At 71.6% G+C, this 57,671-nt stretch carries 43 protein-coding genes and 1 tRNA gene (2 of these 44 running past the window's edge); 21 read left to right on the top strand and 23 right to left on the bottom strand.

All coding sequences use genetic code 11. The features are described from left to right. From AQJ54_RS32390 to AQJ54_RS32375, 4 genes are all read right to left on the bottom strand, one after another. Positions 1–444: the 5' portion of a copper chaperone PCu(A)C gene (locus tag AQJ54_RS32390; protein ID WP_079070107.1), read on the bottom strand. The gene continues 15 nt to the left of window position 1, outside the view; the window shows 444 of its 459 coding nt (coding positions 1–444); it begins with the start codon at positions 442–444; its stop codon lies off the left edge, out of view. Positions 445–455: 11 nt separating this feature from the next. Beyond that, a complete protein-coding gene (locus AQJ54_RS32385) occupies positions 456–1,112 on the bottom strand; it encodes an SCO family protein (protein WP_062243311.1) in 657 nt (218 codons plus the stop codon). 78 nt (positions 1,113–1,190) lie between these two features. Continuing rightward, complete coding sequence (locus AQJ54_RS32380; protein WP_062243745.1) at positions 1,191–1,928, bottom strand: YcnI family copper-binding membrane protein; 738 nt, start codon at positions 1,926–1,928, stop codon at positions 1,191–1,193. Positions 1,929–2,184: 256 nt separating this feature from the next. Beyond that, the gene (locus tag AQJ54_RS32375) at positions 2,185–3,033 is read right to left on the bottom strand and encodes a hypothetical protein (RefSeq protein ID WP_062243308.1); all 849 of its coding nucleotides are present in this window, start codon (positions 3,031–3,033) and stop codon (positions 2,185–2,187) included. A 230-nt stretch (positions 3,034–3,263) separates the two neighbouring features. On the opposite strand from AQJ54_RS32375, the gene AQJ54_RS32370 reads away from it, so the two are divergent. Together AQJ54_RS32370 and AQJ54_RS32365 are read left to right on the top strand one after the other, a co-directional pair. After that, positions 3,264–3,710 carry an ATP-binding protein gene (locus AQJ54_RS32370; RefSeq protein WP_062025557.1) on the top strand — a complete coding sequence of 149 codons (447 nt, stop codon included), beginning with the start codon at positions 3,264–3,266 and terminating at the stop codon, positions 3,708–3,710. Between the two features lie 119 nt (positions 3,711–3,829). Then, complete coding sequence (locus tag AQJ54_RS32365; RefSeq protein ID WP_062243305.1) at positions 3,830–4,702, top strand: alpha/beta fold hydrolase; 873 nt, start codon at positions 3,830–3,832, stop codon at positions 4,700–4,702. A 35-nt stretch (positions 4,703–4,737) separates the two neighbouring features. On the opposite strand, the gene fxsT (AQJ54_RS32360) is transcribed toward AQJ54_RS32365, so the two are convergent. The 3 genes from fxsT (AQJ54_RS32360) to AQJ54_RS32350 form a co-directional block, all read right to left on the bottom strand. After that, the gene (fxsT, locus tag AQJ54_RS32360; RefSeq protein ID WP_062243302.1) at positions 4,738–8,703 is read right to left on the bottom strand and encodes an FxSxx-COOH system tetratricopeptide repeat protein; all 3,966 of its coding nucleotides are present in this window, start codon (positions 8,701–8,703) and stop codon (positions 4,738–4,740) included. A 66-nt stretch (positions 8,704–8,769) separates the two neighbouring features. After that, entirely contained in the window at positions 8,770–10,023 is a 1,254-nt protein-coding gene (locus tag AQJ54_RS32355) for a TIR-like protein FxsC (protein WP_062243287.1), read from the bottom strand. Positions 10,024–10,129: 106 nt separating this feature from the next. Then, on the bottom strand, positions 10,130–12,535 hold the full coding sequence (locus AQJ54_RS32350) for an FxsB family cyclophane-forming radical SAM/SPASM peptide maturase (RefSeq protein ID WP_062243284.1): 2,406 nt from the start codon (positions 12,533–12,535) through the stop codon (positions 10,130–10,132). A gap of 664 nt (positions 12,536–13,199) precedes the next feature. On the opposite strand from AQJ54_RS32350, the gene AQJ54_RS32340 reads away from it, so the two are divergent. Beyond that, on the top strand, positions 13,200–14,054 hold the full coding sequence (locus AQJ54_RS32340; RefSeq protein ID WP_062243278.1) for a triphosphoribosyl-dephospho-CoA synthase: 855 nt from the start codon (positions 13,200–13,202) through the stop codon (positions 14,052–14,054). 19 nt (positions 14,055–14,073) lie between these two features. On the opposite strand, the gene AQJ54_RS32335 is transcribed toward AQJ54_RS32340, so the two are convergent. From AQJ54_RS32335 to AQJ54_RS32320, 4 genes are all read right to left on the bottom strand, one after another. After that, positions 14,074–15,303: an MFS transporter gene (locus tag AQJ54_RS32335; protein ID WP_062243275.1), complete on the bottom strand. Its 1,230-nt coding sequence runs from the start codon at positions 15,301–15,303 to the stop codon at positions 14,074–14,076. A gap of 52 nt (positions 15,304–15,355) precedes the next feature. Further along, complete coding sequence (gene pdxR, locus AQJ54_RS32330; protein ID WP_062243271.1) at positions 15,356–16,720, bottom strand: MocR-like pyridoxine biosynthesis transcription factor PdxR; 1,365 nt, start codon at positions 16,718–16,720, stop codon at positions 15,356–15,358. A gap of 86 nt (positions 16,721–16,806) precedes the next feature. After that, positions 16,807–18,273 (bottom strand): aminopeptidase P family protein, encoded by a 1,467-nt coding sequence (locus tag AQJ54_RS32325; protein ID WP_062243268.1) that lies wholly within the window; start codon positions 18,271–18,273, stop codon positions 16,807–16,809. A gap of 83 nt (positions 18,274–18,356) precedes the next feature. Continuing rightward, positions 18,357–19,868 (bottom strand): PP2C family protein-serine/threonine phosphatase, encoded by a 1,512-nt coding sequence (locus AQJ54_RS32320; RefSeq protein WP_174856931.1) that lies wholly within the window; start codon positions 19,866–19,868, stop codon positions 18,357–18,359. A gap of 455 nt (positions 19,869–20,323) precedes the next feature. Between AQJ54_RS32320 and AQJ54_RS32315 the strand changes: the two genes are divergently transcribed. Beyond that, the gene (locus tag AQJ54_RS32315) at positions 20,324–20,989 is read left to right on the top strand and encodes a bifunctional DNA primase/polymerase (RefSeq protein WP_062243263.1); all 666 of its coding nucleotides are present in this window, start codon (positions 20,324–20,326) and stop codon (positions 20,987–20,989) included. Positions 20,990–21,044: 55 nt separating this feature from the next. Next, complete coding sequence (locus AQJ54_RS32310; protein WP_062025532.1) at positions 21,045–21,737, top strand: hypothetical protein; 693 nt, start codon at positions 21,045–21,047, stop codon at positions 21,735–21,737. Between the two features lie 243 nt (positions 21,738–21,980). Here AQJ54_RS32310 and AQJ54_RS32305 read toward each other — a convergent pair whose 3' ends face one another. The 3 genes from AQJ54_RS32305 to AQJ54_RS32295 all read right to left on the bottom strand — a co-directional run bounded on the left by AQJ54_RS32305 (position 21,981) and on the right by AQJ54_RS32295 (position 24,618). After that, a complete protein-coding gene (locus AQJ54_RS32305; protein ID WP_062243260.1) occupies positions 21,981–22,970 on the bottom strand; it encodes a DUF5926 family protein in 990 nt (329 codons plus the stop codon). A 123-nt stretch (positions 22,971–23,093) separates the two neighbouring features. Beyond that, complete coding sequence (locus AQJ54_RS32300; protein WP_062025535.1) at positions 23,094–23,732, bottom strand: ATP-binding protein; 639 nt, start codon at positions 23,730–23,732, stop codon at positions 23,094–23,096. A gap of 58 nt (positions 23,733–23,790) precedes the next feature. Beyond that, positions 23,791–24,618 (bottom strand): glycerophosphodiester phosphodiesterase, encoded by an 828-nt coding sequence (locus AQJ54_RS32295; protein WP_062243256.1) that lies wholly within the window; start codon positions 24,616–24,618, stop codon positions 23,791–23,793. A 258-nt stretch (positions 24,619–24,876) separates the two neighbouring features. Here AQJ54_RS32295 and AQJ54_RS32290 point away from each other — a divergent pair, with 258 nt between their 5' ends. The 3 genes from AQJ54_RS32290 (at position 24,877) to AQJ54_RS32280 (ending at position 27,523) form a co-directional block, all read left to right on the top strand. Further along, on the top strand, positions 24,877–26,454 hold the full coding sequence (locus AQJ54_RS32290; protein ID WP_062243253.1) for a S1C family serine protease: 1,578 nt from the start codon (positions 24,877–24,879) through the stop codon (positions 26,452–26,454). 58 nt (positions 26,455–26,512) lie between these two features. Continuing rightward, a tRNA-Ser gene (locus AQJ54_RS32285) sits at positions 26,513–26,597 on the top strand. Between the two features lie 425 nt (positions 26,598–27,022). Next, positions 27,023–27,523: a hypothetical protein gene (locus tag AQJ54_RS32280; RefSeq protein ID WP_062243742.1), complete on the top strand. Its 501-nt coding sequence runs from the start codon at positions 27,023–27,025 to the stop codon at positions 27,521–27,523. Between the two features lie 62 nt (positions 27,524–27,585). Here the strand turns inward: AQJ54_RS32280 and AQJ54_RS32275 are convergent, their stop codons facing one another. Further along, entirely contained in the window at positions 27,586–28,521 is a 936-nt protein-coding gene (locus tag AQJ54_RS32275; protein ID WP_062243249.1) for a DUF4231 domain-containing protein, read from the bottom strand. Between the two features lie 598 nt (positions 28,522–29,119). Here AQJ54_RS32275 and AQJ54_RS32265 point away from each other — a divergent pair. From AQJ54_RS32265 to fxsT (AQJ54_RS32250), 4 genes are all read left to right on the top strand, one after another. After that, positions 29,120–30,274: an FxsB family cyclophane-forming radical SAM/SPASM peptide maturase gene (locus tag AQJ54_RS32265; RefSeq protein ID WP_062243246.1), complete on the top strand. Its 1,155-nt coding sequence runs from the start codon at positions 29,120–29,122 to the stop codon at positions 30,272–30,274. Between the two features lie 98 nt (positions 30,275–30,372). Continuing rightward, positions 30,373–31,704 carry an aKG-HExxH-type peptide beta-hydroxylase gene (locus AQJ54_RS32260; protein WP_248845478.1) on the top strand — a complete coding sequence of 444 codons (1,332 nt, stop codon included), beginning with the start codon at positions 30,373–30,375 and terminating at the stop codon, positions 31,702–31,704. Between the two features lie 239 nt (positions 31,705–31,943). After that, positions 31,944–33,119 carry an FxsC protein gene (gene fsxC / locus AQJ54_RS32255; protein ID WP_062243240.1) on the top strand — a complete coding sequence of 392 codons (1,176 nt, stop codon included), beginning with the start codon at positions 31,944–31,946 and terminating at the stop codon, positions 33,117–33,119. Beyond that, a complete protein-coding gene (gene fxsT, locus AQJ54_RS32250) occupies positions 33,116–37,114 on the top strand; it encodes an FxSxx-COOH system tetratricopeptide repeat protein (protein ID WP_062243237.1) in 3,999 nt (1,332 codons plus the stop codon). The genes fsxC and fxsT (AQJ54_RS32250) overlap by 4 nt, the downstream gene beginning before the upstream one ends. Before the next feature lie 49 nt (positions 37,115–37,163). Here fxsT (AQJ54_RS32250) and AQJ54_RS32245 read toward each other — a convergent pair whose 3' ends face one another. From AQJ54_RS32245 to AQJ54_RS32225, 5 genes are all read right to left on the bottom strand, one after another. Next, positions 37,164–38,381 (bottom strand): toll/interleukin-1 receptor domain-containing protein, encoded by a 1,218-nt coding sequence (locus tag AQJ54_RS32245; RefSeq protein WP_062243234.1) that lies wholly within the window; start codon positions 38,379–38,381, stop codon positions 37,164–37,166. 27 nt (positions 38,382–38,408) lie between these two features. Then, on the bottom strand, positions 38,409–41,168 hold the full coding sequence (locus tag AQJ54_RS32240) for a hypothetical protein (protein WP_062243231.1): 2,760 nt from the start codon (positions 41,166–41,168) through the stop codon (positions 38,409–38,411). Further along, positions 41,165–42,373, bottom strand: a complete 1,209-nt coding sequence (locus tag AQJ54_RS45225; RefSeq protein WP_062243228.1) for a hypothetical protein — start codon at positions 42,371–42,373, stop codon at positions 41,165–41,167. The genes AQJ54_RS32240 and AQJ54_RS45225 overlap by 4 nt, the downstream gene beginning before the upstream one ends. Then, positions 42,370–43,272 carry an AAA family ATPase gene (locus tag AQJ54_RS32230; protein ID WP_062243225.1) on the bottom strand — a complete coding sequence of 301 codons (903 nt, stop codon included), beginning with the start codon at positions 43,270–43,272 and terminating at the stop codon, positions 42,370–42,372. The genes AQJ54_RS45225 and AQJ54_RS32230 overlap by 4 nt, the downstream gene beginning before the upstream one ends. Before the next feature lie 170 nt (positions 43,273–43,442). Then, a complete protein-coding gene (locus AQJ54_RS32225; protein WP_062243221.1) occupies positions 43,443–45,872 on the bottom strand; it encodes a hypothetical protein in 2,430 nt (809 codons plus the stop codon). Between the two features lie 127 nt (positions 45,873–45,999). Here AQJ54_RS32225 and AQJ54_RS32220 point away from each other — a divergent pair, with 127 nt between their 5' ends. Next, positions 46,000–47,115 carry a hypothetical protein gene (locus AQJ54_RS32220; protein WP_062243218.1) on the top strand — a complete coding sequence of 372 codons (1,116 nt, stop codon included), beginning with the start codon at positions 46,000–46,002 and terminating at the stop codon, positions 47,113–47,115. After that, entirely contained in the window at positions 47,112–47,930 is an 819-nt protein-coding gene (locus AQJ54_RS32215) for an AAC(3) family N-acetyltransferase (RefSeq protein ID WP_062243215.1), read from the top strand. Before AQJ54_RS32220 ends, AQJ54_RS32215 begins: the two co-directional genes overlap by 4 nt. 79 nt (positions 47,931–48,009) lie before the next feature. On the opposite strand, the gene AQJ54_RS32210 is transcribed toward AQJ54_RS32215, so the two are convergent. Further along, positions 48,010–48,879, bottom strand: a complete 870-nt coding sequence (locus AQJ54_RS32210; RefSeq protein WP_062243212.1) for a bifunctional DNA primase/polymerase — start codon at positions 48,877–48,879, stop codon at positions 48,010–48,012. Between the two features lie 348 nt (positions 48,880–49,227). Here AQJ54_RS32210 and AQJ54_RS32205 point away from each other — a divergent pair, with 348 nt between their 5' ends. The 6 genes from AQJ54_RS32205 (at position 49,228) to AQJ54_RS32180 (ending at position 54,977) form a co-directional block, all read left to right on the top strand. Next, positions 49,228–49,542 carry a hypothetical protein gene (locus AQJ54_RS32205; protein WP_062243209.1) on the top strand — a complete coding sequence of 105 codons (315 nt, stop codon included), beginning with the start codon at positions 49,228–49,230 and terminating at the stop codon, positions 49,540–49,542. A 303-nt stretch (positions 49,543–49,845) separates the two neighbouring features. Beyond that, entirely contained in the window at positions 49,846–50,925 is a 1,080-nt protein-coding gene (locus tag AQJ54_RS32200) for a bifunctional MaoC family dehydratase N-terminal/OB-fold nucleic acid binding domain-containing protein (RefSeq protein ID WP_062243206.1), read from the top strand. Then, on the top strand, positions 50,922–51,311 hold the full coding sequence (locus AQJ54_RS32195) for a MaoC family dehydratase (RefSeq protein ID WP_062243203.1): 390 nt from the start codon (positions 50,922–50,924) through the stop codon (positions 51,309–51,311). The genes AQJ54_RS32200 and AQJ54_RS32195 overlap by 4 nt, the downstream gene beginning before the upstream one ends. Further along, entirely contained in the window at positions 51,308–52,474 is a 1,167-nt protein-coding gene (locus tag AQJ54_RS32190) for a lipid-transfer protein (protein ID WP_062243200.1), read from the top strand. The genes AQJ54_RS32195 and AQJ54_RS32190 overlap by 4 nt, the downstream gene beginning before the upstream one ends. A 146-nt stretch (positions 52,475–52,620) precedes the next feature. Beyond that, positions 52,621–53,178 (top strand): SigE family RNA polymerase sigma factor, encoded by a 558-nt coding sequence (locus AQJ54_RS32185; protein WP_020134048.1) that lies wholly within the window; start codon positions 52,621–52,623, stop codon positions 53,176–53,178. Positions 53,179–53,300: 122 nt separating this feature from the next. Next, positions 53,301–54,977, top strand: coding sequence for a long-chain fatty acid--CoA ligase (locus AQJ54_RS32180; RefSeq protein WP_062243197.1), 1,677 nt, complete (start codon positions 53,301–53,303; stop codon positions 54,975–54,977). A gap of 81 nt (positions 54,978–55,058) precedes the next feature. Here AQJ54_RS32180 and AQJ54_RS32175 read toward each other — a convergent pair whose 3' ends face one another. Then, positions 55,059–56,252, bottom strand: coding sequence for an MFS transporter (locus AQJ54_RS32175; protein ID WP_062243194.1), 1,194 nt, complete (start codon positions 56,250–56,252; stop codon positions 55,059–55,061). 135 nt (positions 56,253–56,387) lie between these two features. Between AQJ54_RS32175 and AQJ54_RS32170 the strand changes: the two genes are divergently transcribed. After that, positions 56,388–56,972, top strand: a complete 585-nt coding sequence (locus AQJ54_RS32170) for a TetR/AcrR family transcriptional regulator (protein ID WP_062243191.1) — start codon at positions 56,388–56,390, stop codon at positions 56,970–56,972. Between the two features lie 130 nt (positions 56,973–57,102). Here AQJ54_RS32170 and AQJ54_RS32165 read toward each other — a convergent pair whose 3' ends face one another. Further along, positions 57,103–57,671, bottom strand: the end of a protein-coding gene (locus tag AQJ54_RS32165) for a PAS domain-containing protein (protein WP_169808259.1). The gene runs 4,195 nt beyond the window's last position; 569 of the gene's 4,764 nt are visible here — the last part of the coding sequence; the start codon falls outside the window, past its right edge — the gene reads right to left on this strand; its stop codon occupies positions 57,103–57,105.

The following is a 57,671-nucleotide window of genomic DNA, read 5'->3' as shown; positions in this document are numbered from 1 at the left end:
GGGGACGTAGGTCGCCGACTTCACCGGCATCTTCACGACGACGGGGTCGGACTGGGCGAAGTGGAGTTCGACAGTGATCGTCTGGCCCTGTTCGGGCTTGCGCTTCAGCTTGTCGAACATCAGATGGTTGGCGCCGCTTTTGAACACGAGTTGACCGTGGGCCGGGACGGGGAGGCGGGAGACCTCCTCCATCGTGCCGCCGTTGGTCTCGTGCATGGTGATGTCGCCGTCGTCACTGGTGACCGAGGTCAGCTCGTCCTGGGACGAGCCGGGGTTGGAGATGGTCAGGAACCCGGCGGCCATGTCCGCGGAGACGGGCTGCGGGATGTAGGCGCCGGAGACGGTGAGGTTCTTCGCCGAGGCGTCGGAGCCCGAGCAGCCGACGAGGACGACCGCTCCGACCAGGGCGAGGGCCCCGGCGCCGGCGAGGGCGGTGGCCGACATCGCCGTACGCCTCACGGGTTCTGCCCCTTGATGATCTTGGGCAGGTCCTTGGTGTAGTCGTCGACGGTGGCGTCCTCGCCGTAGAGGACGTATCCCGCGTTCGTCTTCGGGGAGAAGGCGACGACCTGGGTGCCGTGCACCGAGACGGTCTTGCCGGTCTTCTTGTCCTTGTGGGTCGGCTCGATGGAGATGCCGAGGGTGCGGGCGCCCGCCTGGATGGTGGCGAAGTCGCCGGTGAGGCCGACGAACTGGGGGTCGATGCCCTTGAGCCACTTGCCGAGCTCGGAGGGGGTGTCGCGGGCCGGGTCCGTGGTGACGAAGACGACGGACAGCTTGTCCTGCTCGGACTTGGGCAGCTGCTTCTTCGCCACGGCGATGTTGTTCATCGTCAGCGGGCAGATGTCGGGGCAGTGGGTGTAGCCGAAGTAGATCAGGGTGGGCCGGCCCTTGGTCGCGGCCCGCAGGTCGTACTTCTGGCCCTTGGTGTCGGTGAGGACCAGGTCCGGCTTCTCGAACGGCTGGTCGAGGACGGTGGCGGCCTTGTTCGCGCCGGATTCCTCGGAGACCACGGAGACCGGGGAGGAGCTGTCGTCGCCGCTGCCGCAGGCGGAGAGGGTCAGGGTGGCGGCGGCGATCAGCCCGGCCGCGGCGAACATCTTCTTGCGCATGTCGAAAGGTCCCAGATTCAAGGTTTCGGGTCCGTGCCGGGGGCCGCTACGACCCCCGGCACGTGTTCGCGGAAAAGGTCAGGCGTCGCTGCGCCGACGGCCGGCGAGCACGCCGTAGGCCACGCCCAGGGCGCCGACGACGATGCCGACCACGCCGAGCACCCGGGCGGTGGTGTCGCTGCTGTCGGCGGAGGCGACCTCGCTGCTCGCGGCGGCGTTCTCGGTCTTGGCGTCCGTCTCCTCGGCGGCCGCCGCGCCGTGGTGTCCGTCCTCGGAGGCCGCGGACAGGGCGAGCACGGGGGCCGGCGTCTCGGGCTCCTCCGCGCCCTCCTCCTGGACCTCGATCCAGCGCACGACCTCCTTGTTGGAGTACGTCTGGATCGCCTTGAAGACCAGTTCGTCGGCGTCCTCGGGCAGGGCACCGACGGACACGGGGAACTTCTCGAAGTAGCCGGGCTGGATGCCGCCGTCCTTGCCGGTGGCGGTCCAGGTGACCTTGGAGACGGCCTCGGTGATCTGCTTGCCGTGCATCTCGAGGGGCTTGGCGAGCTTGGACTTGGTGACGACGATCTTCCAGCCCGGCATCGGCTCCGGCATGACCGAGGCCAGCGGGTGGTCGGCCGGGAAGTTCACCTCGAGCTTGGTGGTGGAGGCGTTGTCCCGCTCGTTGGGGACCTTGAAGTCCACGACCGCGTAGCCGCCCTTGGCGGCGGTTCCCTCCGCCTGCACGCTGACGTGCGCGAAGGCGGGTGAGGAGAGGACGACGACGGCGGTGGCGGCGACGGCGCCGGTGACGGCGAGGCGAGAAGCCTTCATGAAGAGCACTCCGGTTCGAAAAGGGGTTCCGGTGAAGTCCGCTGGGACTCCGGTGAGGTCCGCTGGGACTCCGGTGATGAGGGATACGCGTGCGCGCACGCGCCTGCCGCACGACGGCGGCCCCTTTTTCCCGTCCTCCGGGAGCCAGTCCCCAGGGAACCCGTCCCCAGGGAACCCGTCCCCAGGGAACCCGTCCCCAGGGAACCCGTCCCCGGGGAACCCGTCCCCAGGAAAGTGGAGTGGTGGTCGCGTCGCGTCAGGCGGCGAGAACGAGCCCGGCGGCGGGCGGACCCCGGCGGATGACCGTGTGCTGGAGTGCCCTGGTACGCGGCCGGGGCGGCGTGAACGAGGCCGTCAGCGGTGCACGCGGTCCCGCCTCGGGCGCCCCCGGCAGCCCGGCACGCAGGGCGCGCACCAGGGCGAGCGCCGCGCGCAGGGACCGTACGAGCGCCCCTTCCGCCATCGAGTGCGCCGAGTAGGCGGACAGCTCGGCGAGCCGGAGCAGCGCCAGGTCCCCGCGCCGCAGCAGCCAGCCGGCGGTGACGGCCGCGAGGACGTGGCCGAGGAGCATCGGCAGGGACGGCAGCAGGGACAGCGCGGAGGAGCCCGCGGAGCCGGAGGTCTCGGTCATGGCGTGCGCCCCGCCGGTCCCCACTCCGGTTCCCCCACCCGATCCGGTCCCGGTCGCCGGGTACAGCCGGGCCTCGACGAGGAGCCGGTGCGCCTGCGCCGGGCTGATCGCCGCCGCGGTGGTCCCGCACAGCAGCCGCGCGGCCTGCTGGACCAGAGCGGCGTCGGAGGTCCGCGGCATCGACGACATCGCCATCGAGGTCGTCCCGTGCTGCCCCAGCCCGAACAGCACGTGCAGCACGGTCTGTCCGAGCGCGAGCAGGGTCGCGATGCCCGGCAGCGACCGCTCCCGCCCGGCGAGCGGGGCCACGACCACGAGCGCCCCGGCGAACCCGGCGCCGAGCGTCCACCACGGGACGGTGGCGCAGGAGGCGAGGGAGTGACCGGCCGCGGCCAGCACGACGCAGACCGCGGCGAACACCGCGGCCCGCAGAACCCGGAGACCGTCTCCGGAACGTGCGTGGGGGGCAGTCATGGCGGGCTCATCATCGCACTGGCCTTACCGGCGCCATACGGCAGGTCCACAAGATGACGTACGGGGCGTACGACCGGAAGGTCACTTCTGGCACGCGCTGCCCCACATACACCGTGTATCGCCCCCCGCGCATCGCCCATATGGGCGGCATCACGTCCACGATGCGCTTACACCCGCGCACGCGCGGCAATACGTAACGGTATGTCGAGCCGCGGCCAGGAGGCAGCAGCATGAGCATCTGGTGGTCACTCCATCTGCGGCGCGAGGCTGCGAGCGTGCCGCTCGCCCGGCGCCTGCTGCTCGGCACCATGGAGACCGCGGGTGTCGACCCGGACGTCTCCTACGACCTCTCCCTCGCCCTCAGCGAGGCCTGCGCCAACGCGGTGGAGCACGGCGGACAGCAGGACTCCTCGACCGCCTACCGGGTCACCGCGTACCTCGACGGCGAGAAGTGCCGTATCGAAGTCACCGACTCCGGACCCGGGTTCGCCCGCCCCCAGCCGGTCCAGCCGCTGCGCCCCGTCTCCGGCGAGGCCGAGAACGGCCGGGGCCTGTGTCTCATCCAGGAACTCGCCGACCATGTCCACATCGGCAACAAGCCCGGTCGCCGCGGGGCCGTGGTGAGCTTCGACAAGATCCTGAAGTGGAAGAAGGACGCCCCGCTGATGGCGGTGTGATCCGATGTCATGACTCCTGGGGTTCCGGTCTGCATACTGACCGGTGCCGGTCGCACCGACCGGGGCCGGCCGACAGGTCGCCGGAGCCAGGGGAACGCCGGGCCGTGGGGGGACTGCCGATGGCGTGGACGGTTTGCGCGAGGGACGGCCGGCGGCTGTCGGTCGAGGAGCGGGGGGACCCCAAGGGGCGTCCGGTGTTCCTGCTGCACGGCACCCCCGGGAGCCGTCTCGGCCCCGCCCCGCGGCCGTCGGTCCTCTACCGCATGGGGGTCCGGCTGATCACGTTCGACCGTCCCGGATACGGCGGTTCGGACCGCAGCGTGGGCCGTACGGTCAGCGCTGCCGCCGAGGACGTCCGTCTGATCGCCGACGCGCTCGGGATCGGGCGGTTCGGTGTGGTGGGCCGGTCCGGGGGCGCCCCGCACGCGCTGGCCTGCGCGGCACTGATCCCGGACCGCACCGCGCGCACCGGAGCGCTGGTCGGGCTCGCCCCTCGGGACGCCGCCGATCTCGACTGGTTCGACGGCATGACCGAGGCCAACGTCCACGCCTACGTCAACGCGGCAGCGGGCCGGCACCGGCTCACCGCGGCGCTCGGCCTGCGCTCGCTGACGATCCGCGCCGATCCCGCGGCCATGGTCGCCGAGATGCGCAGCGGGCTGCCGGAGTCCGACCGCCGGATCGTCGCGGACGCCGGTATCCAGGCCATGCTGGAGCGCAACTTCGCGGAGGGACTGCGCAGTTCCGCCGACGGGTGGGTGGACGACGTCATGGCGTTCAGCACGGGCTGGGGCTTCGACCTCGCGGACATCACCGCGCCCGTCGTGCTGTGGCACGGTGCGGAGGACATCTTCGCCCCGGTCGAACACACCCGCTGGCTCGGCCGCAACATCCCCGGCGCCCTGGTCGAGGTCGAACCCGGAGCGGCCCACTTCGGAGCCCTCCGCGTCATGACCCGCATCATCGGCTGGGCCTCCCGCGACGACGACTGACGCCCGTTGCCGACGCAGACCCCCTCACCCGCCCCTCACACCTGCTGCGGCTCCAGATCCCGGTCGATGCGGCGCCACTCCGCCGTCGCCGTGCTCAGCGGATGCGTCTCGCCCAGGCGTTGGACGAGTTCGGTCTCCGCCTCCTGGTGGAGCTTGGTGGCCTCCTTGTCGTGGCCCAGGGCGCGCAGGGTGATCGCCAGGTTGGCCATGGCGGCGAGGGTGTCGGGGTGGGTGGGCCCGAGCCGCTTGCGCAGCCCGGTCACGGCGAGCCGCTCGAAGTGCTCGGCCTCCTCCAGCCGGCCGAGGTCGGCGAGGGCGTTGGCCAGGCTGGCCCCCGCGCTGAGGGTGGCCGGGTGCTCGTTGCCGAGGGCCCGCGCGAGCGCGGTGTGGGCCTGTTCCGCCAGTTCCGCGGCCCTCCCGCTCTCGCCCAGGGCCCGGTGATAGGTCGCCAGGTTGTTGATGCAGAACATCGTGAACGGATGCCCCGGCCCGAAGGAGTTCCGGTACCCCTCGAGCACCTCGGTGACCTGCCGTACCGCCCGCTGGGCCCCCTGCTCGGGATCGGTCGCGTGATAGTCGGCGGCGAGATTGAGCCCGCAGGCCAGTTCCTCGGGAATGGAGCGGCCGTACCGGTCCCGGTAGCGCGTGTGGGTCTCCCACGTCTGCTCGCTCAGCTCCAGCGCCTCCGCGTGCCGCCCCGCCTTGCGCAGCGACACCGCGAGGCTCTTGTCGACCCGCAGCACCTCCGGCACATACGGGTTCAGCACCTGCCCGAACAGCTCCCGCACCTGCCGCAGGATCTCCACCGACTCGTCGTACTCACCGAGTTCCCGCAGGTCGCGGGCGTAGTGGCTGCGGGTGGTGAGGGTGTACGGGTGCAGCGGCCCGTCCATCGCGGTACGCCGGCGCACGGTGTCCTCGTCGAGTCGCCGGGCGGCCTCGCTGTCCCCGGTGAGCCGGTGGTCGATGGCGAGGTTGTTGGCGGAGCGCAGGGTCCGCGAGTGGTCCTCGCCGAAGATCTCGCGGAACCCGTTGTAGTTGCGCTGGTCCAGCTCCAGCGCCTCCTTGAAACGGCCGAGCGCCCGCAGGTCGGCGGCCACGTTGCCGGAGGTGATGAGCAGGGACGGGTGGCCGTCGTCGAGGAGCTGGCGCTGCCGGGCCAGGGTGTCCTCGTCCATCTCCCGGGCGGCCTGGTACTCGCCCTGCGAGCGCAGGATGTTGGCCAGCTCGAACCGCAGGTTGAGGATCTGCTCGTCGTTGGAGTCCGCGAACTCGGTGCTCCAGAACTCGTTGAGCTGGGTGCCCAGGGTGCGGGCGAGATGGAGTTCGCCGCGCTTCCACAGGTAGCGCATGCGGTCCACCATCAGCTGCCGGGGCTCCTCCTCGGCGCACTCACGGATGTTGGAGGGGACCAGGTGCGGCCAGATCACCTCGAACTCGGGCCACTTGGCGGGGTCGTCCACCGCGTCCTCGGAGGGCCTTATGGCGGCGAGGATGCGGTGCACCTCGTGCACGGTGTCCTCGGCCGTCCGCGGGTCCATGCTGTCGCGCACCGCGGCCTGCACCAGCCGGTGCACCTGGATGGAGTTGTCGGTGGCGTCGACCTTGGCCAGCGCGAACCGGTTCAGCGCCTGGGTGACCTTGCCGAGCATGTAGCGGGCGCGCAGGTCCTTGTCGTACGGCAGCAGGGCCTTGATCATCGCGTCGCTGCCGACCAGGGCCATCGAGATCGGCTCCGCGGACAGGAAGCTGCACAGTTCGAGGAGCCGGGCCGCCGCCGGGGACTCGTGGCGCAGCCGGGCCACGGAGATGTTCCAGGTGGCGCCCACCGACGACGGGTACTCCACGGCGTTGACGGCGGCCTGGACCGACAGGACCTGGGTGCTCTGGTCGCGCAGCTGCTCGATGTACTCGCCGACGGGGGTGGCCGTGGTGGCCAGCCAGGCCGCCGCGACCTCGATCGCCAGGGGCAGGTCGCCGACCGCCTCGGCCACCAGGGCCGCGTCCTCCTCGCGCAGTCCCGGTACCCGCGCGGTCAGGTGCTCGACGCTCTCCTCCCGGGTGAAGACCTCGACCTCCACGGTCCGCACCCGGGTCGAGGTCGGCTTGGTGCGGGTGGTGACCAGGAGATGCCCGTAGACGTCGTCGGGGATCGGTCCGGTCTGGTCGCTGAAGCGGTTCAGCACCTCGTCCAGGTCCTCGACGTTGTCGAAGACCAGCAGCCAGCGCTTGTACGGGTGGCCGGCCCGCAGCGCCTGGAGCGCGGCCACGGCGGCCTCGGACACGTCGTCGCCGATGCCCGGGGCGAGCCGCCGTCCGAGGTCGGCGAGCTTGGGCGCGACCAGGTCGGCCTGTTCGGCGTCGACCCACCAGACGAGGTCGTAGTCGGGCTTGAAGCGGTTGGCGTACTCGCGGGCGAGCTGGGTCTTGCCCACGCCGCCGAGGCCGTGCAGCACCTGGGGCAGCCCGCCGCCGGGAGCGCTGGTGACGAACTGCCTGCGCACCTGTTCGAGGATCGAGGAGCGGCCGGTGAAGAACGGGTAGCGGGGCTGGACGTTGGACACGCTGGTGCTGCTGTTGGGGAAGCGGGCCCCGTGCGGCCGGGCGGAGGGCTGCGGCGAGCTGGGCCGGCCCAGACCGGTCAGCAGCGCGGCCGTCGCCGTCTCCTCGTCCAGCCGGGCCAGGTCGATGGTGCCGCCCCGGCCGGCGTACGGGATCTGCTGGACGTCCCCGACGCGCAGCGCGATCGGCTGGTGCTTCTGCGGGCCGCCGGAGTGCACGGTGGCCTCCCAGGCGGCCCGGGCGGTGCGGGAGCCGAGGAAGGCGGGGGAGACCACGGCGAGCGCCCGCTGCGAGCCGCCGGACACCGCCTCCGAGCCGAGCTCCAGGGTCGTCATCGACCGCAGGTCCTGGGAGGTCACCTCGAAGCGTGCCTCGCGCAGCACCGCCTCCAGCCAGTCCGCCCACATGCGGTCCTCGGAGACGTACTGGAGCAGCAGCTTCGACGGCGGCAGGGGGCGGCGGCGGGTGTAGGCCGCGACGTACTGGTTGCGCTTGATCTCGTTCAGGGGAGGCAGGGAGGTGACCCGGCCGCCGGTGACGACGGAGGTCAGCCGCTCGCAGGCGGTCAGCATGGAGCTGGCGACCTTGGGCGGGTCTCCGAACGGGGCGAGGATCTCCTCGTAGGCGTAGTAGGGCCGGTAGGGGATCTCCACCGAGCCCCAGTAGGCGGTGAGTTCGTCGGCGTCCATGCCGCTGGGCAGGCCGTCGAAGCGCTCGCGGGCGAGGGCCCGGCCCGCGTCGACCTTGTCCTTCTCGCCGTCGTCGATGCGCATGGCGACCGGCAGGATGCGGATGCCCTTGTCGCCGTACCGCTCCTCGATGTGCTGGGCGACGGCCGCGGCGCCCTCGATGCTCTGGTCGCTGAGGGTGTAGCAGACCACCAGGGTGCTGGGCATCTGCACGGTGCAGATGTCGGCGAGGTCGCTGTGTCCGGTGCGGCTGTCGATCAGGGTGAAGTCGTAGTAGCGCTCCATGTCCGCGCGCATCGCGTCGAAGAACTGCCCGCCGCCGTAGCTGTTGTAGAAGCTGTCCCAGTCCATGTTGCCGACGATCGGGTAGTCCCGGTGCCGCATGCCCGCGGACAGGAAGTCCAGGCTGCCGGGCTCGGGGAAGGCCCAGTCCAGGGAGAGGGCGTGCGGGCGGACGCGGGCGTAGTGGCGGTGCCAGTCCGGCTCGCGGTCGGGCAGGTCGCGCAGCGCCTCCCGCCGGTAGTCGTCGATCAGGTTGATCAGGCCAGGGGTGGCCTGCATTAACGAGGGCTTCAGGAACGGGTGGAAGAACCTGTGCAGCCCCGGCGCCTCGAGGTCCCAGTCGACGGCGAGCACGCGATACCCGTTGGCGGCCAGGATCCAGGCCACGTTGGCGAGTGCCATGGTCCGGCCGGTGCCGCCCTTGTACGAGTAGAAGGTGATCACTGAACCCTTGCGGTTCTCGGTCATGCGGCCCTCCGCCGTATCGGACCTGCTCATGCCTCGTGCCGCACGCCAGGCGTGCCGATGTCGCGCTCAGGTCTTGGACCCCGGCCTGGGCAGCCGTGGGGGGTCGACGGACGGCCCCTTGGGCGGATAGGTCCTCGCATGGGCCTCGTAGTAGTTGACCGCCTGGCGTACGGCCTTCTGGAGTTCGAGCTGGAAGGCATCCAGGGTGGGTACGGCGTCGTCGGGCGACCGGTGGCCCGAGCCGACCATCTGTCGTGCGGCCAGCGCTTGGTCGGTGAGATCCCGCAACTGCTGGTCGCGCTCCGGGGAAATGGCCTCGTCCTGGTGCCGGGGAACCATGACACTGATCCAGGGACGCCGCCGCTCGGCCAGGCGGGCCATCAGTTCCGTCACGCGCGGGGAGTTCAGGGCCCACCGGTCGAGCAGCAGCACGACGGGTCGGATGGGCGGCCCCTCGGTGAGGATACGGTTCGACTCGTTCTCGAAGTCGCTCACGATGACCCGGTAGTTCATGGCCCGGACGAGGTCGGCGGCGTGCTCCGCGAGGGAGCGGGTGGACACCGGATGGTAGGGGTTCCATTCGAGCGGGGTGTCCCCGTAGTAGTCGGCAGCCCGGCCCGGCGGCAGGTCGGACCGGGACCGGGCGATCACGGTGACGTCGAACTCGGGCGGGTGGGCACTGTCCCCGAAGGCGCTGGGCAGGGACTCGTACTGCCGGTAAACCTGCCCTTCCTGAAGGTCGATGGCCTGGCCGGCGCGCACGATCCGCTGGGCCAGCCGGTAGACGGCGAGTTCGTACTGGTCCTTGAGGTAGCTGAGCTTGGTCAGTCCGTAGAACCCCTCCGCCGCGTAGTCCTCCCCGAAGTCCGCGTGCTGGAACTGGAGGTCCTTGGCCACCTGTGGAAGCTGGGCGAGTTCCACGGGAACCCATAACGCGGGGACGATGGCGCTCTCCCGGGACTTCCCGCGCAGGGTGCGGCGGTAGATCTCCCGCTGCGAGAACGCCCACCACTCGCGGCCGCATTGTTCACTGATGAAGTACCGGGGCGAGTACAGCGGCACGAACACCTGGCAGCGGGCCAGGTTCTCGGACAGCTCGTCCGTCCACCGAGTGCCCAGCGCGATCCCCTGGTCTAGGAATCCGGCCCTGGCACCCACCGGTAACGACGTCATCTCCAGGATGTGCGCGCACAGGCCGTCGTACAGCTTTTTCACCCACGCGTTGGGGCCGGCGATCTCGGAGTCGTTCCGCGGCGTGTGGGCGTAACTGAGGAAGAAGTACGGCCACCCCTCGCCGGGGTCGTCTGAGTCCCCTCGCACGAATACCCCCGATATGCCGTCGAACCGAGCTTCAGTGTAGGAACCACGGCCTCGCCAGCGGGGCGTCACGCGAACAGGACTGCGCGGAAGAAGATGTGAGGGAGCGTCAATCCTTGGCGGCGGCTGCTGCTTTGTGGTTCACCGCGGTGCGCCGGGCACTGAGCAGCGCGTCGGCGTCCACCGGTTCGGTCAGCCGGTTCGCGACGGTCTCCCCCATGGCCGCGACGAACCGCATGCCCAGGTCGGTCAGGGCGCCGGAGCCGATCAGCGTGTCCACCGCCTCCGCGGTCTGTTCCCGCCACCGGGCGAACCGGACCTCGGCATCCCGTGCCTCGGCGTCCGGCGCGGTCCGCCGGCGGGCACGCCAGTAGTCGACGACGGCGATGTGCGCGTACGTCCCCTGGAGCAGCCCTTCCAGGGGTCGCGGATCGGGGCGCCAGGGGGCGTAGAACAGCCGCTCGCAGCTGGGGTCGTAGAGGTCCGCGACATCGAGTACGGCACCCAGCTTGACGTGCTGGAACTCGTGGACCAGCAGACATGCGAGGGTCTGCGGTGAGCCCGGGCGCGCGATGGCGACCGCGCCGAAGGCGTCCCGGGCCGCCGAGCTGATGTCCGCCTCCGCGGTGGACTCCCGCAGCGGGGTGACCACGCTCAGGCCCGCCGCCAGTCCCGGTGCGTAGGCGGGCAGTTCGCGACGGATCCACTCCCACGCGGAGGTGAGACCGGTCCGCCACTCCTCGGACGCCGTGGCGGACAGCCGCGCCGTCAAGGGGTATCCGTGGACGTCCCGCCAGGGATCGGTGTCCTCCAAGGCGACCGCCCAGCCGGGCAGTTCGAACCTGCGCCGCGACCACCACGCCGCATCCGCACGGGACTCGTGGCTCACGGAGTACTCGCGTTCGCCGACCCGGACCGTGAAGCCCTGCGGCTCGCCGGTGACCCGTGCCTCCGCCGCGTCTCCCACGACCAGCGCGCCCAGCGTGGGCAGCCGCAGCACCCCGGAGCCGGTCGGCACGGTCACGGTGCCCTCGCGACCGGCCCGCAACAGTGCCGCCGCGGTCAGCTCCGCCACCCCGCGCATCGCGATGGGTCCGGCATCGCTGCCGCCGCGCAGCACGCGCTGCGCCCAAGGACGCAGGTAGGGATGGGCGAGGACCGCGTCGACCGACTCGGGGGCCTCGGTGTCGAGGCCCGCGAGGGTCTCCCAGGCGGCCGTACCGGTGTCGTCGTGCGGGCTCTCGTGCCAGACGGCGCCGAGGAGTTCGCGGTTGACGGTGAGTTCGTGCCGGGCCAGCCGGTCCACCGCGTCGGCGCCGCCGAAACCGGCCGCGATCTCGTCCAGATGGCTTTCGCTCAGCGGTGGTTGGTGAATCGACACCCGCCGTTCCTCCCGATCGCGGATCCCGGTGATGAGCTGCTTGAGGTCCGCGCAGTACACGGACGGGTTCATGAACCCCCCGGTGCCGTCGGCCGAGTTGTAGCGGTGCGCGTACAGCCCGCCCCCGCACGAGCGCACGACGGGACAGCTCCGGCAGGTCGCGCACAGCCCCTCCAACCCCTGCTGCCGGGCCGTGATGCCGGGGTGCGCGGCCATCTCGTCCAGGGAGTTGACGGCCACGTGCAGACCGGTGCCGGGCGCTCCGTCGTACGCGGTCTTCAGCGAGTCGGCCTGTTCGAGCGAGCCGTCGGTCTCGATGACCGCGAATTCCACCGGGGCCAGCCCGAGGGCCTCCGTGAGGCTGCCGGCCCCGCGCAGGGTGCGCAGCACGGAGTCCAGGAGCCGGACGCCCATGGGCCGGCCGGCGTCGCTCCAGCGGTCGTGGACGCGCAGCAGCCAGTCGCCGTACGGCGTGGCCGAGGTGCCGGTGTCGGGGCGGGGCGGGGGCTCGTCCCAGGTGGCGTGGGGGAGCAGGAAGTCGATGCGGGGCGGGGCGAGTTCGGCGAGGGCGTCGTAGACGGCGACCGGGTCGTTGCGCAGGTCGACCGTGCAGAGCAGGCCGGCGAAGAGGTGCCGGTAGCGGGGGCGTTTCAGCAGGTCGATCGCCCGCAGGACCGGGGCATGGCTGCTGCGGCCGTCGCGGTAGCGGCGGTGCAGGTCATTGGCGGCGCGGTCGCCGTCGAGGGAGATGCCGACCTTGATGTCGTACTCCGCGAACAGCTCGCAGAACTTCTCGTCGAGGGTCACGCCGTTGGTGTGGATGCGCAGGTCGAGGACGCAGACCCCGGACAGGGCGGTGGACAGACTCCGCGCTGCCAGGCGGAGTCTGTCCGGGCCGGCGAGGAGAGGCTCCCCGCCGTGCAGAACGACGTGAACAAAGTCGAGCCGGTGGGCGCGGACGTGCTCGGCGATGCGCTGGGCGGTGAGTTCGAGAACCTCGTCCGAAACCACCACGGGGCGGCCTCGCCAGCTCTGGTCCGCGTGTTCGTAGACGTAGCAGTGATCGCATGCGAGATCGCAGCGGCTGTGCATCTTCAGTACGAACTGGCTCAGGGGGTGGGGCGAGAGGTCCATCAGATCGCACTGCGATTCATCGGGGAGAAGTCCTGGTCAGACGGCCGACTGGAACGCCGCGACCAAGACGGGAGCCGGCCCGCGGTCGGGGCCGGCTTGCGACACGACCCGCCTGAGGCCACCTGACGTGAGACTGTCCGCGTGGGATGCGAGCCGAGCCAACGGGATCCGATGCTCCGCGGTCTTCTGCTTCCCCGGCTCATCGTTGGGCTTGAGCTTGTCCATGAGGAACCTCGATCTTCTGTTTGCCCGTTCAACGGGCATTGGGTCAGGAGTCGGGCGGCGTCCCGATCGGGATTGTCCGGAGCGGATATTAGGTGCATCGGGAGCATGCCGCACGGTGAAACCGTAGTAAATGTGAATGAACCCGGACCATGGATCGTGGGTGGTCATGAAATCACACGGCGGACACGCGGAGGGTCGCTCAAGCTCACTTCGGGGGGTGTTGAGCGTGTCCTCGCACCTCGTCCGTCACTTCAGCTTTACCAGAACTCTCAGCTCACACACAGCATGCGCCCAACTCCCTGACGGACGCGCTCTCTACGTTCCTGTTCATGGCAGGAAACCACTCGAACGCGAAGCACACCCGGACCCGCGCCTGTGATGCCCGCCCGGGCGACGTGGCCGCGGGAGCGCGCGGTAGCTCAACTCATGAGGTACGGCCATGAGCCGCCCCGAGGACGGGGCCTTGGCCCGTGCCGCGGTGGACGCGCTCGCCGACCAGCTGGCCCTGGCCCCCAAACCCGGTCTGCCCGACCCGCGCGACCTCGGCGTCCGCGGCACCCGCAAGGACCACTGTTCCCTGCGCTGGTCGGCCAGAGCGCTCGCGCCCGGTCTCACGGCGATGGCCGCCGCCGCCCGCCGCACCGGCGGACCCACCCCCCGGCTCCGCGCGGAACTGGGCGCGATCGGCCGGTCCACCGAGCACTCCGTGGACCTGGCCGGCGGCGGCCACCGCGGCGCTCTGTGGACCCTCGGTCTACTGGTCGCCGCGGCCGCCCTCGACCCGGGTGCCCGCTCGACGCAGGTCACGGCGGCCGCCAAGATGATCGCCGCGCACCCCGACAAGCGGGCCCCGCGCCGGGCCTCCCGGGGCTCCTCGGTCTCCGCGAAGTACGGCGCCGCGGGCGCCCGTGGTGAGGCCCGCGCCGGATTCCCGCACGTCCGGCGGGCGTTGGACGCGCTGGCCACGGCCCGCACCGCGGGCGCCGGTGAGACCGAGGCCCGCCTGGACGCCCTGCTCACCGTGATGTCCACCCTCCAGGACACCGAACTCCTCCACACGGCGGGCCCCGCGGGCCTGCGGCACGTCCAGGCGGGTGCCCGGGGCGTCCTGGAGGCGGGCGGCACCACGACCGACGCCGGCCGTAAGGCCCTGCTCGCCCTCGACGCCGACCTGCACGCACGCGCGTGGAGCCCCCGCGGCAGCGCCGGGCTGCTCGCGGGGGCCCTGTTCGTGGACGCCCTGCCGGTGGCGGTCAGTGCAGGAGCAGTCGGTGCACGAGCCGTCAGTGCATGAGCTGTCAGTTCACGAGCTGTCAGTTCACGAGCTCGGGCTGCCTGACGTCCGTCGTTACCCTGCCGGCGGCTCGGCGGGTCGCCGGCCCCATCGCGTACGACGCCCCCAGCGTCACCGCTCCCAGCAGCAGCCACCCGGGCGTGCCCCACTCCACCAGCAGCGTGGTGAGGACCAGCGGCCCGAGCGTCCGCGCCACGGTCACCCCGGTCCCGAAGAACCCCTGGTACTCGCCGGCCCGGTCGGCCGGAGCCAGGTCGAAGGAGAGCTGCCAGGACCCCGCCGACTGCCCCATCTCCGCCACCACCTGAAGCACGGCCCCCACGACCAGCGCGCCCACGGCCACCCACGGCGAGGCCCCCGCCGACAGCGCGAACACCGCGCACGCGGCCAGCATGATCCACCCCGACCGCCGCACCGCGCGGGTCGCCGACGCGAGCCCCGAGACCCCGCGCGCCATCCGTACCTGGAAGGCCATCACGGCCCCGGTGTTGAGCACGAACAGCGCGGACACCACCCAGGCGGGAGCCGCGGTGCGCTCGGCGATCCACAGCGGGATCCCTAGGCTCAGCAGGGGCATCCGCAGCAGCAGGACGGTGTTCAGCACGGTGATCACGGCGTACGGCCGGTCGCGCAGCACCCCCGCCCCGGACCGCTTCCCCGAGGGCACCCGGGGCGCCACCGCCGGCAGCCGCAGCAACAGCAGGGCGCACACCAGGAAGCTCACCGCGTCGACCGCGAACACCCCGAGGTAGGCCACCCGTGTCCCGGCGTGCAGCGCCAGCCCGCCCAGGCCCGCGCCCACGGCGAGACCGGCGTTCAGCGTCGCCTGGAGGTGGGCCAGCAGCCCGGTCCGCTCCCCGGCGGACACCAGCCCGGCGAGCAGCGCCTGCCGGGCCGCGGCGAGCCCCGACTGCGCGGAGGCGTAGGCACAGGCCGCCAGGACGAACGGCACGAAGTCCCGCACCACCAGGAAGGACGCCACCGCCAGCCCCGTGGCCAGCGCCAGCAGCACGGCCGTACCGCGTGCCCCGCGCCGGTCCGCGAGCCGCCCGAGCGGCACCCCCACCACCGACCCGACCGCCCAGCCGACGGTCAGCCCGAGCCCCACGTGCGCGGGGGCGAGCCCGACGACATGGGTGAAGTAGAGCGCCGACGTCACGTAGTAGGCGCCGTCACCGACGGAGTTGCTCAACTGGGCCAGGGCCAGCACGCGTTGCGGTCCCGCGGGCGGTACGAGTGAGTGCCTCATGGCTACGACACTAGAAGCGCGGTGGACCGCTCGACAGGCCCAATGGAGGCCCTCAGGAATGGCCCAATTCCAGCACCCGGGCCAGCGCCTCCAGAGCCCGCGGATACGCCCCCTCCCGAGGCGTCCCGTACCCCACGACCAAGCCTTCGCGCGGCCCCACGACCAGGTCCTCGCGCGGCCCCCGGGCGTGCCAGTGCTCCCCGAGCGAACCCACCGCGAGCTCCTCCGCCGCCGCGCGCTCCAGCACCGCCGCCTCGTCCTCGACCTCCACCAGCGCGTGCAGCCCGGCCGCGATCCCCCGTACTCCCCATCGCGCCCCCAGCCGGGCCACGAGCAGGTCCCTTCGCCGCCGGTACCGGAGCCGGCCGGCGCGCACATGGCGGTCGTAGGCGTGGCTGCGGATCAGTTCGGCGAGGGCCAGCTGCCCGATGGTCTCGGTGCTGTGGTCGCTGTGCAGCTTTGCGTCCGCGACCGGGCCGACGAGGTCAGGCGGCAGCACCATCCATCCGAGCCGCAGCCCGGGCCCGAGCGTCTTGGACACCGTCCCCAGACAGACGACCTGACCCGGCGCCATCCCCTGGAGCGCCCCCACGGGCTGCCGGTCGTACCGGAACTCCCCGTCGTAGTCGTCCTCGACGATCCACGCCCCCCGCGCACGTGCCCAGTCGGTGAGCGCCCGCCGCCGCGAGGGGTGCAGGGTCACGCCGGTCGGGTACTGGTGCGCGGGCGTCACGACCACGGCCGCGGGATCCCGGAGATCGTCGACGTCGACCCCGAGGTCGTCGACCCGCACCGGCACCACTCGCCCGCCCGCGTGCCGTACGACCTCCCGGTGGAAGGGCAGCCCGGGATCCTCCATGGCCACGGTCCCGCCCGCCAGCACCCGTGTGAGCAGCGCCAGCCCCTGCACGGCCCCGGAGGTGACCAGGATCCGTTCCGGGGAAGCGACGATCCCGCGGGCCCGCCCCAGGTACTCCGACAGAGCGGTCCGCAGCTCGATCCGCCCCAGGGGATCGCCGTAGTCGTACGCGGAGACGGGCGCGAGGTCCACGGCCCGCCGCACGGCTTTCAGCCAGGCGGCAGCGGGGAAGGCCCCGACGTCGGGTGCACCGGGCCGCAGATCGAACAGCGGCGCACGCGCGGGCGAGGCGGACTCCACAGGTGTCGTGTCGAGAGGCGGCAGGGTTGCGACCTGGGTACCGGAACCCTGCCTAGCGGTGAGAAAACCCTCGGCGATCAGCTGGTCGTAGGCCGCTTTCACGGTCCCGCGGGAGACCCCCAGTTCCTCGGCGAGCCGCCGGGTGGCGGGCAGCCGGGCTCCGGGGGCAAGCCGCCCCTCGCGAACGGCGTCGCGCAGGGCCCGTTCAAGCCCGACCCGACGCCCTTCGCCGGCGATCACTTCCAGGTGCAGGTCCATGAGACCTACTTAGGGGCGCGGGGCTGTATCAATTTGCGGCTCCGCCGCGTGGGCGCGACCAGCCCCCACGCACCCGCGCCCGAAACTCAACCCTTCAGACCCGCCATCCACGCCTCAACCTCATCAGACTGCCGAGGCAGCCCGGACGACAGGTTCCGGTTCCCTTCCGTCGTCACCAGGATGTCGTCCTCGATCCGCACCCCGATCCCCCGGTACTCCTCCGGCACCGTCAGATCATCGGCCTGGAAGTACAGCCCGGGCTCGACGGTCAGCACCATCCCCGCCTCGAGCACCCCGTCGACATACGACTCCACCCGCGCGGCAGCGCAGTCGTGGACGTCCATGCCCAGCATGTGCCCGGTCCCGTGCAGGGTCCACCGCCGCTGAAGCCCCAGCTCCAGCACCCGCTCGACGGGCCCCTCGACCAGCCCCCACTCCACGAGCCGCTCGGCGAGCACCCGCTGGGCCGCGTCATGGAAGTCCCGGTACTTGGCGCCAGGCTTCACGGCCGCGATCCCGGCCTCCTGGGCGTCGTACACCGCGTCGTAGATCTTCTTCTGGATCTCGCTGAAGCGGCCGTTGATCGGCAGGGTCCGCGTGACGTCGGCGGTGTAGTACGTGTGCGTCTCGACACCCGCGTCCAGGAGCAGCAGCTCACCTGACCGCACGGCCCCGTCGTTGCGCACCCAGTGCAGGGTGCACGCGTGCGGCCCGGCCGCGGCGATCGTGCCGTAGCCGACGTCGTTGCCCTCCACGCGCGCGCGGAGGAAGAAGGTGCCCTCGATGTAGCGCTCGGAGGTGGCCTCGGCCTTGTCGAGGACCTTCACCACGTCCTCGAAGCCTCGGACCGTCGAGTCGACCGCCTTCTGGAGCTCCCCGATCTCGAACTCGTCCTTGACCAGGCGCGCCTCGGACAGGAAGACCCGCAGCTCCTCGTCCCGCTCGGCGGTGACCTTGTCGGTCAGCGCGGCCTCGATCCCGGCGTCGTAGCCGCGCACGACCCGGACCGGCCCGGTCGCCTCGCGCAGGGCGTCCGCCAGCTCGCGCACGTCGGAGACGGGGACGCCGTACAGCTTCTCGGACTCGGTCAGCGAGTGCCGGCGTCCGACCCACAGCTCGCCCTGTCCGGAGAGCCAGAACTCGCCGTTCTCGCGGTCGGAGCGCGGCAGCAGGTACAGCGTGGCCTTGTGGCCGCCGGAGACGGGCTCCAGCACGAGCACGCCGTCCTCGGTCTGGTTGCCGGTGAGGTACGCGTACTCCACGGAGGCCCGGAAGGGGTACTCCGTGTCGTTCGACCGGGTCTTGAGGTTGCCCGCGGGGATCACCAGCCGCTCGCCGGGGAAGCGCGCGGAGAGCGCCGCGCGGCGGGCCGCGGTCTCGGCGGCCTGCGCGATCGGCTCCAGGTCGTGCAGCTCGGTGTCGGCCCAGCCGGTCCGCATGCTCTCGGCCAGCTCGTCGGAGACGCCCGGGTACAGGCCGTTCTTCCGCTTCTTGATCGGCTCTTCGGACTCATCTTCCGGGGTCGCCGGGGTGAGCTCTTCGGCCACGGTCATCCTCCTACGAAACGGCACTGGACCCCCTCCATCGTACGGTCGCACGGAAGGGGGCCCAGGGCCGTAGTGCCTGTTACCAGGAGCTACTCGAAGTGAGCCGCGAGTAGTACGACGTCCTCCTCGGAGTCCGCCTCGTCCAGCCCGTCGGGCAGCACCGTGCGCAGCACGTGGTCGGCGACGGCCTCCGGGTCGCGGCGCAGCGCCTTCGGCACCCCGGCCGCCGCCGCGTGCAGCCGGGCGAAGGCGCGGTCGGTGGGATCGCCGGTGCGGTGCAGCAGCCCGTCGGTGTACAGCAGAACCGTCTCTCCCGGCTCGGCGCTCAGCTCCACGCTGGGCGCCTCCCAGCAGGCGAGCATCCCGAGCGGCGCGGACACCGAGGTCTCCACGAACTCGGTGCGCCGCTCGCCGATCAGCAGCGGCGGGCAGTGCCCGGCACCGGCCAGCGTGAGCTTGCGCAGCCCCGGCTCGCAGTAGGCGAACAGGGCGGTGGCCGAGCGGGCCGGCTCGGTCAGCCGCAGCAGCAGCTCCAGGTCGGACAGGACCGCGACCGGGTCCTCGCCCTCCATCACCGCGTAGGCCCGCAGCGACGCCCTGAGGCGGCCCATCGCGGCGATCGCGCTCGCGCCGGAGCCGGTCACCGAACCGACCGCGAGTCCCAGGGCGGCGTCCGGCAGCGGCAGCGCGTCGTACCAGTCGCCGCCGCCGCGCGGACCGGTGCGGTGCCGGGCGGCGAGCCGTACACCGGCGACCCGGGGGAGCCGGGACGGCAGCAGCTCCTCCGCCATCGTCGCCATGCACGCGCGCGTGCGCTCGACCTCCAGGAGCCGGGCCAGCTGCTCGGTGGCGTGGCGGACGTACAGGCCGACGAGGTGGCGCTGGCGCTCGGAGGGTTCGGCGGGCTCGTCGTAGAGCCAGACGGCGGCGCCGAGGCGGCCGGCGTCGTCGGTGGCGAGGGGGAGCGCGTAGCTGGCGGCGTAGCCGAGGCGGGCGGCGACCTCTCGGTGGCGCGGGTCCAGGCCGTCCTCGGCGAGCAGGTCGGGCTGGGCGATCTCGCCGTCGCCGCCCGGCAGCCCGTCGAGGATCCTGCCGTACGACATCGCGCTGCGCGGCACCGTCTCGATGTGCCCGAGGTCGGCGCGGGCGAGGCCGAGGCCGATGGTGGTGTCGGGGCCGAGACCGTCGTCGGGTTCGAGGACGACGAGTCCGCGGCGGGCGCCGACGAGGGCGGCTCCGGCGCGCAGGAGTTCCTGGAGCGCGTCGGACAGCGCGTCCGTGCGCACGAGGCGCTCGGTCAGTTCGTGGAGGGTGGTGAGGTCGGAGACCCAGCCGGCGAGACGGTCCTGGAGCAGGGCGCCGAGGGCGTTCGGCGAGCCGCCGGAGGGGGCGGCCGGGGCGGCGGGCGCGGGCGCGACAGTGTGTGCGGGCGCGGGAACCGTTGAATCGATTCCAGCCACTTTCGGAGGGTGAGGGGCGTTCATGGCGTCCGGCTTTCCGACCGGTGCGTATTGCTCAAAAGCATCGCAAACCCCCATGTCATTCTGCGCCGCTAGCAGTGTCTCCACATGTACACGCACTCGTAAGGGGATGTCCAGCATTGTCCTGCCGGGATTCCTGGTGTCCACGGGTAACTGGTGGACAGCGGGGCGAAGGGTTAAGTTGGCTCAAAAATGCCTCGGGTTACGGTGTATTGAGGTCGACTGGCCTTGCTCCACAGAGCGTCACAGCGGTCGTGATGGGTACGTACTCGGTAAGGACCAGGGGTGGTGGACGGTCACCCGGAACCTGGTGACCGACCCGGGCGTCTTAGCCACCGACGACCGAGCCCCATCCTCCCGTGGTGGAGGCGGAGAGAAATACGCGCGACGGCAAAACGCCATACTTCGCCACCCCCCGCTTCGCCCATGCATTTGATAGACGACGCAGTATGGGGTTCCCCTTGTCTCGGACAAGGGTGTGATGCGCCAACAGGTACGCACAGTGAAGTGATCGACACATGGTGTGATGTGGTCCTCGGTGTTGCCAGCGGTGCAACGGAAAGGAACGAGCGCTCATGCGCGAGATCCTCGGAAGGCGACGCAGGCTCCTGTCCCAGCGCAGCGACGGAAAGCCTGAATTGCTCAGCGCGGCCCTGACCTTCGCGAAGGAATGGCAGTGGCCCGTACTCCCGGGCGTGGCACCGGACCCGCAGGGCCGGGCCCGCTGCGGCTGCCCCGACCCGGAGTGCACGGTCCCCGGCGCCCACCCCTTCGACCCCGGACTCCTCGCGGCCACCGCCGACGAGCGCATGGTCCGCTGGTGGTGGACCAACCGCCCGGCCGCGCCGATCATCCTGGCCACCGGCGGCAACGCGCCCTGCGCGGTCAGCCTGCCGGCCCTCCCGGCCTCCCGCGCCCTGGCCGCGCTCGACGCCCAGGGCATGCGCCTGGGCCCGGTGATCGCCTCGCCGCTGCGCTGGGCGATCCTCGTGAAGCCGTACTCCCTGGAGCAGTTGGGCGAACTGCTGTACGCCCAGGACCACGTCCCCGGCTCCCTGCGCTTCCACGGCGAGGGCGGCTACCTCGCCCTGCCGCCGTCGGAGACCGGTCACGGCGACATCACCTGGGAGCGTGCCCCGCTGCCCGGCTCGGCCTCCCCGTGGGTCCCCGACGTCGAGGCCGTGGTGGACGCGGTGGTCGAGGCCCTCACTCGTACGGGTGTGAGCGCCCCCGAGTTGTAGGCATGTCGGGCGCGGGCACGAGGGACTGCCCGCCCCCGGTCGTTATCGTCCGCCCATGAACCTTCGTCTGCTCGCCCTGTCCGGTGCCGTGCTGGGCGCCGTCGCGCTGCCGCTGGCCGTGGCCTCCGCGGGGCAGGTGGGCGACGGGGGTCGCACGGTCGTACGCGATCTCGTGCGCTCGTCCGCGCCGCCTGCCGCGGTACGGCAGGCGCCTGGACGGACTTCTGATGTACGACCTTCCGACGCGCGGCCCTCCGATGTACGGCCTTCCGATGCCGGGGCTTCTGATGCAGGGCTGTCGGGTGCAGGGCTGTCTGCCGGACGGCCTTCCGTGGACGACGACTACAAGGCGCCGTTCGCCGGCGCGGACCGCTCCCCGCTGCTGCTCGGCCTGGGTCTGGCCACCGCCGCCCGCTGCGGTCCCGAACTGAGTTCCCCGGAGGGCATCGAGGCGCAGACCTGTGTGCTCACGCAGGGCGAGGAGACCTGGGCGCGGACCTACTACCGCAACGCGACCGGCACGGCCCTGGACGCCGTGCTCAGCCTCATGGGACCCGGCGCGCACACGGTGCAGATGCACTGCGTGGTCGGTGCCGGGGACGAGCCGGACAGCTGCGAGACGCCCAGGGAACGGACCGAGGGGGCGCCGGGCGACTACACGGCCGTCGCGGAGTTCGCCGCCCGGCGGGGCAGTGGCCCGCTGCTGCTGCGGGTCGGCAGCAACTCCGAGGACGTCACGGGCAGTTGACGCACGGCGTCGTTCCGTAAAGAGGCCCGGACACGGAAAGACCCGGTTGCTGGCGACGGGGGATGCACCAGCAACCGGGCTATTGGAACGGTAACAAGAGATCGGCTGTTCGCAAATTCGACCGCGGCGCCCCGTGGCTGATTCGGACACCGATTCGCCATCTCCCGGGGGGAGTTGTGAAGGGGGCCGTGGCCGCGTGGAGTACGGGTGCGGCTGACCGACCGGTCAGCCGCACCCGTTGTGTCAACTCAGCGTGACCTGGCGGTTGGTGAGGCCGCCGCGGGCCCGGCGCTCGTCGGCGGTCAGCGGAGCGTCCACGGCCAGGGCGCCCGCGAGCCGCTCGGCGAACTCGGCGGCCGGCTTCTCCACGTCGTCCGCGGTGATCCCGCTCGGCAGGTCCCAGACCGGGACGGTGAGGCCGTGAGCACGGAAGGAACCGACGAGCCGAGTGCCCTCGCCGAGGCTGGAGCGGCCGGCCGCGTGCAGCCGCGCCAGCGCGTCCAGAAGCCGCTCCTCGGGGTGCGGCATGACCCAGCGCAGGTGGTTCTTGTCCGGGGTCTCGCACCAGTAGGCGGCATCGACGCCGGTCAGCCGGACGGTCGGGATGGCCGCGGCGTTGGCGCGCTCCAGGGAGGCGGTCACCTCGGGCGTGGCGTTCTCCGCGTCCGGGACCCAGAACTCGAAGCCCTCGTGCACAACTGGCTCGAACGTGCCTTCGGGGTCGAGCAGTTCCTGGAGCCGCGGACCGTCGGCGGGGGCGCGGCGGCCCTCCACCGGAGTGCCGGGTGCCGCTTCCAGTGCCCGCCGGAGGGTGTCGGCCAGGTCGCGGCTGATGTCGCCGGAGGCCGTGTCGTTCTGGAGGCCCAGCAGAACCGAGCCGTCGTCGCGGCGCAGGGCGGGCCAGGCCATCGGCAGGACCGTGGCGAGGGTGACCGAGGGGACGCCTTCGGGGAGGCCGTCCTTCAGGGTCAGCTCGACGGTGGCGGCGGGGACCAGCTCGCGCAGGGCCACCCAGTCGCCCTCACCCGGGAGCCCCTCGAACGGACGGTGCACCAGCTCGGTCGCGGCCTGCGCCGCGGCCCGGCCGTGGCAGGCCTTGTAGCGGCGGCCGCTGCCGCAGGGGCAGGGTTCGCGGGCGCCGACGACCGGAACCTCACCATCAGCGCCTACGGCGCGGGCGCCCTCCGTGATCTGCGGGCGCTTGGCCTTCGTCTGGGGTCGCTTCTTGGCCATCGTGGCTGTCTCCCGGTTACGGCTCGTCTCGTACGGGCGCGAGCCTAGCCGTTCGCGACTTGGCCGACGGGAGCCTGTGGACAACCCGGGTGTCAGGCGGGTCCGTGTCAGTCGGGGCCCGTGTCAGTCGGCGTCGTCGAACGCGTCCATGAACCCCAGGTCGGATATCGCGGACACCGACGGCGCCGTGACCCGGGAGGCGAAGTCGTCGCGCCTGCGCCCGGCGTCCGGATCGTGCACGTCCGCGTGGACGATCACCCAGACCGTGACCTCGCCCCGGGCGTCGTCCCGGACGCCCCAGTCGTCGGCCAGCGCGGTGATGATGTTCAGCCCACGGCCGCCGTGCGCGGTGACCGAGGGCGTCGCCGGAGCCGGGCGGGTGGGCCCACCGCCGTCCGTCACCTCGACCGTGAGTCTGCCGGAGCCGTCCACGCGCCAGGCGGCACGGACGTCACCGTCCCCGGCCAGGGCGTCGCCCAGTGGCCGGCCGTGCTTGCACGCGTTGCTCAAGAGCTCGGAAAGAATCAGTACGGCGTCGTCGATGACCGATTCCGCCACGCCACCGCTGCGCAGCTGCCCGCGCATCCGGTGTCTCGCTTTCCCCACGCCCGCAGGGCCATGGGGTACGGCCATGCTCGACGACGTGGGCACCTCCTGTGCCACCACCAACGCCACCCCCGAGACCTCCTTCGCCCCACGCCACGGTGTGGATGCCCCATTGGCCTGTACCGGAAACCGGCCAATCACGTTCCGCCGACGCATTCGGAACGGTCGAACACGTACCGAACGCGCCGGGGCACACCCTGTGACGGAGAGGACGTCAGCGGCCCAGTCGGTCGAGCACCGCGCGCGGGCGGTTGGTGATGATGGCGTCGACGCCGAGCTCCACGCAGAGATCCACGTCCTCGGGCTCGTTGACGGTCCACACGTGCACCTGGTGGCCCGCGCGCTTGAGGCGCTCGATGTAACCGGGGTGGTTGCGCACGATCCGGATCGAGGGCCCGGCGATGCGCACGCCGGCGGGCAGCCGGCCGTCCCGCAGCCGGGGCGAGACGAACTGGAGCAGATAGACGGTCGGCAGCGTCGGTGAGGCGGCCCGCACGCGGTGCAGTGAACGCGCCGAGAAGCTCATGACCCTGACCGGGGACTCGGCGGCCGAGGCGGGCGCGTCCAGTCCGAACCGCTTCAGCAGCACCAGCAGCCGCTCCTCCACCTGGCCGGCCCAGCGCGTCGGATGCTTGGTCTCGATGGCCAGCTCCACGCGCCGCCCGGCGTCGGCGACGAGTTCGAGCAGCCGCTCCAGGGTCAGGACGGAGGTGTCCTCCCGGTCCTCGGGCCGGTAGACCCAGTCCGGCTCCTCGTCACGGGTGCGCCAGAACTCCCGCGTGCGGCGGGAGGCGAAGTCCAGGGTGGCGAGCTCGGCGAGCTCCAGCGCCGAGACCGCTCCGCGGCCGTTGGACGTACGGTTGACCCGTCGGTCGTGGACACAGACGAGATGTCCGTCCGCGGTGAGACGTACATCGCATTCGAGGGCGTCCGCGCCGTCCTCGATCGCCTTCCGGTAGGCGGCGAGGGTGTGCTCGGGAGCGTCTTCCGAGGCTCCGCGGTGGGCGACGACTTGAGTCAGCTGCTGCCGTGCGTGGGTCACCGCGTCATGGTGCCACCGCACAGGGGTACGCGTGCGAACGGAGGCATATGTATTGCGCCTCATTTGTCTTACATGGCCTATATAAAGAGCAGCCGCGGACCCACAGGCACCGCTTATGGTGCCCTGACGGCCCGTGGGAAAAGCTGACGGCATACAAAAGGACATGCACAGCTGACGCACGCCGGGCACCGCACGGCACTGGCCGAGCGTGACCGAGTGCGACCGACAAGAGACAGCCGTGGACCGAGGAGAGAAGCTGTGAGCACCGAGAACGAGGGCACCGCGGTACCCCCGGCCCCGTCCGCACCCCCCGTGCCGGTGGACGCTCCCGCGGCTTCGGCACCCCAGGCCTCCGACGCGGGCGCTCCGACCACCCCGATCCCGCCCGTGCCGCCGACCACCCCGGGCGGCGCGCAGGGACCGGAACTGGTGCACGCCGGGCCGGCCCCGTCGTACGCCTCCGCGGAGGGCGGTGCCCCGCAGCACCCGGCACCCCAGGGTGCGGGTGCCGCTCCGGAAGGCGGCTGGCCGCCGCCGCAGGTCCCCGGCAATCCGTCGTACGGCGGTGCCGCGGACGGCGCCGGCGCCGCGGGCGGGTACGACGCTCCCGGTGGAGCGGGCGCGGGTGGCTATGACCATCCCGGTGGAGCCGGTGCGGGCGGCGCTGGTCCGACGGGCGTCTGGGGTGCGGGTTACCAGCAGCCGACGCCGAAGCCGAAGAGCGGCCGCGGCGGTCTCGTGGCCGCGGTCCTGGTGGCCGCGCTGGTCGCCGGAGGCATCGGAGGCGGGCTCGGCTACACCCTGGCCAAGGACAACGACAACGGCTCCTCGACGACCGTCTCCGCCTCGGACAGCGGCGGCAGCGTCAAGCGGGACGCGGGGACCGTGGCGGGTGTGGCGCAGCGGGCGCTGCCGAGCACGGTCACCATCGAGGCCGAGTCCACCAACGGCGAGGGCGGCACCGGAACCGGCTTCGTCTTCGACAAGCAGGGCCACATCGTCACCAACAACCACGTGGTGGCCGACGCGGTGGACGGCGGCAAGCTCACGGCGACCTTCCCTAACGGCAAGAAGTACGACGCCGAGGTGGTCGGTCACGCGCAGGGCTACGACGTGGCGGTGATCAAGCTCAAGAACGCGCCGAACGACCTGAAGCCGCTCACCCTCGGCAACTCCGACCAGGTGGCGGTCGGCGACTCCACGATCGCGATCGGCGCCCCCTTCGGCCTGTCGAACACGGTCACGACCGGCATCATCAGCGCGAAGAACCGCCCGGTGGCGTCCAGCGACGGCAGCGGTTCGAACGCGTCCTACATGAGCGCGCTCCAGACCGACGCGTCGATCAACCCGGGCAACTCCGGCGGCCCCCTCCTCGACGCCCAGGGCAATGTGATCGGCATCAACTCCGCGATCCAGTCCACCGGCAGCGGCGGCCTCGGCGGCACCAGCCAGTCCGGCTCGATCGGCCTCGGTTTCGCCATCCCGATCAACCAGGCCAAGTACGTGGCCCAGCAGCTGATCCAGACCGGCAAGCCCGTCTACGCCAAGATCGGCGCGTCCGTCTCGCTGGAGGACTCCTCGGGCGGCGCGAAGATCACCACCGAGGGCGCGGGCGGCTCCGCCCCGGTCGAGGCGGGCGGTCCGGCGGCCAAGGCCGGCCTCAAGCCGGGTGACGTCATCACCAGGCTCGACGACTCGGTCATCGACTCCGGGCCCACGCTGATCGGCGAGATCTGGACCCACAAGCCCGGCGACCAGGTCAAGATCACCTACGAGCGCGACGGCAAGACCCACACGGTCTCCCTGACCCTGGGCTCCCGCACGGGCGACAGCTGACCCGCGGGCGCGGCCCAACGGTTACTCTTGTCCCCGCGCCGAGATCACCGCGGCGCGGGGTGGGTTGCCCGAGCGGCCTAAGGGAACGGTCTTGAAAACCGTCGTGGCGCGAGTCACCGTGGGTTCAAATCCCACACCCACCGCGTAGCAGGTCAGAGACTTGCAGGTCAGAAGGGGTGCCACTCTCCGGAGCGGCACCCCTTCCGCATGGGTCGTGGTAGTGGTCGGCCCCGTCACGCGGTGGGCCCGAAGAGCAGACGCGCCCCTCGTCAGCTTCGGGCCGAGTCGGCGGCGGCTTCCGTGGCCATGCTCGGTGCCTCCGTGTGCATTTCGCTGCTGTGCCGCCGAAGCCGAAGCTGATGCAGTGGTCGTAGGCATGACCTCGGTGGGCCCCCAATGATCGGCCCGCTCGGCAGAACGGCAGGTTGTCCGGGGTGAGGGAAGCGGCGTCCCGTCGGGAGGGCGCCCCTTCACTGCTCCCGGGAGCGACCGTGAAGGGTGGCTTCCGTGGTGGGACTGGGTAGGGAGGAGGGCGTCCCTGACGGTTCTACCGAGGGTGGCGGCGAGCGTGGAGCGTACGACTCGGATCGGAGTCACCGGGCACCGGGACCTCCCCGAGCCGGTGCTGGAATGCGTCAGCGCGGGGATCCTCGACGAGTTCTCCAGCCAGGGCGCGAGCGGACCCGTGGAGGCGTTCAGTGCCCTCGCCGCCGGGGCCGACCAGCTCTTCGCCGAACTCGCACTGCGGGGCGGGATCCCGCTCACGGCGGTCATCCCCGGCACCGGCACCGACTACGAGCATCAACTGGGCGGTCCTGCGGTCCGGCTCACTTTCCGCCGGCTGCTGCTGGCCTGCGCCGACCGCGTCGACCTGCCGGTGGAGCGGACCCAGGAGGAGGCGTACGCGGCGGCCGGCCGCTGGATCGTCGACCACACGGACCGGCTGGTGGCGGTCTGGGACGGTGAGCCCGCGCGGGGGATCGGCGGCACCGGCGAGATCGTGGCATACGCGAGCCGCGTGGGCGTACCGGTACGGGTGCTGTGGAGACCGGGAGCGCGCCGGCCCTGAGGGGGCAGCGGTAGCCGTCCGTACGGGAGTGATCCTCAGTCCCCGTGAATACCCCCTGCACATCACCCCCCGAACCGCGCCAACCAGTCCGTGTGCTGCGGCAGCATGAGATGTTCCGTTTCGGCGACCGCCTCTGGCCAGCGATCCTCCGCGACACCCCTGGACAGGACCGCGCGTTGGGTTTCCAGACCCTCTCGTACCAAGGAGTGGGCGAAGGAGAGCGGGTGGTGGCGGCGGGTCTCCAGCCAGGCCACGCCGGTGGCGGCCGATGCGGCGAGCAGGCCGCTCAGGTCCCAGCCGGAGACCAGGCCCGCGCTTCTGGACACCGCCGCGACCAGGGCGAGCAGGGTGAGCAGCGCCGTCAGTGCGGACCACAGGGCGGCGGACCGGCGTGCCTGCACCGCCCGGCCGCCGTACCAGCTGAGCTGGTCGAGGACCCGGTCGCGGAGGTAGATGTCCTTGCGGACGGCGAACGGCTTCTCGCGTACCGCCCGCATCGCGCGCGTGATCTGGGGGTGCCGCGGATCGTCCGGTTCGTGCCGACTGGCCGGGTCCCACAGGGTGTAGCCGGAAGATGCGGGAACAGGAGCGGGGTTCGTCCCCGGGACCCGCTCGGGTGCCGGCTCCTTCCACCCTATGCGCCGTAACCCCCGTAAATGTTCCTCCAGTTGCTGGTTGAACAGCCCGTCGGGATCGCGCACCTTGGAATGGAAGGGACCGCCGTGCACCATGTACTGCCAGGCCAACGACTTGACGGTCTCCGCGGCGTCGCGATGGGCCTGCCAGTGGGCGCGGGCCCGGCGGCGCTGGATGACGACCCCGGTGACCACGGTGAGCCCGTACAGCAGGGCGGACAAGGCGGTCAGGGCATGGCTGTCGAAGTGATCGGCCAGGGTGGCGAAGACCGTTGCCACGAGGAGCAGGGTCAGCTGGGTCATCGTGGCCCGGAACGCCTCGCTCTGGCGGTGCAGCGCCCATCGGTCGTTGGAACGGAACAACGGCGGCAGATCGTCGCTTCCTATCGTCGCGCGCGGCCCTGGAACGTTTTGCCCAGGTGTTGATGCCGCCATGGGTCACCTCGCCGAGAAGAAGACGGGAAGACTCATGGTGACTCGGAGTCGCGCGGGTGCCAACACCGCCTAGCCAAGGTGAACTTGAGGCCAGTGCCGACCAGATCAAGCCGGACAGCGGCGAACGGGCCATTGCGCGCTAGTCCTCGGTTGATCTGTGTGCTTCTCTGGGATGAGAACTGCACAGCGCCACCTCTTCCGCAACTCGGCGTCCGAGCGCCTGGTTGCGGCCCGACGCATGTTGACTTCCGCGGAGTCCGGGACACGGCCGGAGTCGGCGGGGCTTAGCGACACGGGGGGTTCATTGGAGACGTCAGCCACTGACGTGGAGTTCGACTTCGGCATGGTGAACCTCAGTGGTTCCGCGGACGTAGATGTGGGCAAGGCGCTTCCAGAGGTCCTGCGGCAGTCCATCCATCGGGTTGAGCGTGACACGTTGGAGCATCGCGAGCCCGGCGTGTCCTGTTTCCAGTCGGCTATCTGACGGGTGCGTGGGCTGCGGGGCCCGCGGGGCAGGAGGCGGCACGTGCGTGAGGTGAACCCCTTCGTCGAGTGGATCGTGAAGATCGCCCAGCCGTGCAACCTGGCGTGCGACTACTGCTACGTCTACGAGCTGCGCGACCGCACCTGGAGGCACAAGCCTGCCGTCATGGCGAACGGGACCGCGGATCAACTGGCCCGCCGTATCGCCGAACACGCCCGGCGTCATGCGCTGTCCCGGGTCCGGGTGGTTCTGCACGGCGGAGAACCGTTACTGGCCGGCCCTGCTCGAGTCGAACATTTTCTGGAGGTCCTGAACCAGGAGCTGCGTGGCACAGCTTCTTGTGATATCTCCGTTCAGAGCAATGTGACACTGCTGAACCCTTCATGGATGGCTCTGTTCCGGAGACACGGGGTGACGGTCGGCGTCAGTCTTGACGGCAGTCGCGAGGCCAACGACCGTCATCGGCGTGCCAGGAACGGGCGGAGCAGCTACGACTCCGTTCGGAGGGGGTTGGAGCTGTTGCGCAGGCCTGAGAACAAGGCGCTGTTCGCAGGTCTGTTATGCACGGTGGACATCGCGAACCCGCCGGTGCAGGTCTATGAGGCGCTCCTCGCGCACGAGCCCCGTGCCGTCGACTTCCTCCTGCCGCACGCCACTTGGGAACACCCACCGCCCGGTCACGACCCTGATCGAACACCGTACGCGAACTGGCTCTTGGCGGTGTTCGAGCGCTGGTACACGGCACCCCGTCAGAAAACTACGCGCATCCGGCTGTTCGAGAACCTCATGGACCTCGCGCTCGGTGGACACGTCCGGTCGGAGAGCACCGGACTCGGCGACACGGATTTCCTCGTCGTCGAGAGCGACGGGACGATCGAGCTGTCCGACTCGCTCAAGGCGACCCGAAACGGCGCTGCCGCCACCGGAGTCGACATCTTCGCTCACGACTTCGACACCGTCGCGCGGCACCCCGTCGTGGCCGATGCCCGCCGGGGCGGCCTTGAGACGCTGGCCGACGTCTGCCGGGATTGCGAGGTCGTGCGCCTGTGCGGCGGTGGTCTGCGTGCGCACCGTTTTCATCCCCGCAACGGCTTCGCGAATCCGAGCGTCTACTGTGCCGATCTGCGCGTCCTGACCACTCGTATCCGGGACCGTGTCCTGGCCGATGCCCCCGCACGCCTCAGGAGTGCCTCGTGACGGCCCCGGCGACCCTGCGGATGGGCGGCGCCGACTTCGCAAGTGTGGCGAGCTGTCGCCCGTCCCAGGGGGCCTTACGGGTCCTGAGGGACGGTCAGGTGACCCGGCGTCTGCTGATGTTGATGCGTGTGGCCGAAAAGGCCCGGAACAAGGCGCCGGACTTCTGGGAGGCGCGGGGGGCGGCCGCGTGGGAGTTGTGCAAGCGGGCTCTGCAGGCAGACGTCCGGGCTTTCGAGGATGTACTCCTCCATCCTCACGTAGGCGTATGGCTGGGCCGTTGCATGAGGGCACTGAACGATGACGCCCGTGTTGTCCGGGCGGACACGGACCTCGACCGGCTCGGCGGTGTGGCCGCCGCTGCCGCATTACGCGCCGGACTCCACCCTCACCTGAGCCTGCCGGCGCCGGGCTCGTTCGTCTGGCTGCCGACGCTCGGGGTCGCCAGGTTGTCCGGGGGTGCTGACGAGGCACAGCTACGTGGTGACGTACTGGATGTGGGAGGGCAGGCCTCGGTCCTCGTTGACGGGGGCGGGAGGTCGGCCGACGACACCACCTGGAACGCACGGCGTGATCTGACCGTGAGTCCCCAGGGAGGCGCAACGCCGTGGTCGGTGGTCCTGGAGGACACCGACCCCTACCGGAACGCGCACGTTCATCCGGTGGCGCCCGAACAGACGGCTGCGGAGACGCGGGCGTGGCAGAGGTCGGTGGCCTCGGCGTGGGACGTGGTGCTCCGACTGGTCCCGGAGCGCGCCGCTGCCTGCGCCGCGCTGTGGAAAGCCCTGGTGCCGCTGCGGCCCCCGCGGACCGGGCGGGGAGTGAGTTCCTCGGCGCGGGAGGCCTACGGAGCGATCGCGGCGTCTTTCACCCCGGATCCGGTGCGGCTGGCCGAGACTGTGGTTCACGAGAGCGCGCACATCGCCTTCTGGGCCCTCGCCGATCTCACCGATCTCACGGACCCCGAGGACCGTACGCTGCAACGGGTCGGCTGGCGCAAGGACGCCAGGCCGATCGGGGCGGTACTCACCGGGACCCATGCTCACCTGGCCGTGCTCGAGTTCTGGCGCCGACGCGGGCAAGAGCTGAGTGACGGCCCGGCCCGCCACGCTCGGACCCGGTTGCACCACTACGGCGTACAGGTCGTCGACGCGCTGCGGATACTCCAGGCCCATCCGGCGCTCACGCCCATGGGGGCGCGCTTCGTCTCGGCCATGGTCGACGAGGCGGCGCGTTGTGGTTATTCCGTGCGCCCCCTCCCCTCCGTTCGCCTCAACTGCCCCTCACACCATCGGGTGGCATCGCGGGAAACGCCCGATCCCGCGCGACGGTACGGAGTCTCCTCGTCAGCACAGGGTCTGGCGGGCTTCGCTGTGTCCTCAGCCGGGTGTCGAGAGAAGACCGTCGACGAGACGACGCCGGGGGCGAGCTGATATATGAGGACGCGGTGGCACGGCGGAAACGCGATGGCGCGGCGGAAAGCCGCGAACGCACGGGGAGCGGCGAGACCGCGACGCACGGGCACACCAGTAGATCTTCGCCATGTCCGGAACAAACATCGACGTGGTGGGGCTGGTGGTGACGAGTCTCGCGGCATGTGCTCCGCGCTCCTTCGGCCTGTCGCCCGAACCGGCTTGTCCCGGGACCGCGTCGCCATACGGGAGCAGCCATCGTGAGCCACTTCTACTTGAGTCACGTTCGCACCGTCGACGAGGAGTGGGTCGCGTCGTTCTTTCATGACCTCTGCCGAGTCGTCGCACGGCGGACCGGACGCTCCCCCGAGGCTGTGGGCGTCCGTGGGAAGCCGCAGTCGGCCGAGGTGTCGGTTGATCTGCTGGGCCGGTCCACCGTGCTGGTCGTGCTGCACTCGCCGCGGTATTTCAGCCAGTCCTACTGCCGGGCCGAGCTGTCCTACTTCCAGCGGCGGCTCAACATGCAGCGGTCCCGGACCGGTCGCAGCGCCGACGCGGTGGTCACCGTCAGATGGGAACCCGACCTGGCGCACTCGCTGGAGGCCGTCGGCCCGTACCCGCCTCTCGATGTGCGATCGGAGGCCTACCGGCGTGACGGACTGCTGCACCTGCTGCGGTTGAAGGCGCGCTATCGCGCCGAGTACGAGGAAGTGCTGGAGGCTGTCGTCGACCGCATCGTCGCGGCCGGGGAAAAGCTTCCCGAGGTCCACGGGTTCGACGCCACCGGCAGTCATGCACCCGTCGGCGCCCCCTCGCACGTGGGCAGTCAGGAGGTCAGTTTCGTCGTCGCGTCCACGGCCAGGGACGACGCGTCCGACGAGCGGCACTCTCTCCAGTACTACGGGAAGACGGTCCTGGACTGGTCTCCGTACGCACCCGGGGAGCACGAGGCTCTGGTCTCTCTGGTGAAGAACACCGCCACGGCGCTCGACTTCACCGCGACCGTGCTGCCGCTGGACGAGCAGACCGTCGACCGGATCGTCCGGGAACAGGACCCCGAGCAGCTCGTCGTGCTCCTGGTGGACGCGTGGGTGGCGATGCGGCGGGACGAACACCGGCTGCTGGCGGTCGTCGACGAGCGGAATCCCGAGGCGACCACAGCGCTCGAACCGAGGGCCCGCGACGACACCGAATCGGCCGAGTGGGCTGCCACCCTCGACGATCTCCTCGATCGCACGCTTCCCCGTATGCGTGGACGGCGCACCGAGTACGAGCGCTGGAAGTTGCTGGACGTCGAGAGTTTCACCTCTTCCCTGCGCAAGGTCCTCATCCGCCTCCAGAACGAGGCGCTCAAGTCAGTGGAAGCCGTTCAGTCGCCGGCAACGCCGACCGAAGGTCTACACACGTTTCCCCTGCTCGGAAGGTATTCCTCATGACGTTCGACTCGGGTGACGCCGGCACCCGCGAGTCCGGCACGATCGTGACGTTCTACTCGTTCAAGGGTGGAACCGGTCGCACCATGGCCCTGGCGAACATCGCCTGGATCCTGGCCAGCAACGGAAAACGTGTACTAGCCATGGACTGGGACCTGGAGGCGCCGGGTCTGCACCGCTACTTCGCTCCCTTCCTCGTCGACCCGGAACTCCGCTCCACACCCGGCGTGATCGATCTGATCCGTGAGTTCGATCTGGCCAGGCCGAGGCCGGCGGACGGCGACTACAGCCGACAGGCTCGGGTCGATCGCTTCGCCTCCGCGCTGACGTGGACCTTCGACAGCGGCGGCTACGTTCTCTTCGTCTCCCCCGGCCGGAGGACTCCCGAGTACTCCGAAAAGATCAACACGTACGACTGGCAGGGGTTCTACGAACAGCGCGACGGCGCCGCGTTCCTGCATGCGTTGCGCGAGGACATGCGGAGCAACTACGACTACGCCCTGATCGACAGCCGTACGGGCTGGAGCGACACGTCCGGCATCACCACGGTCCTGATGCCGGACGTGCTGGTCAACTGCTTCACGCTGAACACCCAGTCGGTGGACGGCAGTGCCAGCGTGGCCGCGGACGTGCGGCGGGTCGCCCCGCATGTCAAGATCTTCCCCGTTCCGATGCGGGTGGAGGACGCCGAGCAGGAGAAGCTGGCGATCAGCCGGGGGCATGCCCGCCACCGGTTCCAGGAGTTCCTGAAGGACACTCCTCGGGCTGCCGATCCCGACAGTTACTGGGGCTCCGTGGAGATCCCCTACAAGCCCTTCTACGCGTACGAAGAGGTGTTGGCGACCGTCGCGGACACGCCCCGCCAACCCGCCTCGCTTCTGGGGGCCTATGAGCGCCTGACCTCGGTGATCACGGACGGCCAGGTCACCGCTCTGCGGCCGGTCGACGAACCGGTGCGCAGGCAGTTGCTCGCCCGCTTCCAGCGAGCACCGGTGCCCGGGGGCCGTCTCCTGCCCCGGGTGCGTATCGACTATGCGAAGCGTGACGGTGCCTGGGCGGAGTGGATCGAGGCCCAACTGCGGTCCGCGGGCATCACGGTGGGCCTGCGCGGAAGCAGCTCTTCCGAACCTCTGCCCAGCGGGTCAGAGAGCGGGGCCGACGTGGTCGTCGCCCTTCTCTCGCCCGACTTCGCCACGACGCCGGTCGCCGACGAGGTGCGGGCTCTGGTGGCCGCACCCGAAGGGCCCCGCATCATCGGCCTGCGCACCCGGGAGCACCAACCCGAGCCGACGTTGCGCGGACTGCCCGGATTCACTCTGGTGGACGCGCCCGCCGAACAGGTTCTCGGCAAGGTCTTCGCCATGCTGGAAATCGATGCCCCCACCTCCGCCGCCGTCACCGGGAGCACCGCCTTTCCGGGGCGTGTTCCCGGGGTTTTCAACGTTCCACGCCGCAACAACTCCTTCACCGGCCGCGACGTGCAGCTGGAGCGGCTGCGGAGCAAGCTGAGCGCAGAATCGCTGCGCGTGGACACGCCGGTCAGCCGAGCTTTTCTGTACGGTCTGGGTGGAATTGGTAAGACTCAGATCGCGCAGGAATATGTCCACCGTTACGGGTCCCAGTACGACCTGGTGCACTGGATCCCGGCGGAACAGCCCAACCGGATTCCGCAGCTTCTCGCGGAGCTCGGGCTCGAGCTGGGAGTTCTGGGAGACACGGTGGACGAACGTGTCCAAGCGACCATGACGGCGCTGAGGAGTGCCGATCACGGCCGTTGGTTGTTGGTCTTCGACAACGTGACCGACAGCGAGGACACGAACGGCCACGCCAGCAACCGGGACGAGGGAGACACGACGGTGGAGCGGTACCTTCCAGCCGAGGGGCCGGGTCACGTCATCCTCACCGCCCGGCGTTCTCCCCACCGAGAGACCGACACGGCCATGGAGGTCGACTCCTTCACCAGGTCCGAGAGCATCGCCCTGCTGCGGCGCAGGGTGGACGGGCTCTCGGTGGCGGACGCCGACCGGATCGCCGACACGCTGGGCGACTTCCCGATGGCGATGGAACTGGCGGCGGCCTGGCTGCGACAGACGGCCATGCCTCTGGACACCTATCTCGACCAGGTCAACAGCCGGGTCAGTTCGGTCCTCAGCGGAGGGGAGGACCCCGGAGGCAGTCAGCAGACGTCCCTCCTGGCGGTCTGGCGGCTCACCGTCGACCGGCTCGGCAACGAGCGGCCCGCGGCGGTGCGCCTCCTCGAGATCTGTGCCTTCCTGTCCCCGGAGCCCATCGCGCACTCCCTTCTCTACAGCGACGCCATGCGCAACCGGCTCGCCGAGGAGACCGGTGACGAGTCCGTGCTCGACCCCATGGTGATGGGGTACCTGATCCGTGACCTCGGCCGCTACGCACTGGCCACAGTGGACCAGCAGAGCGGGTCCATCCAGGTGCACCGGCTGGTCCAGGCCGCGGTGCGCGAGTGGCTGGGAGAAGACCGCGAACGCAGGGAACGCACCCAGCGCCAGGCACAGCTCGTGCTCGCGGGCGCGCTGCCCTCGGCCGCCTCCGCGGAGGACAGCACGACGGTCCGGGAGAGGTTCGCGGAGCTGCTGCCCCACCTGGAGCCCTCCGAAGCACTTTTCAACACCGACGCGCGGGTGTGTGAGTGGGTCATCCGCCAGGTCCGCAACCAGTGGCGGATCGGGGACCACCGGGCAGCCGCCGCTCTGGGGCAGAAGGCGCTCAGTGCCTGGACGGACTCCCTCGGACCGGACCATCATCTCCGGCTGCGACTCGCCACCCAGGTGGCCAACCCCCTGCGATCGCTGGGCCGCTATCAGGAAGCCCACGCCTTGGACGCCGACACCCTGCGCCGGCAGCGCGAGCAACTCGGTGAGGACGACGGCTACACCCTGATGACCGCCCGGAACTACGGCGGTGACCTTCGGGGCCTCGGCCGGTACCAGGAGGCGTTCGACGAGGACGCCAGGACGTACGAGCTCTACCGGAACAGTCCGCACTTCGGCCCCGACCACGAGGACACCCTCCGGGCCGCCCACAACCTCGGTGTGTCCCTCATTCTGGCGGGCAGGCCCGCCGAAGCCCTGGAACGGGCCACCGAGACCTATCAGCGGTCGCGGCAGGCGCTGGGCATCAAGCACCGGCTGACCTGGGCCTTCGCGGTGAGCGCGGCGCTGGACCGCCGGGAGACGGGCGACTACCAGGGAGCCTTCGATCTGCTCAGGGACATCCGCAATCGGTTCGTCGCGATCCTGAAGGACGAGAAGGCCGACGACGTGCTGAGCACGGACGCGTCCCTCGCGGTGACCCAACGCCGTCTCGGCAACTACGCCGCGGCGGAGGCACTGACGCGCTCCACCCTGAACATGTACCGGCAGCGCTACGGCGAAGCGCACCCCGACACCATGTCGTGCACCGCCAACCTCGCCTGCGACCTGCTCGCTCTCTCGCTGACGGACCCGGCCAAGGGAGAGGAGGCAGTGGAACGCGGGCGGCAGAACTTCGGCGCCTACCGCGAGCGCCTCGGACCCGAGCACCCGTTCTCCCTGGCGGCCGCGACCAACCTCGTGGCCATCCTCAGGAGCCGTGAACTGACCGAGGAGGCGAGGGAACTCGCCGACGAGACCCTCCCGAGCCTCGTCGAGCGACTGGGGCCCTCTCACCCCGCGACCTTGGCCTGCCGGGCCAACCGAGCCGGAGTGCTGGTCGCGCTTGGCCGTTACGAGGAGGCGCTGGCCGAGGACGAGGTGACGCGCGAGGCGTACCGCGACCTCTACCGCGATCATCATCCGAGGGTGCTCTGCGCGGAGTACAACGTCGCCCTGGACCGCACCCTGATGAGGGACGACGACGCCGAGGAGAGCCTCAGGAGGGCCACGTCCGAGGCCGAGCAGGAATTCGGTCCGGAACATCCGCTGATTCAGGTGATGCACGACCGCAAGCGCATCGACTTCGACCTGGAGATGCCACCGACCTGACCAGGCGCACGACCCGGCCGCCCCGGCGTCACAACCGGGGACGGCCGGGTCAGTTGCTCGATGTCGTCCCGTACCGCCGCACGAACCGCCGGACCGTCCGGTTCATCTCCTCCTCCCGCCATGCGGGCAGCCCCTCCAGGCGGGTGTGGGCGCCCGTGGTGCCGAGGAGGGTTCCGTCGACCACGAAGAGGAACAGCAGGCCCTCCGGGTACGCCGTGTCGAGTGCTCTCACCAGGTCGGTGTCCGGCGGGTGGGGGACGATCACGACCACCGGGCCGAAGTCGTGCTCGTGTTCGCGCAGGGTCTCCTCGTCGTGGATGTCGAACTCCTCCAGGAGTTCCTCACCGATACGTTCGACCAGGTCGGTCAGCACGCCGGTGCCCGCCGTGAGCGGCACGACGAAGTGGTCCCAGGGCAACGGCTGTTCGCTGGCCCGGTGGATGTAGCGGCGGGCTGTGTCCGTGGAGAGCGCAGGCAGCACCGCGACCCTGGGGGAGCCCGCGTCCAGCACCCCCCGCATCCGCGCCGCCTCGTCCACCGGTACCCGGGCATGCGTCACGCTCAGCTGCACGAGTTCCCGGGAGGCGTCCGGGCCCGACAGGGGCAGCAGTTCGGTGAGGGCCGCGCGCAGCGGGTCGGACACGGGCTCGCTCGGGCGTTCCGTCAGCAGACCCGAGGCGAGCCGGTGCCGCATGAGCGGGGACAGCGTCTCCAACGGCACCCCCAGCGTCGCACCGGCCCGGCTCAGGCTCTCCGCGTCCACCTCCCGCAGATGGTGGACCAGTCGGTGATGCACCTTGGCTCCGCTCAACTCCGCACGCATCAGCTCAAGTTGGGGACTTATGTCATGCCGTACGGCGTCGATGTCGTCCTTGCCCGGCCACTCCACCATCTGTCGCCGGTGCGGACTGAGCGAGCCGAGGCCACTCCTCTCCAGTGCGTCCAGGGTGACTTCGGGCAGCATCAGCAGGATCACCGGGAAGCCGTCGTGCCGGTTGCGCAGTTCGGCCATGGCCAGTTCGTTCTGCACGTGCTCGGACTGCAGGGCATGGCTCGACACGATCAGGAGCATGCCGTGAGCGCTGCCCATGCCGTCGGAGATGGCCGCCATCCAGTCCTGTCCCGGCACCAGGGACTCCCGGTCCACGACGACCGGCTCGCAGCCCTCCTGGTGCAGCAGTTCCTCCATGGCACGGCGGGCCGGCCAGCAGTTGCAGGGACAGTCCACGGGTTCGCTGCGACTGAGGAAGACATGGGGACCGGGCATCGGACTCCTCGTAGGGGCGGTCTCGGGTCAGCGGGCGGGCGGGACGAACGGGTCCGTCTGCTCGTTCGGGGGCGGGTGAGCGGTGGGGCGGACCCGGAACCAGCGCGTGCGCGTGGCGTCCAACGCGACCGTGACCACGCCGTCGGCGGCCGGACGGAGCACCTGGGGCGGGCCGTCCCGCTCCTCCTGAGCGAGCTCGATCAGCTCCGTCTCCGTGGTCGCGTCTTGCAAGGGCACCCGGGCCGTGACCGGCACCCCGACCGTGCTCGTCACACACAGCACGGTCTGGCCCGCGTGGTCCCTGCGGACCCCGCTCACCCCCGCGACCCCGGTCGGCACCCGCTCCACCCGCCCGTGGCGCAATGCCAGCTGACCGGCCCGCGCCGCCAGCAAAAGCCGTAGCGGCGAGGGCTCCTGGCCGCTGGGCGCCAGGACGGAAGAGGGGACCTCGTGGCAGCCCGGGAGCGCCAGCAGCAGCGCCGCCTGGGGGTACGCGAGCCCGTCCGGAAGGGCCCACCCGAGGTACGGCCGAGGGGGCGAGACGGACTCGGCGCCCCCGTCGATCCCCGGATCCGGCGGCGGCCCCAGCTGTATGTGTCCCGGGCCGAAGGGTGCCGTACCGGTCGTGACCACCGTGGCCCGGGGATGTGCGGCGAGGAGATGGCGCAGGCGGTCGACCAGTGGCGTCGGCCAGCGGTCCGTAGGGCCGGTGAGGCGGAGTCCGTCGACCGGTTGCTCCAGCAAGTCGTGCGCGCGGTACAGGAGTTCGGCGTGGGGGACGGTCTCGTCCGGGGGTGCCAGTTCCGCCAGGACATGCAGTCCCTGGTCGCGGGCCCGGGTCAGCAGAGCGGAGAACTCCGGTGTGCCCGGGGGCAGGGAGGCGGGGAGGCAGACGTGGCCGATGCCCCAGCGGCGGACTCCCGGCGGCAGTACGGGGTTCCGGGCCGGAAGGACGACCCCGACGCTGTCCCGGAGTGGGGCCGGGACCATCTCGTCCGGCGGGGCCGGCAGGGGGCCCGGGGTGAGGAGCCGGCTGCGGCCGTCCTCCGTGCGGATCTCCACCTCGCCGCCGTGTCCCGACACCAGCAGTTGTCCGCCGGTGGCCGGATGGACGTCTCGTACCCGGAAGGGCATCGGCACCGCGTCGGCCGCCCCGCCGTCCGGCCAGGCCAGCCGCAGCAGCCGGTCACCACCGTCCGCCGCCACCACCAGGCCGGCCTCGGGAAGCACCGCGAGAGCGGACGCCGGTTCCGGCAGCACACCCAGCACGGTGACGGCGGCAGGGCCCGGGTCCTCTCCTTCGAGGCCTGTGCTCGTACGCGATCCCCACACCCGTCCGTCGGCCGTACCCCACACCACCGCCCCCGACGCGGGGTCGCCGCACAAGGCCGTGACCGCCGTGTCCGTCCGCCAACTGCCGCGAACCGTGCGTAAGACCAGGTCGTGGAGTGTCACACCGCCGTCCCCGTCCGCGGCGGCGACCAGGCCCGCCCGGACGGAACACCAGAGGCGGACCACCTGGGCCGGGTGCGGGAGCGTGCGTAGGACGCGGTCGGGATCGCCGTCGTCGACGAGGAGGACGTCGGTACCGGTGGCCAGGCACAGCACTCCGCGCTCCGCCGTGCGGGACCAGCCCACGGCCGTCGGCGGCACCGACAGGGGATGCAGGACGGCATCGGCGCCGCCGTCCGCGGCTGTGGTGATCACATGCAGTCCCTTGCCACTGACCACCGCCGTGGCCGGTGGCCCGGCGTCGGCGACCGCCAGCACCCTCGGCTGGTCGGGGAGTTCGACCGGGAGGACGTACTCGCCGTCGTCGATGCGCAACACCGTTCGGCCGTCTGCGGTCGTGGCGGCGGCCGCCCGGTGGCCGGCCCGCGCGCACAGCAGGCTGCCGCCCAGCTCGGCCTGCGCGGCCAGCAGCGTGCCGTCCGTACGCGTCTCGGCGGCCACGCTCACGTTCAGGGCGGCGTGCTCGCCGTCATGCAGGGCCAGTTCGTGCCACTGGGTCCCGGGCAGCGCCCCGCGCAGCCGCAGACGGACTCGGCCCGCACCGCTCGCCCCGCAGACCAGCGCCCCGGGCTCCGGGGGCCGGCTGAGGACCAGGCCGTCCGCCATGGGCCGTACGCCGATGTCGACCTCGCCGTGCACCAGCGCCCGCACCGCCCGCAGTTCCTCGGCGTCGGCCCGGTCCGCCAGGGCGGGTGGCGGCTCCATGCCCAGGCGTTCGGCCGCCATCACCCGCAGTCGCCAGGCCGGCTGCGACTCCCGTACGGCTTCGGGCAGTCGGGGCAGGAAGCGCAGGATCCAGCGACCGGCCTCGGCCGACGCGCCGCTGTCGGCGAGCACCTGGCCGTAGAGGGGGGCCAGGATCCGCTCGATGGCGGCCTCGGAGAGGGGCGGGCCGACGGTCGCCGACCACAGCAGCTCCTCGAAGCCGCGGACGAGGGGCGGCGCGCGGCGGTGCGCGTCACGGGTGAAGTCGCGGACCAGGGAGAGCAGATGCGGATCGTGGTCGTGCAACTGCCGGCGCAGTTCGGCGCTCACCTCCGGGTAGAGCACCAGGGCGCGGCTGTCGGCGGCCTCCACGAGCGGAGAGAAGCACAGCCTCGCCTCCAGTCCGGCGCCGCTGTCCGGGGCGAACCGGAGGCGGGCGCCCCGCAGGAAGTAGGGCTCGGCCTGGGCGGCCAGGCACAGCGAACGGGCCAGGCGCACCACGTCGGGCTGGTGCCTGCGCTGTTCCGCGATCAGCCGGTGGGCGCCGCCGCGTTCGGCTGCCGCCGTCATCGAGGCTGCCCGGCACGCCGCGGATCCCGCCGGGCGATGGTCTGCGCGAGCCGTACGGACACCCGCCGGTCCAGCGGGACCAGCGCGACCGTTCGCCGTACGGCCGCGGGGTACTCCTCGGCGGGATAGGGCGTCAGGCACACGGTCCGGCAGCCCGCCTCGCGCAGCCTGCGCAGATACGGCAGCCAGCTCGTCGGCGAGGAGTGGTGGCGGCCGGGCAGCGGCGGCTGAAGGTGTCCGAGGTCGGACAGCAGCAGGACGGGCTGTCCGTGCGGCGGCACCGGGTGGGGTTCCCAGGTGCGCCCCCGGTCCCGGCTGACGCCCTGGGCGATGCGCAGGTCCAGTACGCGCAGTCCGCCCGGCGGCAGGATGCGGGCGGCGAGCCGTGCGATCCACTCCTGGTCGTGCCGGAAGGGCCGCATCGACTCACCGCGATCGAGCAGCAGCAGTGCTCCGGCCCGGGTGGTGAGGCGGCGCCGGTAGGGCACCCGGGGCCGGGCGACCGGGCCGCCGGCAAGATCGCGCACCACCAGCTCCACCAGCCGGGGGTGGTCGACCGCGCGTCCGGTGGTGAAGGTACCGGCCACCGCGAGGAACAGGGCCCGCTCGGTGCGCGGGTTCCACGGCGGGGCGGGCCGGGGCAGGGCCGTCGGCCAGGGCATGTCGAACTCCTCGGCACGGCCGAGGAGTTGCTCGGTACCGTCGGCCGGAGAGTCGGTGGGCGCGAACTCCTGCCACACCGGCAACCGGGTCTCCCGGGCCGTCGGCGGACGTCCGGCGCGGATCAGGAGCAGCGAACCGCCGGTCACCGTCCGGGGGGTCGGGGGTTGTTCGTCGGGGGTCGTCGGGGAGGCGGCCGGGTCGTGGCGGTACGGCGGTGGGGCGGTGTCTTCCCGACCGGGCCGGCGTGCGGTGTGCGGAGGTGAGGACCCGGTGTTCGGCCGGACCGTCGGGCCGGTGCCGTTGGCGCGGGCCGTCGTACGGTCGCCCCGGGAGGGCTGTGCCGCGTTGGCGGGACGGCGGTTGCGACCGTCGGGCGCGGTGACGTCCGCGGCCGGGGCGGGGTCTTGGTCGGCGGACGGCCGGGAGGGCAGGGTGAACCCCAGGGTCCTCGCGAGCGTGGCCAGGTCGTCCGGGTCCGACACCCGCAGGGCGCGGGCCGTCCGCAGCAGGTCGCCCAGCCGGGCCGGGCTCCCCGGGCTCATACGGAGGTGGCAGGGTCGGGCGAGGCCTTCACCATGGCGAGCCCCGCGACCGCCCGCCACTCCGGTGAGTCCGCCGTCAACTCCAGATGGCGGCAGGCCCGCAGGGTGTCCAGGAACTCGGCGGTGCTCGCCGCGGGCCCGGTCGCCACCGACTCGTACGCGAACAGGTCGGCCAACTCCAGGGTAAGTGCCTCGTCGTAGGCGTCGCCCATATGTAACTGTGCGACCTTCAGGAGGTGTTCACGACCCGGCGGGCGCAGGCGCAGCAGGATGCAGCGGCGCAGGAATGCGGTGGACAGTTCCCGCTCCTCGTTGCTCGTGATCACCACCAGGGGTGCGCGGGTGTCCTCGGCCGCCGTCACCGTCGAGCGGTCCGGGCCCGTGAAGCGGAGGTTGTTGAGCGGATCGAGCAGGGCGTCGGGGACGTCCGGATCGGCCTTGTCGATCTCGTCGATGAGGACCACGGCGGGCCGGTCGCGCAGGTCGGGCGAGCCCTCCTCGTCCATGGCCGGATCGAGTGCCTTCCACAGCGGGCCGGGCCGGAAGTACGCCCGCGAACCGGGGTCCTGGAGCGTGCCCCGGGTGGCATCGTTGAGCTGGCGGAACGCCTCCTCGCGCCAGAGCAGGTCGTGCGGTTCGGTGCGGGCGGTGACCACCTCGGCGTAGTAGCGGAAGCGCATCAGCCGGGCCACGTTCGGGGCGAGCGCCGACTTCCCCGAACCCGGGGGGCCGAGCACGAGCAGCGGGCGTCCGGAGGCGAGGGCGACATTGACGGCCAGGACGGTCGGGTCGTCGAAGAGGTAGACCTGTTCGTCCAGGCGGTCCGTGCCGCGGGCGGGCGTGAGACCGTCCGGCGCGGGTTGGTCCGGTTCCTCGGCCGGGTCGAAAAGCTTGATCAAGCCTACTGTCCCCCCATCGTCGGCCCACGGCTCGGGGGGCCGCCCCCGTTGCACTCTTCCCCATGGCGCGCACGCTCACTACACCGTCGGCGAATTTGGCCGACGGGACGGTTCCTCCAGTGCGCGAGCGGCAGCCGCCCGGCCGTCAGCGGGCGACGGGCGGCTTGCTGTCAGCTCCGGCGGCGGCGCCGCATCCGAATCTCCGGGAAGACCGTGTCGGTCCCCGGCGGTGGCACCGCGGCGGCCGGCCGGGGCCGGGAACCGACGGTCACGAGGTTCACCCGGCTCAGCCACAAGGCCCGGCGCAGGCCATCAGGTACCGGCAGGTCGGGCCACGGGTCGATGTCGAGGAACATCACCGCCGAGGACTCCAGTGCCGTCAGATCCCGCAGGTTCGGGCAGCGCAGCACCCGGACCGAGCGCAGGGATCGGCATCGGGCCAGCTCGGGCAGCGCGACGAGCGACGGGTCGTCCGCGAGTACCAGCGAGCGAAGACCGGGCAGCCGCGGCAGCACCTCGGCCAGCCCGTCCACCGGCCCCGTGCAGCGTAGTGCGGGTACGGCGGTACCCGCACGGAGCAGGGCGCGCACCTCGGCGGACGACCGTACGCTAGCCCGCCGTACGGCCGGACGCGGCGGTGGGCTCGCGGCCGGCAGGCGCCGTGGCGAGCCGCCCGGCGTCGCGAGGACGCTGCGCACGGGACCGGCGGACGTCCCGGCGGCAAGCAACTCGGCCAGCAGGGCGGCGAGTTCCGCGGAGGGGTGGCGGCGCAGCACGGTGTCGGCGTCCGTGCCGAGGGTGTACGCGAGATGGTGGGCCGCCAGGTAGGTCCTGACCTCGGGATTCGGGAAGGCCACGGTGTCGGGTCCGGGGCGGAAAACCACACCGGCGCGGTCGGCGAGCGCGGCCAGCAGGTGTTCGGGTGAGGCGGAGTCGGAGCTCCCGGTGTCGCGCAGGGCGCTCAGGGCGGTCCTCAGCGGGATGTGGGAATCGTCCAGCCCGAGGGTGGCGACGGCCAGCCGTCCGGACGCGGCCCGCAGCACGCTGTCCGGCACCGGGCTGGCGGCGAGGCCCGGTACGGGCGGGGCGGTCGTCTCCACCCGCGGCCGGCGCCACACCGCCGAGACACCGGCGCGCAGCAGTTGATGGCGGGGAATCCGCACGGGTCGGGCCGCGGCGCTCGTGGCCCGCAGCAGCGCGGCAGCGGCGGCCGGACGGTCGGCGACGCCGACGAGCAGCGGGTCGGAGTCGCACCGCGGCAGCAGCGCGCCGAGAGCCTGCCGGTCCTCGGGGGAGGCCGCCGCACGGGAGTCCAGGAGGGCCCTGACGTCGTCCGGGGACAGGGGAGTCAGGCCTACGACCCGGAACGTGTCGCCGAGCCGGGACCAGGGCACGCCGGTGCCGTTCGTGGCGATGACGCACGGGGCGTCAGGGTGGGCCTCCAGCAGGTGCAGCAGCCACTCCCACACGGCGGCACGGTTGCTCGCGGGCACCGCGTCCAGGTCGTCCACGGCCAGGAAGGCCTGCCCGGACCGCAGCCGGCGGGACGCCCAGCCGGCCGGTTCCTGCGCGGCGGCGAGCGGGGCGAGCGTCGGCACCATCCCGTCCAGCCGGGGCAGGGCCCCCGACCGGGCCGACAGCACGAACGGGACGCGGCATCCCCAGGGGGCACGGTCGGCCGTGGTCGGCGCTGCCGGAGCGCCGTCCGTCCGCGGGCGCACGCCGGGCACTTCCGGGAGGGGCCCGGCGGTCACCTGCCCCGGTACGGTGCCTCCTGGCACCCGCTCCGACGCCCCGCCCAGCGCCCGGGCCGCGAGTCGTGCGAGCTCCGTGCTGTGGCCGGCTCCGGCGGGGCCCACGAGGACGATCCGTCGGCCCAGTCGCGGCAACAGATCGGTGGGCAGGGCGTGTTCCGGGGTGTGCCCGGCGTCGGCGGGGCCGCGGGAGACCAGGGTGCGGGCGACCGGGAAGGGCGGCAGGGCCGGGACAACCTCCTTGCGGAAACGTTCCGTGAAAGCCGCGTCGTCCGCCGAGAGCGCGTCGGGTGCGTCCTCGGCGGAGCGTTCGTCAAGCTCGGGAGTCGGCGCTCCCACCGTGACCATCTCGGCCATCCGGGCCACGATCCCGTTGAGCACCCGGTCCAGCGCCTGCCGGTACCGCGGCGCCTGCATGGTCAGCAGCGCCAGCCCCAGCGAGCGGTACTCCACGGGCTGGCCCGCGGAGAAGACGTCGGCCGTCATGACAGGCCCCGGCAGCCGCCGCTCGACCGGCTCCCAGACCAGCGGCAGAGCCGGCTGCGGGGCGACCCCGGTCCGGGCCTGCCCCAGACTCCGGCGCAGCGCCAGCACCGCCCAGTCCCGCTGGGCCGGACCCTCGTTGAAGTACGCGGGGCTGCACAGCGCCAGTACGACATCGGCGGTCCTCGTGCCGTACGACCCCTTCCCGGGGTCCCCGTCGGAGAAGGCCGGTGGTACGAGGCGGTGGAACCGCGGCCCGTCCCCGGTCTCCAGACGCCGTCTCAGCTCGTCCAGGAATCTCGCGACCCAGGCCTCGTCCCTGCCGTGCGCATAGCTGACGGCGTAGCGGTACACGGGCACCATCTCATCCCCCGTATGTGGCTTGCGTACCTCGTTTCCAGTTTCGCACGAGTCCGGGTGGCCGACCGTGGCACAATCCAGTCCGTCAACTCGTAACTATTGATACTTTATTGGCGAATTGTCAGGTACAATGCCCAACGTGTCCGAAGGGGTGCCGCCCCTGGGAAAGAAGCAGACGAACCTGCTCACGGCCGTCCTGCGGGGGGTGCCCGTCCTGGGACCTTGCAAGGAACCCCGTCTGCTCACCGACACCGACGTGCGCAGTCTCCTGGACACCCTGCCGCCGTGCGCCGACGCCCAGGAGACCGGTGAGGTCAACCGGCTGCGCCCCCGGCTGCTGAACGCGCTCGTCGGCCCCGAGGCCAGACGCTCGGGCTACGTCCAGGGACTGCCCCGGCACGGCGTCGCCCCCCTGCTGCGGGCCGCGGGCGAAGCCGTCCGTGCCCCGCTGGTGCTGCGGATCGTGTACGGCGCCAGCACCACGATCCCGCTGCGGGCGCTCAGTTACGTCCTGCCGGCCGTCCGCATGGCGTCCCGGCTGACCGAGACCGGCCTGCGCGCCCCGCACCTCCAGATCGTGCTGGCCGGCTCCCTCGGCTGCCGGGTCAACGGCCTGCCCGGGGCCGCCGTCGCCGAGGAGACGACCCTGCTGGCCCGCAGCCTCGATCTGCTCCTGTCGTCCCTGGTGCCGGGCCGTTTCGGGCTGTACGACACCCTGCCGGCGCCCGGGGTCGTCACCGCCCTGGACGATCTGGTGCGCAGTCTGACCCCGGTCCGGCGGTCCCGCGTTCTCGAACGGCTCGGCGGCAAGGGCGGCGCCACCGCCGACGAACAGACCCTGCGCTACGCGGCCGCCCACGTCCTGGTCCACGACCGCGCCGCCGTCCCGCTCACCCTGCGCCAGGGCACCGCCGTCCCGGCCGACGCCACGGTGATCGACGTCGGCGGCCTCCAGGAACGCCACTTCCATGCCGTACGACACCTGTTCGCGGCCGGTGCCGAGCGGGGCCCCGGCCTGGGGGCGATGGTGCTGTCCCGGCACTCGGTACCGCCGTACACCATGGCCAGGGGCGGGGACGTCGGACTGCGCGAGTTCGTCGACGGCGGGAGCCCGCAGGGCAGGCCGCTTGCCTCCGCGGTCCGCCACGACCTGCGACTGCTGTGGTCCGCGCCGCTGCCGGCGGGGCTGAGGCGTGCGGAGGCGCCGCGTGAGCACATGAACGTCATTCAGGGAGTGCCGAGTTGACCGAGACCGCTCTTCTCCACGCGGACGAACTGACCTCTCAGGTGAGGGGGTTGGGCATCCGGCCCGGCGACACCGTGCTGGTGCACACCTCGTTGCGGGCCGTCGGGCCAGTGCACGGCGGGGCGCGGGCCGTGGTCGACTCGCTCCTGGACGCGCTCGGCGCGGACGGCACCCTGGTCGTCTACACCCAGACCCCGGACAACTCCGACCCGTCCCGCTGGCCCCTGACCCGGGGGCGGGCCGTGCCGCCGGCGGAGTGGGCCGGGCTGCGGGCGACGCTGCCCGCGTTCGATCCCGCGCGGACCCCCAGCTACGGGGTCGGCGTGCTGCCGGATGAGGTCCGCACCCGGCCGGGCGCTCTGCGCAGCGACCACCCGCAGAGTTCCTTCGCCGCCCTGGGGCCGGCCGCCGCGCGGATCACCGCCGGGCACGCCTTGAACTGTCACCTCGGCGAGGAGTCCCCCCTGGCCCGCCTGGAGGAACTGTCGGCCCGCGTCCTGCTGCTGGGCGTCGGCTACTCCGTCTGCACGTCTTTCCACCTGGCCGAGTACCGCGTGCCCGGCCAGGGCAGCCGGGAGTATGGCTGCGCGGTCGACGACGGCTCGGGACGGCGCTGGCACCGCTACCGGGACGTGGACTTCGACACCTCCGACTTCCCGGCACTGGGCGAGGCCTACGAGTCCCTCCCCGAACAGCCCGTCGCCCGGGGCCGTGTCGGCGCCGCCGACTCCCGTCTGTTCGACCTGGCCCCGGCGGTGGCCTACGCCGAGAAGTGGTTGACCGAGCACCGCGCGGGCCGGAGGCCGGCGGAGTAGCGAACGGCGGCTCGCCGCGCCGGGCGGGTCAGAGCGCCCCTCCACTGGGTGCGTCAGAGCGTTCCCCCCCGGGGGGCGCTCACCCGCGGTGCCCCGTCATCCGAGCCGCCGAAGCGATCGTCGCTCTGGCCTCCCGCTCCGTGAGGCCTGTGTCCAGGGCCGCGGAGATCAGGGGGGCGACCAGGGCCGGGCCGATGCCGTTCTCGTAGGCGCGGCAGGCTGCCCAGAACAGGCGGGTGTTGCGCTGGCCCTCGTGTGCCGCGAGGACGAACTGGACCAGGCCCTGGCCCTGGTCGCCCGCCGAGGGATGGGTCGCGGGGTGGGTGGGGCGCGGTGGGGGCAGCAGCAGCCGGAGCAGGGCGGGCGGGCAGGGCGCCGGGGCCAGGTGGGCCGTGCCCGGTGCCGTGCCGTAGGTGCCGTGGTCGGTGCGGGAGCCGGGCCCGACGAGGTATCCGCCGGCACCCCTGATGTCGATGCCCGGGGCCAGTCGGCCGGCCGAGTTGGGGACGGCCGCGTCGGGCGGGCCGGTGAGCCAGAGGTGGCGGCCGCCGCTCGGGGTCAGGACGACGACCGTGTCGGGGATCGTGAACAGATGGCGCAGGGCCAGTTCGCGCAGGGCCGCCGAGGAGTCCGTGCCCGACTTGGTGTCCAGGTCGATGCCGATCAGATGGTGGGGCGGCAGGCCGCACGCGATGCCGTAGCCGGTCGCCCAGGGCGCGGCGGCGAAGAGCTCGCGGATGCGGACGGGGTCGGTCGAGGCGTCGTACACCCCGTGTCCGAACGCGCCGCATTCACCGTGGCAGGGCGCGGCCGAGGGGTCGTCGCGGTGGGGGGAGCGCAGGGCCGGGAGCTTGGTGCGGGACAGGGGGAGGACGGCCAGCCCGCGCTCGGCGGCTGACAGGGCGTGTGCGAGGGCCAGCGTCGTGGCCTGCCGGTCTGTGGTGGCCATGCCTCTATGTTCGTACGAGTGTTCGAAAAAGGGAAGGGTGAGCGAGCGCGACTCGCCGGGCGTCGGCGATTGGCTGGAAATCTGCCGGAACGCTTTGCCTCTTGGGGCGCTTGATCACCGAGTGCCCCAACCACCCCGAACCGCCCGGTGAAGTCGCGAAAGGGGTTTATCGACTTGTCCTCACGCTTCAGGGGGAATAACCCCTTCCGCTCTGGTTCGCCGGGGATCCGCTGGGCAACTCTGGTCTCGCGACGTCGTGCACAGCACCGGGAAGGTCGGCCAACTGCCCCGGAAACAGCCTTACTTGACGTACTACCGGCACCAGGCCGGGTTCTGGAGGAAACACACATGGCAAGCATCCGTACCGCCCGCGTCATCGCCGCCGTCTCCGCCCTCCCGCTCGCCGCCGCGCTCTTCACCGGCGTCGCCGCGGCGGACAACGGTGGCTTCGCGGACGACGGATCGAACGCGGGGGTCGCGAGCATCGTGGGCAGCGGTGTCGGACACGACAACAACGGCAACGCGTCCACGACACAGCAGAACGCCGTCGGCTCGGGCGCCTCGAACCAGAGCAACACCGCGCAGGTCAACGGCTCCGCCTTCACGGCCGTCAACCAGGGGAACAACAACACGGCCGTGCACTTCAGCCCGCTGTGGTGGTGACGGTGACCGGCGAGGGCTGACGAGCCCTCGGCGGGTCGCTCCCGGGGGAGGGCGGCGAGAGGAGACCGGCCGCCAGGGGAATCGGCAAGGGGGCCGGCGAGGGGGTCAAGGGGGATCGGTCAGGGGGATCGGAGCAAGGGGGTGGACCAACGGGACAAGGGGACTCATAGGGGAGGTCACACGTCCGCGCGGCGGTGCTTCGGCGCCGCCGCGCAGGCGTATTCGCGTGCCCGGCGACGACCTTGACAACCCCTCGCATCTGACGGACAGTCAGAAACCCGTGAGCGAGGGAGGCGTGCGCCCGTGGACGACGACGACCTGACGGCCCGGCTCAAGTCCTACGAAGGGCACCCCGCCGCCGTGGCCGCCACCGGCAAGGACCCCGTCAACGTCCCCATGATCCGGCACTGGTGCGAGGCCCTGGGCGACACCAACCCCGCCTACGCCGGCCCCGACGCCGTCGCCCCGCCCACCATGCTCCAGGCCTGGACGATGGGCGGCCTCACCGGACACACCGGCCGCGCGCGGGCGTACGACGAACTCCTCGCCCTCCTCGACGAGTCCGGCTGCACCTCGGTCGTCGCCACCGACTGCGAGCAGGAGTACCTGCGCCCCCTGCGCCCCGGCGACGAGATCACCTTCGACACCCTCATCGAGTCGGTCTCGGCCAGGAAGACCACCAAGCTCGGCACCGGCCACTTCGTCACCACCCGCACCGACGTCCGGGTGGGCGACACCCTCGTCGGCACCCACCGCTTCCGCATCCTCAAGTACGCCCCCGCACGACAGAAGCAGCCCCCGCCCGGCTCCGAGAGATCCTCTTCGGAGCGCCCCAGCTCCGAGGGATTCTCTTCGGACCGCCCCCGCCCCGAGCAGTCCTCGTCGGACCGCCCCCGCTCCGAGCGGTCCTCCTCAGAGCTCCCCCGCCCCGAGCGGTCCCGCCCCCCGCGCCCCCGTCCCGTCGTCAACCGCGACAACGCGGGCTTCTGGGAAGGCGTCGCCCAGCACCGGCTCCTCATCCAGCGCTGTGCCGCCTGCGCGACCCTCCGCTTTCCCTGGCTCCCCGGCTGCGCCCACTGCGGCCACCCCGACTGGGACACCGTGGAGGCGAGCGGCGAGGGTGCGGTGTACTCGTACGTCGTCATGCACCACCCGCCCTTCCCGGCGTTCACGGACGTCGATCACGCCGGCGACGCGGCGGGGCCCTACGCCGTCGTCCTCGTCCAACTCGCCGAGGGCGTCCGGATGATCAGCAACGTGGTCGGGACGCCGTACGACAAGGTGCGCATCGGGATGCCGGTACGGCTCGAATTCCGTTCCTACGACTCCCACGACGACGAGTTGGTGCTTCCCGTCTTCAGGGCCGCCGAGGAGGACGCATGAAGGCCGGTGACGAACTGCCCCCGCTGGAGATCCCGATCACCCGCACCCTGATCGTCGCCGGAGCCATCGCCTCCCGGGACTACCAGGACGTGCACCACGACCCGGAGGCGGCCCGCGCCAAGGGCTCCCCGGACGTCTTCATGAACATCCTGACGACCAACGGCCTGGTGGGCCGCTACCTCACCGACCATTTCGGCCCCCAAGCGGTGCTCAGGAAGGTGGCGATCAGGCTGGGCGTCCCCAACTACCCCGGGGACACGATGGTGTTGACCGGGACCGTGGAAGCCCTGGAGGGCGATCTCGCGACCGTCCGTGTCGTGGGTGCCAACGGCCTCGGCCACCACGTCACGGGCACGGTCACCCTCGCCCTGGGGAGCGCCGGATGAGCACACGCGCGCGTGACCGGCTCGGCGGACAGGCCGCGATCGTCGGCATCGGCGCCACCGAGTTCTCCAAGGACTCAGGCCGCAGCGAACTGCGGCTGGCCGCCGAGGCGGTCCGCGCGGCGCTCGACGACGCCGGGCTCACCCCCGCCGACGTGGACGGCATGGTCACCTTCACGATGGACACCAGCCCGGAGATCACCGTCGCCCAGGCCTGCGGGATCGGTGAGCTGTCCTTCTTCTCCCGGGTCCACTACGGCGGCGGCGCGGCCTGCGCGACCGTCCAGCAGGCGGCGCTGGCCGTCGCGGCGGGCGTGGCCGAGGTGGTCGTCTGCTACCGCGCCTTCAACGAGCGCTCGGGCCGGCGCTTCGGCTCCGGAGTCCAGCACCGCGAGCCCTCCGCCGAGGGAGTCGCCCTCGGCTGGTCCCTGCCCTTCGGACTGCTCACCCCGGCCTCCTGGGTGGCGATGGCGGCCCAGCGCTATCTGCACACCTACGGCCTCACCCCGGATGCCTTCGGCCATGTGGCCGTGACGGACCGCCGGTACGCCGCCACCAACCCGGCGGCCTGGTTCCACGGCCGCCCCATCACCCTCGCCGACCACGCGGCCTCCCGCTGGATCGTCGAGCCGCTCCGACTGCTCGACTGCTGCCAGGAGACCGACGGCGGCCAGGCGGTCGTCGTCACGTCCCTCGCACGCGCGCGTGGCCTCGCCCAGCGCCCGGCCGTGATCGCGGCGGCCGCCCAGGGCGCGGGCCGGGCCCAGGAACAGATGACCAGCTTCTACCGCGACGACCTCACCGGCCTGCCCGAGATGAACGTCGTCGCCCGCCGCCTGTGGCACACCAGTGGCCTCACCCCGCAGGACGTCGACGTGGCGATCCTCTACGACCACTTCACCCCGTTCGTCCTGATGCAGCTGGAGGAGTTCGGCTTCTGCGGGAAGGGGGAGGCGGCGGACTTCGTGCGCGAGGACCGGGTCCCGCTCAACACCCACGGCGGCCAGCTCGGCGAGGCGTACCTCCACGGTATGAACGGCATCGCGGAAGGCGTACGCCAGCTGCGGGGGACGGCGGTGAACCAGGTGGCGCAGGCGGGACGCGTCCTGGTGACGGCGGGGACCGGGGTGCCGACGTCCGGTCTGGTGCTCACCTCGGACGGGTGACCCCCAGGGGTGAACCCGCAGTACCCCGCCCCTCGTCCTCCACCTACAGGAGGTGCAGTCAGCCCCACCTCTACAACCTGAGGCGGAGTCGTCTTCGGGACCTGTGGCCGATGAGGGGGAGGCGGTCTCGAACCTAGCGTGGAGCCATGACCACACCCGTCTGCACCAGCGCTTCGAAGGCCGCCGTCCCGGCGACGCAGACCCTCGCGTACCCCTCGTTCGCCTCGTACGTGAAGGCCCGCCAGCCGGTGCTGCTGCGTACCGCCCGGTCGCTGACCGCGAACCCGAGCGACGCGGAGGATCTGTTGCAGACCGCCCTGACCAAGACCTATGTCGCCTGGGAGCGCATCGAGGACCACCGGGCCCTCGACGGCTATGTGCGCCGGGCCCTGCTGAACACGCGGACCTCGCAGTGGCGCAAGCGCAAGGTCGACGAGTTCGCGACCGACGAGATCCCCGAGCCCGAGCCCGTGCCCGGTGAGGACGACCCCGCCGAGCAGCAGGCCCTGCACGACGCCATGTGGCGGGCGATCATGAAGCTGCCGGCCCGGCAGCGCGCGATGGTCGTCCTCAGGTACTACGAGGACCTCAGCGAGGTGCAGACGGCCGAGGTGCTCGGTGTCTCCGTCGGCACCGTGAAGTCCGCGGTGTCCCGGGCGCTCGGCAAGCTCCGCGAAGACCCGGAACTGGTGCTCGCCCGCTAGGGAACCCAGCGGCGCGACCGTCCGTTGTGAACACAACGTGACGTGATCGATCGCCCGGCTCTAGTGACATACCGCGTGGTATGTGCGCAGAATCGGCGCACACCCTTACTACCGCGTAGGCAATGTCGCCCCGGGAGGACGCCGTGCTGAGCACCATGCAGGACGTACCGCTGCTGATCTCCAGGATCCTGACCCACGGGTCGTCGATCCACGGCACCTCACAGGTGACCACCTGGACCGGCGAGCCGGAGCCGCACCGCCGCTCCTTCGCCGAGATCGGCACCCGCGCCGCCCAGCTGGCGCACGCCCTGCGCGAGGACCTCGGCGTCACCGCCGACGAGCGCGTGGCGACCCTCATGTGGAACAACGCCGAGCATGTCGAGGCCTACTTCGCGATCCCCTCCATGGGCGCGGTCCTGCACACCCTGAACCTCCGCCTCCCCGCCGAGCAGCTGGCCTGGATCGTGGGCCACGCGGCCGACCGCGTCGTCATCGCCAACGGCTCGCTGCTCCCCCTGCTCGCCCCGCTGCTCCCGCACCTCAAGACGGTCGAGCACGTGGTGGTCGCGGGCCCCGGCGACCGCAGCACCCTCGAAGGCACCCACGCGCGTGTGCACGAGTACGAGGACCTCCTGGCCGGCAAGCCCACCGCCTACGACTGGCCCGAGCTGGACGAACGCCAGGCCGCCGCCATGTGCTACACCTCCGGCACCACGGGCGACCCCAAGGGCGTGGTCTACAGCCACCGTTCGATCTATCTGCACTCCATGCAGGTCAACATGGCCCAGTCGATGGGCCTGACCGACCAGGACACCTCGCTCGTCGTCGTGCCCCAGTTCCACGTCAACGCCTGGGGCCTGCCGCACGCCACCTTCATGACCGGCGTCAACATGCTGATGCCGGACCGCTTCCTCCAGCCCGAGCCCCTCGCCGCGATGATCGAACGCGAGAGGCCGACCCACGCGGCGGCCGTCCCCACCATCTGGCAGGGCCTGCTCGCCGAGCTCACCGCCCGGCCGCGGGACGTCTCCTCGCTCACCCAGGTCACCATCGGCGGCTCGGCCTGTCCGCCCTCCCTGATGGAGGCCTTCGACGCCCTGGGCATGCGGGTCTGCCACGCCTGGGGCATGACGGAGACCTCGCCGCTCGGCACCATCGCCCGCCCGCCGGCCCACGTCGTCGGCACCCCCGAGGAGTTCGCCTACCGCCTCACCCAGGGCCGCTTCCCCGCCTCCGTCGAGGCCCGCCTCACCGGCCCCGGCGGCGAGCGACTGCCCTGGGACGGCGAGTCCGCCGGCGAGCTGGAGGTCCGCGGCCCCTGGATCGCGGGCGCCTACTACAACGGCCCCGAGGCCGAACCCCTGCGCCCCGCCGACAAGTTCAGCGAGGACGGCTGGCTGAAGACCGGTGACGTCGGCACCATCTCCCCCGACGGCTTCCTCACCCTCACCGACCGCGCCAAGGACGTCATCAAGTCCGGCGGTGAGTGGATCTCCTCGGTGGACCTGGAGAACGCGCTGATGTCCCACCCGGACGTCACCGAGGCCGCCGTGGTCGCCGTCCCCGACGACAAGTGGGGCGAGCGCCCGCTGGCCACGGTCGTCCTCAAGGAGGGCTCCACCGCCGACTTCGAGTCCCTGCGGACCTTCCTGGCCGCCGAGGGCAAGATCGCCAAGTGGCAGCTCCCGGAGCGCTGGTCGATCATCGCGGCGGTGCCGAAGACGAGCGTCGGAAAGTTCGACAAGAAGGTCCTGCGCAAGCAGTACGCGGAGGGCGAGCTGGACGTCACCAAGCTCTGAGCACGGCTCCGACAGCCCTGGACGACACGGCGGTCAGGGCCCCGGACGAGAACCGGGGCCCTGACCGCCGTACGGCATCCGTCACCGCCGTACCGACGTCGTGAGCCACCCCAGCCCCAGCCACACCCCCGCCACCGCGCACACGCCGCCCCAGCCCCACCAGCCGAACGCCGAGCCCGCGAGGGCGGAGGCCGTCGCGCCGCCCGCGAAACCGGCGACGACGTAGGCCGTGTTGGCGGTGGCCGGGGTGGCGGTGGTGGTCAGGGCGAGGGTCTGGTTGGCGACGTGGGAGGCGACCAGGGCCGCGTGGACGGCGACCGCGGCGACGAACAGCGCCCACAGCGCGTGCCCGCCGAGCCAGAACAGCGGCACGGACACCGCGGCGAGCAGATACGCCGACCGCACGACCGTCGCGGCGCCGAAACGGTCCACGAACCCGCCGGCCAGCGGCGCCACCACGCTCGCGGCCAGCCCGAAGAGACCGAACAGCCCGGCGGTGGCGGTCGACAGGTGGTAGGACGGGCCGGTCAGCAGCAGCGCCAGCGAGGTCCACAGCGCGCTCCAGGCGCCGTACATCCCCGCCTGCCGCACGCACGCGCGCCACAGGTCGGGCGAACGGCGGACGACGGACGGCAGGGTGGTGAGGCCGGAGAAGAGCGGGCCGGAGCGGCGGGGCCGCTCGGCGGGCAGGGCGTAGGCCGTGGCGAGTCCGAGGACGGCCGTCAGCACGGCCGCGCCCACGAACACCACCCGCCAGCCGAACGCCTGCCCGATCAGCCCGCCGAGCACCCGGGCCGCCACGATCCCGGTGAACAGGCCGGCGATGACGGCGGCCACGTGCCGGGCCCGGCGTTCGACGGGGGCGCGCTGGGCGACCAGCGGGACCAGCAGCTGCGGGACGACGGTGGCCGCAGAGGCGACCAGGACGGCGGCCGCGAGGGCGGTGGTGCCGGTCGCGAGGGCCGCGCCCGTCAGGGCCGCGGTGGTGACGAGGGAGAGGACGGCGACCAGTCGGCGCCGGTTCACGCTGTCGCCGAGCGGGGCGAAGACCAGCAGCCCGAAGGCGTAGCCGAACTGCGCGACCGAGGCGACCCAGGCCACCGCGGAGGCTGTCGAGCCGAAGTCGTGGGCGATGAGGGGGAGCAGCGGGGCCGCGAGGTAGATGTTGGCGGCCGTGACGGCGGTGCAGACGGCGATGAGGACGAGGAGCAGCGAGCCCGCACGCTCGGCGGAGGCCTTGGCGGGCCGTCCGGTGGTGACGGTTGTTGTCGGCATGACCGGGGGACTCCTTCGAGTCTGCTCTAACAACTAACTGGTTGGTTGGAACAGTGCAACAGTGTGGGAAGCCCTTCGATTCCCTGTCAACCAAATAGTTGGTTACCCGCCTGCCGCGCCCGTACCCTGACCCCCATGGCAGCAGCAAGGGACCCCGAGGCGACCAAGGCCCGGATCTTCGAGGCGGCAGTCGCGGAGTTCGCCCGGCACGGCATCGCGGGCGCCCGCATCGACCGCATCGCGACCGAGGCCAAGGCCAACAAGCAGTTGATCTACGCCTACTTCGGCAACAAGGCGGAGCTGTTCACCAAGGTCCTCGGCAAGGTCATGCTCGACCTCGCCGTCGCCGTCCCGGTCGACCCGGACGACATCGAGAACTGGATCGACCGCCTCATGGACTACCACGAGGCCCACCCCGAGGTCCTGCGCCTGCTGTTCTGGGAGGGCCTGGAGTACGGCGCCACGGCCGAACTCCCCGACGAGGCCGAACGCCAGGAGCACTACCGCGCGAAGGTCGCCACCCTGGAGGACGGCCAGGCCCGGGGAGTCGTCACCGACGCGATCCCTCCGCGCGACCTGCTCTTCCTGCTGATCGCGGTGGCGAACTGGGCGGCCGTGGTGCCGCAGATGAAGCGGATCCTGGTGGGCGGGGAGGCCGCGGACCGGGAGCGGCTGCGGGCTTCGGTGCGGGAAGCGGCGCGCAGGCTGGTGGCCAGGTGAAGCGGAGGGCTTTCGGGGGCGCGGGGCCGTGTTGAGAGCTTTCGGGGGCGCGGGGCCGTGTTGATGTGCGGCTCTGCCGCGTGGGCGCGACCAGCCACGACGGCGCCGCGGACGACAGCCTGCCCTTGATCTAGTTCGTCCCGATCCTGGCGAGCAGATCGACGATCCGCGCCTGGACCTCCGCACTGGTCGACCGCTCCGCGAGGAACAGCACCGTCTCACCGGAAGCCAGCCGAGGCAGATCCGCCTGGTCCACCGCAGCCGTGTAGACGACCAGCGGCGTCCTGTTGAGCTGCCCGTTCGCCCGAAGCCAGTCCACGATCCCGGCCCTGCGCCGGTGCACCTGCATGAGGTCCATCACGACGAGGTTGGGCCTGAGCTGACCGGCCAGGGTCACGGCATCCGCGTCACTCGCCGCGCGCGCGACCTGCATCCCGCGCCGCTCCAGCGTCGCCGTCAGCGCCAGCGCGATCTCCGCGTGCTCCTCGATCAGCAGCACCCGCGGCGGATGCTGCTCGCTGTCCCGTGGTGCAAGCGCCTTCAGCAGGACGGCGGGATCGGCGCCGTACGCCGCCTCCCGCGAGGCCTGTCCGAGCCCCGCGGTCACCATGATCGGCACCTCGGACGCCACCGCCGCCTGCCGGAGCGACTGGAGCGCGGTACGGGTGATCGGCCCGGTCAGCGGGTCCACGAACAGCG

It is taken from the genome of Streptomyces griseorubiginosus (assembly GCF_001514195.1).
GTDB classification, from domain to species: Bacteria; Actinomycetota; Actinomycetes; order Streptomycetales; family Streptomycetaceae; genus Streptomyces; species Streptomyces griseorubiginosus.
The sequence above is the reverse complement of the archived record's forward strand: the minus strand, read 5'-3'. Positions and strand labels throughout refer to the sequence as shown.

Coding starts and splice junctions, on each gene's coding strand:
- AQJ54_RS32385 (WP_062243311.1), bottom strand. CDS start 1,112: ATGCGCAAGAAGATGTTCGCCGCGGCCGGGCTGATCGCCGCCGCCACC.
- AQJ54_RS32380 (WP_062243745.1), bottom strand. CDS start 1,928: ATGAAGGCTTCTCGCCTCGCCGTCACCGGCGCCGTCGCCGCCACCGCC.
- AQJ54_RS32375 (WP_062243308.1), bottom strand. CDS start 3,033: ATGACTGCCCCCCACGCACGTTCCGGAGACGGTCTCCGGGTTCTGCGG.
- AQJ54_RS32370 (WP_062025557.1), top strand. CDS start 3,264: ATGAGCATCTGGTGGTCACTCCATCTGCGGCGCGAGGCTGCGAGCGTG.
- AQJ54_RS32365 (WP_062243305.1), top strand. CDS start 3,830: ATGGCGTGGACGGTTTGCGCGAGGGACGGCCGGCGGCTGTCGGTCGAG.
- fxsT (WP_062243302.1), bottom strand. CDS start 8,703: ATGACCGAGAACCGCAAGGGTTCAGTGATCACCTTCTACTCGTACAAG.
- AQJ54_RS32350 (WP_062243284.1), bottom strand. CDS start 12,535: ATGGACCTCTCGCCCCACCCCCTGAGCCAGTTCGTACTGAAGATGCAC.
- AQJ54_RS32340 (WP_062243278.1), top strand. CDS start 13,200: ATGAGCCGCCCCGAGGACGGGGCCTTGGCCCGTGCCGCGGTGGACGCG.
- AQJ54_RS32335 (WP_062243275.1), bottom strand. CDS start 15,303: ATGAGGCACTCACTCGTACCGCCCGCGGGACCGCAACGCGTGCTGGCC.
- pdxR (WP_062243271.1), bottom strand. CDS start 16,720: ATGGACCTGCACCTGGAAGTGATCGCCGGCGAAGGGCGTCGGGTCGGG.
- AQJ54_RS32325 (WP_062243268.1), bottom strand. CDS start 18,273: ATGACCGTGGCCGAAGAGCTCACCCCGGCGACCCCGGAAGATGAGTCC.
- AQJ54_RS32320 (WP_174856931.1), bottom strand. CDS start 19,868: ATGCTGGACATCCCCTTACGAGTGCGTGTACATGTGGAGACACTGCTA.
- AQJ54_RS32315 (WP_062243263.1), top strand. CDS start 20,324: ATGCGCGAGATCCTCGGAAGGCGACGCAGGCTCCTGTCCCAGCGCAGC.
- AQJ54_RS32310 (WP_062025532.1), top strand. CDS start 21,045: ATGAACCTTCGTCTGCTCGCCCTGTCCGGTGCCGTGCTGGGCGCCGTC.
- AQJ54_RS32305 (WP_062243260.1), bottom strand. CDS start 22,970: ATGGCCAAGAAGCGACCCCAGACGAAGGCCAAGCGCCCGCAGATCACG.
- AQJ54_RS32300 (WP_062025535.1), bottom strand. CDS start 23,732: ATGCGTCGGCGGAACGTGATTGGCCGGTTTCCGGTACAGGCCAATGGG.
- fxsT (WP_062243237.1), top strand. CDS start 33,116: ATGACGTTCGACTCGGGTGACGCCGGCACCCGCGAGTCCGGCACGATC.
- AQJ54_RS32245 (WP_062243234.1), bottom strand. CDS start 38,381: ATGCCCGGTCCCCATGTCTTCCTCAGTCGCAGCGAACCCGTGGACTGT.
- AQJ54_RS32240 (WP_062243231.1), bottom strand. CDS start 41,168: ATGACGGCGGCAGCCGAACGCGGCGGCGCCCACCGGCTGATCGCGGAA.
- AQJ54_RS45225 (WP_062243228.1), bottom strand. CDS start 42,373: ATGAGCCCGGGGAGCCCGGCCCGGCTGGGCGACCTGCTGCGGACGGCC.
- AQJ54_RS32225 (WP_062243221.1), bottom strand. CDS start 45,872: ATGGTGCCCGTGTACCGCTACGCCGTCAGCTATGCGCACGGCAGGGAC.
- AQJ54_RS32220 (WP_062243218.1), top strand. CDS start 46,000: ATGCCCAACGTGTCCGAAGGGGTGCCGCCCCTGGGAAAGAAGCAGACG.
- AQJ54_RS32210 (WP_062243212.1), bottom strand. CDS start 48,879: ATGGCCACCACAGACCGGCAGGCCACGACGCTGGCCCTCGCACACGCC.
- AQJ54_RS32205 (WP_062243209.1), top strand. CDS start 49,228: ATGGCAAGCATCCGTACCGCCCGCGTCATCGCCGCCGTCTCCGCCCTC.
- AQJ54_RS32195 (WP_062243203.1), top strand. CDS start 50,922: ATGAAGGCCGGTGACGAACTGCCCCCGCTGGAGATCCCGATCACCCGC.
- AQJ54_RS32190 (WP_062243200.1), top strand. CDS start 51,308: ATGAGCACACGCGCGCGTGACCGGCTCGGCGGACAGGCCGCGATCGTC.
- AQJ54_RS32185 (WP_020134048.1), top strand. CDS start 52,621: ATGACCACACCCGTCTGCACCAGCGCTTCGAAGGCCGCCGTCCCGGCG.
- AQJ54_RS32180 (WP_062243197.1), top strand. CDS start 53,301: ATGTCGCCCCGGGAGGACGCCGTGCTGAGCACCATGCAGGACGTACCG.
- AQJ54_RS32175 (WP_062243194.1), bottom strand. CDS start 56,252: ATGCCGACAACAACCGTCACCACCGGACGGCCCGCCAAGGCCTCCGCC.
- AQJ54_RS32170 (WP_062243191.1), top strand. CDS start 56,388: ATGGCAGCAGCAAGGGACCCCGAGGCGACCAAGGCCCGGATCTTCGAG.